This is a genomic window from Pseudomonas sp. NFX224 (assembly GCF_048565165.1).
Classification (GTDB): domain Bacteria; phylum Pseudomonadota; class Gammaproteobacteria; order Pseudomonadales; family Pseudomonadaceae; genus Aquipseudomonas.
On record NZ_CP183416.1, the window covers coordinates 803,612 to 860,423 of the forward strand.

55 protein-coding genes (1 of these 55 only partly in view) are annotated in these 56,812 nt (G+C 57.4%); 24 read left to right on the plus strand and 31 right to left on the minus strand.

Annotation, left to right across the window (positions count from 1 at the left end):
• The 8 genes from ACNYC6_RS03500 to ACNYC6_RS03535 form a co-directional block, all read left to right on the plus strand.
• On the plus strand, window positions 1–216 hold the 3' end of the coding sequence (locus ACNYC6_RS03500; protein ID WP_419711097.1) for an ABC transporter ATP-binding protein. The gene continues 471 nt to the left of window position 1, outside the view; only the last 216 of its 687 coding nucleotides appear in the window; its start codon lies off the left edge, out of view; the stop codon is at window positions 214–216.
• 6 nt (window positions 217–222) lie between these two features.
• Complete coding sequence (locus tag ACNYC6_RS03505; RefSeq protein WP_419711098.1) at window positions 223–1,047, plus strand: alpha/beta hydrolase; 825 nt, start codon at window positions 223–225, stop codon at window positions 1,045–1,047.
• A gap of 124 nt (window positions 1,048–1,171) precedes the next feature.
• Window positions 1,172–2,116, plus strand: a complete 945-nt coding sequence (locus ACNYC6_RS03510; RefSeq protein WP_419711099.1) for a PDR/VanB family oxidoreductase — start codon at window positions 1,172–1,174, stop codon at window positions 2,114–2,116.
• Between the two features lie 17 nt (window positions 2,117–2,133).
• On the plus strand, window positions 2,134–3,465 hold the full coding sequence (locus tag ACNYC6_RS03515; RefSeq protein ID WP_419711100.1) for an aromatic ring-hydroxylating dioxygenase subunit alpha: 1,332 nt from the start codon (window positions 2,134–2,136) through the stop codon (window positions 3,463–3,465).
• Window positions 3,455–3,988 carry an aromatic-ring-hydroxylating dioxygenase subunit beta gene (locus ACNYC6_RS03520; protein WP_419711101.1) on the plus strand — a complete coding sequence of 178 codons (534 nt, stop codon included), beginning with the start codon at window positions 3,455–3,457 and terminating at the stop codon, window positions 3,986–3,988. The genes ACNYC6_RS03515 and ACNYC6_RS03520 overlap by 11 nt, the downstream gene beginning before the upstream one ends.
• Window positions 3,988–4,581: a cysteine hydrolase family protein gene (locus tag ACNYC6_RS03525; protein WP_419711102.1), complete on the plus strand. Its 594-nt coding sequence runs from the start codon at window positions 3,988–3,990 to the stop codon at window positions 4,579–4,581. The genes ACNYC6_RS03520 and ACNYC6_RS03525 overlap by 1 nt, the downstream gene beginning before the upstream one ends.
• Complete coding sequence (locus ACNYC6_RS03530; RefSeq protein ID WP_419711103.1) at window positions 4,578–5,366, plus strand: SDR family oxidoreductase; 789 nt, start codon at window positions 4,578–4,580, stop codon at window positions 5,364–5,366. Before ACNYC6_RS03525 ends, ACNYC6_RS03530 begins: the two co-directional genes overlap by 4 nt.
• A gap of 27 nt (window positions 5,367–5,393) precedes the next feature.
• A complete protein-coding gene (locus tag ACNYC6_RS03535) occupies window positions 5,394–6,626 on the plus strand; it encodes a dienelactone hydrolase family protein (protein WP_419711104.1) in 1,233 nt (410 codons plus the stop codon).
• 67 nt (window positions 6,627–6,693) lie between these two features.
• On the opposite strand, the gene ACNYC6_RS03540 is transcribed toward ACNYC6_RS03535, so the two are convergent.
• The 7 genes from ACNYC6_RS03540 to ACNYC6_RS03570 form a co-directional block, all read right to left on the minus strand.
• Window positions 6,694–8,211: a nucleobase:cation symporter-2 family protein gene (locus tag ACNYC6_RS03540; RefSeq protein WP_419711105.1), complete on the minus strand. Its 1,518-nt coding sequence runs from the start codon at window positions 8,209–8,211 to the stop codon at window positions 6,694–6,696.
• A gap of 375 nt (window positions 8,212–8,586) precedes the next feature.
• The gene (locus tag ACNYC6_RS03545) at window positions 8,587–9,414 is read right to left on the minus strand and encodes an arylamine N-acetyltransferase family protein (RefSeq protein ID WP_419711106.1); all 828 of its coding nucleotides are present in this window, start codon (window positions 9,412–9,414) and stop codon (window positions 8,587–8,589) included.
• Between the two features lie 112 nt (window positions 9,415–9,526).
• The gene (locus ACNYC6_RS03550) at window positions 9,527–10,321 is read right to left on the minus strand and encodes an exodeoxyribonuclease III (RefSeq protein ID WP_419711107.1); all 795 of its coding nucleotides are present in this window, start codon (window positions 10,319–10,321) and stop codon (window positions 9,527–9,529) included.
• Between the two features lie 185 nt (window positions 10,322–10,506).
• The gene (locus ACNYC6_RS03555) at window positions 10,507–11,913 is read right to left on the minus strand and encodes a DUF1254 domain-containing protein (RefSeq protein ID WP_419711108.1); all 1,407 of its coding nucleotides are present in this window, start codon (window positions 11,911–11,913) and stop codon (window positions 10,507–10,509) included.
• A 143-nt stretch (window positions 11,914–12,056) separates the two neighbouring features.
• Window positions 12,057–13,637 carry a sensor domain-containing diguanylate cyclase gene (locus ACNYC6_RS03560; protein ID WP_419712906.1) on the minus strand — a complete coding sequence of 527 codons (1,581 nt, stop codon included), beginning with the start codon at window positions 13,635–13,637 and terminating at the stop codon, window positions 12,057–12,059.
• Between the two features lie 194 nt (window positions 13,638–13,831).
• A complete protein-coding gene (locus ACNYC6_RS03565) occupies window positions 13,832–14,620 on the minus strand; it encodes a lipopolysaccharide biosynthesis protein (RefSeq protein ID WP_419711109.1) in 789 nt (262 codons plus the stop codon).
• Between the two features lie 95 nt (window positions 14,621–14,715).
• Window positions 14,716–16,467, minus strand: coding sequence for a L,D-transpeptidase family protein (locus ACNYC6_RS03570; RefSeq protein WP_419711110.1), 1,752 nt, complete (start codon window positions 16,465–16,467; stop codon window positions 14,716–14,718).
• Between the two features lie 84 nt (window positions 16,468–16,551).
• On the opposite strand from ACNYC6_RS03570, the gene ACNYC6_RS03575 reads away from it, so the two are divergent.
• Window positions 16,552–17,256 (plus strand): murein L,D-transpeptidase catalytic domain family protein, encoded by a 705-nt coding sequence (locus ACNYC6_RS03575; protein ID WP_419711111.1) that lies wholly within the window; start codon window positions 16,552–16,554, stop codon window positions 17,254–17,256.
• Between the two features lie 72 nt (window positions 17,257–17,328).
• Window positions 17,329–18,120 carry a transporter substrate-binding domain-containing protein gene (locus ACNYC6_RS03580; RefSeq protein ID WP_419711112.1) on the plus strand — a complete coding sequence of 264 codons (792 nt, stop codon included), beginning with the start codon at window positions 17,329–17,331 and terminating at the stop codon, window positions 18,118–18,120.
• Between the two features lie 65 nt (window positions 18,121–18,185).
• Here the strand turns inward: ACNYC6_RS03580 and ACNYC6_RS03585 are convergent, their stop codons facing one another.
• Window positions 18,186–18,407 (minus strand): hypothetical protein, encoded by a 222-nt coding sequence (locus tag ACNYC6_RS03585; protein ID WP_419711113.1) that lies wholly within the window; start codon window positions 18,405–18,407, stop codon window positions 18,186–18,188.
• Window positions 18,408–18,632: 225 nt separating this feature from the next.
• Here ACNYC6_RS03585 and dusA point away from each other — a divergent pair, with 225 nt between their 5' ends.
• Window positions 18,633–19,628 (plus strand): tRNA dihydrouridine(20/20a) synthase DusA, encoded by a 996-nt coding sequence (gene dusA, locus ACNYC6_RS03590; RefSeq protein ID WP_419711114.1) that lies wholly within the window; start codon window positions 18,633–18,635, stop codon window positions 19,626–19,628.
• Between the two features lie 47 nt (window positions 19,629–19,675).
• Here dusA and ACNYC6_RS03595 read toward each other — a convergent pair whose 3' ends face one another.
• A complete protein-coding gene (locus ACNYC6_RS03595; RefSeq protein ID WP_419712907.1) occupies window positions 19,676–20,509 on the minus strand; it encodes an undecaprenyl-diphosphate phosphatase in 834 nt (277 codons plus the stop codon).
• 608 nt (window positions 20,510–21,117) lie between these two features.
• On the opposite strand from ACNYC6_RS03595, the gene ACNYC6_RS03600 reads away from it, so the two are divergent.
• The 4 genes from ACNYC6_RS03600 to ACNYC6_RS03615 all read left to right on the plus strand — a co-directional run bounded on the left by ACNYC6_RS03600 (window position 21,118) and on the right by ACNYC6_RS03615 (window position 25,098).
• Entirely contained in the window at window positions 21,118–21,858 is a 741-nt protein-coding gene (locus ACNYC6_RS03600) for a winged helix-turn-helix domain-containing protein (protein WP_419711115.1), read from the plus strand.
• Window positions 21,859–21,885: 27 nt separating this feature from the next.
• Entirely contained in the window at window positions 21,886–22,641 is a 756-nt protein-coding gene (locus tag ACNYC6_RS03605) for an EAL domain-containing protein (protein WP_419711116.1), read from the plus strand.
• 34 nt (window positions 22,642–22,675) lie between these two features.
• Window positions 22,676–23,362, plus strand: a complete 687-nt coding sequence (locus ACNYC6_RS03610) for a winged helix-turn-helix domain-containing protein (protein ID WP_419711117.1) — start codon at window positions 22,676–22,678, stop codon at window positions 23,360–23,362.
• A 341-nt stretch (window positions 23,363–23,703) separates the two neighbouring features.
• Window positions 23,704–25,098 (plus strand): undecaprenyl-phosphate glucose phosphotransferase, encoded by a 1,395-nt coding sequence (locus ACNYC6_RS03615; RefSeq protein WP_419711118.1) that lies wholly within the window; start codon window positions 23,704–23,706, stop codon window positions 25,096–25,098.
• 276 nt (window positions 25,099–25,374) lie between these two features.
• On the opposite strand, the gene ACNYC6_RS03620 is transcribed toward ACNYC6_RS03615, so the two are convergent.
• The 6 genes from ACNYC6_RS03620 to galE form a co-directional block, all read right to left on the minus strand.
• A complete protein-coding gene (locus ACNYC6_RS03620; protein ID WP_419711119.1) occupies window positions 25,375–27,453 on the minus strand; it encodes a YjbH domain-containing protein in 2,079 nt (692 codons plus the stop codon).
• Window positions 27,450–28,214: a capsule biosynthesis GfcC family protein gene (locus tag ACNYC6_RS03625; RefSeq protein WP_419711120.1), complete on the minus strand. Its 765-nt coding sequence runs from the start codon at window positions 28,212–28,214 to the stop codon at window positions 27,450–27,452. The genes ACNYC6_RS03620 and ACNYC6_RS03625 overlap by 4 nt, the downstream gene beginning before the upstream one ends.
• Window positions 28,211–28,876, minus strand: a complete 666-nt coding sequence (locus ACNYC6_RS03630; RefSeq protein ID WP_419711121.1) for a YjbF family lipoprotein — start codon at window positions 28,874–28,876, stop codon at window positions 28,211–28,213. Before ACNYC6_RS03630 ends, ACNYC6_RS03625 begins: the two co-directional genes overlap by 4 nt.
• Before the next feature lie 14 nt (window positions 28,877–28,890).
• Entirely contained in the window at window positions 28,891–29,946 is a 1,056-nt protein-coding gene (locus tag ACNYC6_RS03635) for a polysaccharide biosynthesis/export family protein (RefSeq protein WP_419711122.1), read from the minus strand.
• A gap of 139 nt (window positions 29,947–30,085) precedes the next feature.
• Window positions 30,086–30,328 carry a hypothetical protein gene (locus tag ACNYC6_RS03640; protein WP_419711123.1) on the minus strand — a complete coding sequence of 81 codons (243 nt, stop codon included), beginning with the start codon at window positions 30,326–30,328 and terminating at the stop codon, window positions 30,086–30,088.
• 262 nt (window positions 30,329–30,590) lie between these two features.
• Window positions 30,591–31,607: a UDP-glucose 4-epimerase GalE gene (gene galE / locus ACNYC6_RS03645; protein ID WP_419711124.1), complete on the minus strand. Its 1,017-nt coding sequence runs from the start codon at window positions 31,605–31,607 to the stop codon at window positions 30,591–30,593.
• 321 nt (window positions 31,608–31,928) lie between these two features.
• Between galE and galU the strand changes: the two genes are divergently transcribed.
• Complete coding sequence (gene galU, locus ACNYC6_RS03650) at window positions 31,929–32,762, plus strand: UTP--glucose-1-phosphate uridylyltransferase GalU (RefSeq protein WP_419711125.1); 834 nt, start codon at window positions 31,929–31,931, stop codon at window positions 32,760–32,762.
• Window positions 32,763–32,809: 47 nt separating this feature from the next.
• Window positions 32,810–33,226: a mannose-1-phosphate guanylyltransferase gene (locus ACNYC6_RS03655; protein WP_419711126.1), complete on the plus strand. Its 417-nt coding sequence runs from the start codon at window positions 32,810–32,812 to the stop codon at window positions 33,224–33,226.
• Here the strand turns inward: ACNYC6_RS03655 and ACNYC6_RS03660 are convergent.
• The 8 genes from ACNYC6_RS03660 to ACNYC6_RS03695 are packed head-to-tail and all read right to left on the minus strand — an operon-like array spanning window position 33,220 to window position 42,700.
• On the minus strand, window positions 33,220–34,344 hold the full coding sequence (locus ACNYC6_RS03660) for an SGNH/GDSL hydrolase family protein (protein WP_419711127.1): 1,125 nt from the start codon (window positions 34,342–34,344) through the stop codon (window positions 33,220–33,222). The two genes, ACNYC6_RS03655 and ACNYC6_RS03660, sit on opposite strands and share 7 nt — an antisense overlap.
• A 24-nt stretch (window positions 34,345–34,368) precedes the next feature.
• The gene (locus ACNYC6_RS03665; protein ID WP_419711128.1) at window positions 34,369–35,409 is read right to left on the minus strand and encodes an acyltransferase family protein; all 1,041 of its coding nucleotides are present in this window, start codon (window positions 35,407–35,409) and stop codon (window positions 34,369–34,371) included.
• Between the two features lie 12 nt (window positions 35,410–35,421).
• Window positions 35,422–36,525, minus strand: a complete 1,104-nt coding sequence (locus tag ACNYC6_RS03670; RefSeq protein WP_419711129.1) for a hypothetical protein — start codon at window positions 36,523–36,525, stop codon at window positions 35,422–35,424.
• Window positions 36,516–37,745: a polysaccharide biosynthesis C-terminal domain-containing protein gene (locus ACNYC6_RS03675; RefSeq protein WP_419711130.1), complete on the minus strand. Its 1,230-nt coding sequence runs from the start codon at window positions 37,743–37,745 to the stop codon at window positions 36,516–36,518. Before ACNYC6_RS03675 ends, ACNYC6_RS03670 begins: the two co-directional genes overlap by 10 nt.
• Window positions 37,742–38,854, minus strand: a complete 1,113-nt coding sequence (locus ACNYC6_RS03680; RefSeq protein ID WP_419711131.1) for a polysaccharide pyruvyl transferase family protein — start codon at window positions 38,852–38,854, stop codon at window positions 37,742–37,744. The genes ACNYC6_RS03675 and ACNYC6_RS03680 overlap by 4 nt, the downstream gene beginning before the upstream one ends.
• 14 nt (window positions 38,855–38,868) lie before the next feature.
• Entirely contained in the window at window positions 38,869–39,951 is a 1,083-nt protein-coding gene (locus ACNYC6_RS03685) for a glycosyltransferase family 4 protein (protein WP_419711132.1), read from the minus strand.
• Between the two features lie 40 nt (window positions 39,952–39,991).
• Window positions 39,992–42,220: a polysaccharide biosynthesis tyrosine autokinase gene (locus ACNYC6_RS03690; RefSeq protein ID WP_419711133.1), complete on the minus strand. Its 2,229-nt coding sequence runs from the start codon at window positions 42,218–42,220 to the stop codon at window positions 39,992–39,994.
• Between the two features lie 39 nt (window positions 42,221–42,259).
• A complete protein-coding gene (locus tag ACNYC6_RS03695) occupies window positions 42,260–42,700 on the minus strand; it encodes a low molecular weight protein-tyrosine-phosphatase (protein WP_419711134.1) in 441 nt (146 codons plus the stop codon).
• 294 nt (window positions 42,701–42,994) lie between these two features.
• Between ACNYC6_RS03695 and ACNYC6_RS03700 the strand changes: the two genes are divergently transcribed.
• Together ACNYC6_RS03700 and tal are read left to right on the plus strand one after the other, a co-directional pair.
• Complete coding sequence (locus ACNYC6_RS03700; RefSeq protein ID WP_419711135.1) at window positions 42,995–43,951, plus strand: glycosyl hydrolase family 5; 957 nt, start codon at window positions 42,995–42,997, stop codon at window positions 43,949–43,951.
• 202 nt (window positions 43,952–44,153) lie between these two features.
• Window positions 44,154–45,080: a transaldolase gene (gene tal, locus ACNYC6_RS03705; protein ID WP_419711136.1), complete on the plus strand. Its 927-nt coding sequence runs from the start codon at window positions 44,154–44,156 to the stop codon at window positions 45,078–45,080.
• Window positions 45,081–45,153: 73 nt separating this feature from the next.
• On the opposite strand, the gene rssC is transcribed toward tal, so the two are convergent.
• The 3 genes from rssC to ACNYC6_RS03720 all read right to left on the minus strand — a co-directional run bounded on the left by rssC (window position 45,154) and on the right by ACNYC6_RS03720 (window position 47,836).
• Window positions 45,154–45,636, minus strand: coding sequence for an anti-sigma factor antagonist RssC (gene rssC / locus ACNYC6_RS03710; RefSeq protein ID WP_095196979.1), 483 nt, complete (start codon window positions 45,634–45,636; stop codon window positions 45,154–45,156).
• Window positions 45,633–46,817 (minus strand): two-component system response regulator RssB, encoded by a 1,185-nt coding sequence (rssB, locus tag ACNYC6_RS03715; RefSeq protein WP_419711137.1) that lies wholly within the window; start codon window positions 46,815–46,817, stop codon window positions 45,633–45,635. The genes rssC and rssB overlap by 4 nt, the downstream gene beginning before the upstream one ends.
• Before the next feature lie 329 nt (window positions 46,818–47,146).
• Complete coding sequence (locus ACNYC6_RS03720) at window positions 47,147–47,836, minus strand: VacJ family lipoprotein (RefSeq protein WP_419711138.1); 690 nt, start codon at window positions 47,834–47,836, stop codon at window positions 47,147–47,149.
• A gap of 200 nt (window positions 47,837–48,036) precedes the next feature.
• Here ACNYC6_RS03720 and ACNYC6_RS03725 point away from each other — a divergent pair, with 200 nt between their 5' ends.
• Both ACNYC6_RS03725 and ACNYC6_RS03730 read left to right on the plus strand, forming a co-directional pair.
• Window positions 48,037–48,657, plus strand: coding sequence for an HAD family phosphatase (locus tag ACNYC6_RS03725; protein ID WP_419711139.1), 621 nt, complete (start codon window positions 48,037–48,039; stop codon window positions 48,655–48,657).
• A gap of 124 nt (window positions 48,658–48,781) precedes the next feature.
• Complete coding sequence (locus ACNYC6_RS03730; protein WP_419711140.1) at window positions 48,782–49,045, plus strand: DUF4404 family protein; 264 nt, start codon at window positions 48,782–48,784, stop codon at window positions 49,043–49,045.
• A gap of 169 nt (window positions 49,046–49,214) precedes the next feature.
• Here ACNYC6_RS03730 and queF read toward each other — a convergent pair whose 3' ends face one another.
• Both queF and ACNYC6_RS03740 read right to left on the minus strand, forming a co-directional pair.
• Complete coding sequence (gene queF, locus ACNYC6_RS03735) at window positions 49,215–50,045, minus strand: NADPH-dependent 7-cyano-7-deazaguanine reductase QueF (RefSeq protein WP_419711141.1); 831 nt, start codon at window positions 50,043–50,045, stop codon at window positions 49,215–49,217.
• A 61-nt stretch (window positions 50,046–50,106) separates the two neighbouring features.
• Window positions 50,107–50,655 (minus strand): cupredoxin domain-containing protein, encoded by a 549-nt coding sequence (locus ACNYC6_RS03740; RefSeq protein WP_419711142.1) that lies wholly within the window; start codon window positions 50,653–50,655, stop codon window positions 50,107–50,109.
• A 155-nt stretch (window positions 50,656–50,810) separates the two neighbouring features.
• On the opposite strand from ACNYC6_RS03740, the gene ACNYC6_RS03745 reads away from it, so the two are divergent.
• The 3 genes from ACNYC6_RS03745 to ACNYC6_RS03755 all read left to right on the plus strand — a co-directional run bounded on the left by ACNYC6_RS03745 (window position 50,811) and on the right by ACNYC6_RS03755 (window position 53,416).
• A complete protein-coding gene (locus ACNYC6_RS03745; RefSeq protein ID WP_419711143.1) occupies window positions 50,811–51,491 on the plus strand; it encodes a heavy metal response regulator transcription factor in 681 nt (226 codons plus the stop codon).
• The gene (locus tag ACNYC6_RS03750; RefSeq protein WP_419711144.1) at window positions 51,491–52,840 is read left to right on the plus strand and encodes a heavy metal sensor histidine kinase; all 1,350 of its coding nucleotides are present in this window, start codon (window positions 51,491–51,493) and stop codon (window positions 52,838–52,840) included. Before ACNYC6_RS03745 ends, ACNYC6_RS03750 begins: the two co-directional genes overlap by 1 nt.
• A 132-nt stretch (window positions 52,841–52,972) precedes the next feature.
• Window positions 52,973–53,416 carry a hypothetical protein gene (locus tag ACNYC6_RS03755; protein WP_419711145.1) on the plus strand — a complete coding sequence of 148 codons (444 nt, stop codon included), beginning with the start codon at window positions 52,973–52,975 and terminating at the stop codon, window positions 53,414–53,416.
• Window positions 53,417–53,496: 80 nt separating this feature from the next.
• Here the strand turns inward: ACNYC6_RS03755 and ACNYC6_RS03760 are convergent, their stop codons facing one another.
• The 3 genes from ACNYC6_RS03760 to ACNYC6_RS03770 form a co-directional block, all read right to left on the minus strand.
• The gene (locus ACNYC6_RS03760) at window positions 53,497–54,741 is read right to left on the minus strand and encodes a lipoprotein-releasing ABC transporter permease subunit (RefSeq protein ID WP_419711146.1); all 1,245 of its coding nucleotides are present in this window, start codon (window positions 54,739–54,741) and stop codon (window positions 53,497–53,499) included.
• Between the two features lie 66 nt (window positions 54,742–54,807).
• On the minus strand, window positions 54,808–55,491 hold the full coding sequence (lolD, locus tag ACNYC6_RS03765) for a lipoprotein-releasing ABC transporter ATP-binding protein LolD (RefSeq protein ID WP_419711147.1): 684 nt from the start codon (window positions 55,489–55,491) through the stop codon (window positions 54,808–54,810).
• Window positions 55,492–55,498: 7 nt separating this feature from the next.
• The gene (locus ACNYC6_RS03770; protein ID WP_419711148.1) at window positions 55,499–56,749 is read right to left on the minus strand and encodes a lipoprotein-releasing ABC transporter permease subunit; all 1,251 of its coding nucleotides are present in this window, start codon (window positions 56,747–56,749) and stop codon (window positions 55,499–55,501) included.
• Window positions 56,750–56,812: the final 63 nt, after the last annotated feature.

Here is a 56,812-nt window from a genome sequence, read left to right on the forward strand (position 1 = left end):
GGTCTGGCGCCGATCATTCGCGAACAAATCTGGAGTTGCCTGGCCACCCTCAAGGCCGAAGGTGAGACGATTCTGGTGATCGACAAGAACCTCAAGGAAATGGTGCGGGTGGTCGACCGCCATCACATCATCGAGAAGGGACGACAGGTCTGGGATGGCACCCCGCTGGAGCTGGCGGCTCAACCCGAACTGTCGCAACGCTATCTGGGAGTGTGAGCCGCCATGCACCTCGATCAGGCTTACAACAACGTCGCCGCCGTGGGTAATTTTCCACAGATCATGCAGCGTTTTCGCCAGCGCAGCGCCGAGACCTATGCGAGCCACGCCTGGCAGCGTGATGTGGCCTATGGCAATGCCATGCGCGAGCGATTCGACTGGTATGCCCAGGTGAATGCCGGGGCGCCGACGCTGCTGTTCATTCATGGCGGTTACTGGCAGGCCTCGGACAAGGACGACTACGCTTTTATTGCCGAGGGCCTGATCGAGGCCGGCTTCAATGTCGGTTTGCTGGAATACACCCTCGCGCCCGAGGCGAGCATGAGCACCATCGTCGGCCAGATTGGCAAGGCACTGGACTATCTTTTGGCGCATCGCGAAGCCTTGAACATCGGTCAGCAGGTGGTGCTGTGCGGGCACTCGGCGGGCGGCCATCTGACTGCGCTGTATCGCCGGCATCCTCTGGTGACCCTGGCCATGCCGATCAGCGGCCTGATGGAGCTTGAACCCATCAGACGCTGCTGGCTCAACGACAAGCTGCAACTGAGCGAAGAAGAGATCTGTCGGTATAGCCCACAACGGCTGATCGGCGATGGCGCACCGTTGCTGGTGACCGTGGGCGGTGATGAGTTGCCGGAGTTGATTCGCCACTCGCGCGAATACGCCAGTGCCTGTCGCGAAGCCGGGCAAGCAGTGACTCTTGTCGAGCTTGCCGACTGTCATCACTTTGCGGTGCTGGACGACCTGGCCAGGGCGGATGGCGAACAGTTGCGTGCACTGTTGAAACACCTGAACCCCCACCTCCTACAGGGTACGGGTGCAATACCCTGATTACGCGCGGTGTTTTCAGCAAGTGGATCACTCTCGCCAGAAGTGGATACCGGTTTGCCGTTTGCGGCTTTTTTGACCCCCTCAAGCTTCATACAGTGACTACGAATTCAGACAGGAATTGCGTATGTCCAGCCTCTCGCTCAGGGTCCAACAGATCGACCCCCTGACCCCCAGAATCCGCCGCGTGCTGCTGGTGTCCAACGACACCCAGCCGCTACCGGACTTCACTGCCGGAGCTCATCTGGAGCTGCATGTACCGGGCAGCCGCGCTCAACGCCGGGCCTATTCGCTGGTCAACCTGCCCGACAGTGAACACTACGAAATCGCCGTCCAGCTCGAAGAGGCGAGTACCGGCGGATCGCGCTGGGTGCATTCGCTCAAGGTCGGCGATGAACTGTTGGCCGATGCGCCACGCAACCACTTTCCACTGTGTGAAAACACCGAACACGCCCTGCTGATCGCCGGTGGTATCGGCATCACGCCGATGCTTGGGATGGCCCGGTCGCTGCAAGCGGCGGGCAAGCCGTTCACCCTGCATTACGCCGGTCGCGATGAAGCGCAAATGGCCTATCTACCAGAGGCCCGCGCCTGCCTGGACAACCATTGCTGGATCAGCGGCGGCGACCCGCAAAAACGCTTTCCTGCCGCTGCAATCCTGGCCGCGCCAAGACCGGGCCTGCACCTCTACATCTGCGGCCCGACCGCCATGCTCAACAGCGTGCTGGCCTGCGCTCGCGAACAGGGTTGGGCAGAAGATCACCTGCATTACGAACTGTTCAGCGGCGCCCTGGAAGTGGCCGGCGACAATGGCTTTGAGGTGCAACTGCGTGAAAGCGGCGTGAACCTGCAAGTGGCCGCCGGGCAAAGCGTACTGGACGCCATGCTCCAAGCCGGTCTGGACCCGATGTTCGACTGCCGACGGGGTGACTGCGGGGTGTGCGTCGCCCAAGTCATCGACGGCCAGCCCGATCACCGCGACATCTGCCTGTCGGAGCGCGACCGCGCCAGCGGCAGTTTTTGTACCTGTGTCTCCCGTGCCAGCAGCGCGCTGCTGGTGCTCGATCTGTGACAAGCCGAGGACATCCCGTGATACCGACCAACGAACAAATCGCTGCCTTGATCCGCGAGGACAGCGTACACAAGAGCGTCTACACCGACCCGACCCTGTTCAAGCTGGAGATGGAACGCATCTACGGCAACGCCTGGATCTACGTCGGCCATGAAAGCCAAGTCAAGAATCCCGGCGACTATCACACCACGCGCATTGGCGATCAGGACGTGATCATGGTGCGCGGCGCCAACCAGCAGGTCAGCGTACTGTACAACCGCTGCCCGCACAAAGGCGCCAAACTGGTGGCCGACGGTGACGGCAGTGTCGGCAAGTTTTTCCGCTGCCCGTATCACGCCTGGACCTTCAAACTCGACGGCCAGCATTTGTCGGCGCCGCTCAAGAGCGGTTTCGAAGGCACCTGCTACGACCCTAAACACCCGGACTTTTCCATGGTCAGCGTTGCCCGCGTCGAGACATATCGCGGCTTCGTGTTCGCCAGCCAGGCGGCGTTCGGGCCGGACCTCAAAACATTTCTGGGCGGCGTCATCACCTCCATCGACAACCTCTGTGATCGCTCGCCGGTCGGTGAAGTCGAGGTGGCCGGCGGCATCTTCCGTGTTCAGCAGCGCTCGAACTGGAAAGTGTTCTACGAGAACCTGCACGACACCATGCACGCCCGCGTGACCCACGAATCGTCGGTAGACGCGGCGCGTGGCGAAGCCGATGCCATCGGTGAAATGCCCTTCGAACTGTTGATCATGGACGGCAATGGCGAACCCTACGACTTCTGGGAAAAGCTCGAACTGCGCGCCTACCACAACGGCCACGGCTACATGGAAGCGATCTTCGACCCGGCCGCCGCCGAGCGCGACGAGGTCTCCCGCGCCCACTTCGAATGCCTGAGCCAGGCCTATGGCGAGCAGCGTGCCAAAGAGATCCTGGGCATGAATCGCCACAACACGGTGATTTACGGCAGCGGATCGCCGCACACGGTGTTCATGCAATTCCGGGTCATCCGTCCCATCGCCGTGGACCAGACCATGGTCGAGATCCAGACCTTCCGCTGCAAGGGTGCTCCAGATGCCGTGTTCGACCGTGCGCTGACCTACGCCAACGTCATCAACTCGCCCTCCTCCAACGTGATGCCCGACGACGTCGAAGTCTATGCTCGCTGTCAGGAAGGCAACATGACCCGCGGTGGCGAGTGGATCAGCATGCACCGCTACGTGGGCACCGATAAGCCACTGGAGGACGGCGCAGTCTCCACCAACGGCACCAGCGAACTGCCGATGCGCAACCAGTTCGCCGCCTGGAAACAGTTCATGACCGCCACCCCGATTGCCAAGGAGAGCACCCATGCTGCTTGATCGCCGAATCGACGTCGACACCCGCCAATTGACCCCGGCCCAGGTTCCCGCCGAAACCCTGCGCCAGATCGAACAGTTTCTTTTTCAGGAGGCGCGCCTGCTGGATGAGCGGCGCTTCTGGGAGTGGGACAAGCTGTTCACCGACACTGGCATGTATTGGGTGCCGCACAAGCACGAGCAAGCCAACCCGTTCGACCATATCTCGTTGTTCTGGGAAAACCGCATGCTGCGCGAAGTACGGATCCGGCGGGTGGAAAACGCCCGCAACTGGTCCCAGCAACCGCAGACCCAAACCGCGCACCTGGTCGGTAACGTCATGGTCGAAGGTCTCGATGCGCAGGGGTTGCTGGTGATCAGCGCGAGCTTCCAGTACAGCGAATGGCGCCTGGAACAACGCCAGCTCGCCGGTCGCTACACCTATAAGTTGGCCGCCCAGGACGGTGGTGGCTGGCGGATCCAGCTCAAGCGCGTGGACCTCATCAACTGCAACGATGTGTTCGCCAACCTGGAGGTATTCGTGTGATGAACGCGCCGCTGGTGATCGCCCTGCACTATCAGAACGACGTGCTGCACCCCGAAGGCAAGATACGGGTCGGGCTGGGGGCTGATGATAGCGTGCGTGGGGCGCTGCTCGATGCGGCCGGCCGATTGCTCGCCGGCGCACGCGCCAAAGGCTGGCCGATCGTCCACGTGCGTGTGGCGTTCCGACCGGACTACGCCGACCTGATCCAGAACGCGCCGATCCTGCGCACGGTCGCCACCCTTGGCGCTGTTCGGGAAGGCAGTTGGGGCGCGGAATTCCTCAGCGCTCTGGCCCCACTGAATAGTCGCCGCGAGTTCGTCGTCACCCATAACCGGATCAATGCGTTTTATGGCTCGCCGCTGGAAACCGTGGTGCGCCGGTTCAATCCCTCGCACTTGTTGATTTCTGGCGTGGCGACCCACTCTGTGGTGGAAAGCACCGTGCGCCATGCGGTGGATTGCGGTTTCGAGGTGACGGTTGCGGCGGATGCCTGCGCCAGTGCGGACAGCGGAGTGCACGCGGCCTCGCTGGCGAGCATGGCGCTGATTGCCCGTATCAGTCACGTCAACGAAGCGCTGGAGGACTTGGCATGATGCTCGAAGGTAAAGTGGCGATTGTGACGGGCAGCACGCAAGGGCTGGGTCTGGACATCGCTCGGCAGCTGTTGGCTGAGGGTGCCCGGGTGATGCTGGTGGGGCGCAACGCCGACGGTGGTCAGGCATTGGCGCAAACGCTGGATTGCGGGTTTTGCACCTGCGATGTGGAGCTCGACGAAGACATCGACGCGTGCATCGCTGCCACGCTGGCCCGCTTCGGCAGGCTCGACATTCTGGTCAACAACGCATGCCTGTACGCCGATCAGGGGTTGGCTTCGGATCGCGCGCAGTGGCTGAAAACCCTCAATGTCAATCTGGTATCGGCGGCGATTTTTACCCAAAAGGCCGCCGTGCATCTGCCCAGCGGTGGCGTGGTGATCAACATCGGCAGTAGCGGCGGCAAATTCGGTGCGGCCGGGCGCGCGCTCTACCCTGCTTCCAAGGCCGGCATCCTGCAGCTGACGAAAAACCTGGCCATGACCCTGGCCCCGGCGCAAGTCCGAGTGCTGAGCGTATCCCCGGCCTGGACCTGGTCACCCAGCGTCGCCGAATTCAGCGACAACGATCCGCAACTGGCCGACCGGGTCGGCGCCCCCTTTCATCCGCTCGGGCGCATCGGCCGGGGCCATGAGATCGGCAACGTCGTGGCCTTTCTGTGCAGTGCCGGCGCCAGCTGGATGACCGGTGTCGACGTGCCGGTGGACGGCGGCTTTTCGATTCTCGGGCCCGACCGCGGCGTGTCGCCGCGTGTGTGGTTCCAGCAACACCGTGACAACCAATAAATCTGATAACCGAATGAGGGAGATGACATGGGCAAGATGATTGAGATCCGGGCAACGGACAGCAGCGCCACGTTCAGCGGTTACCTGGCCCTGCCGGCCAGCGGCAAGGGCCCCGGAGTGGTGATCGGTCAGGAAATTTTCGGAATCAACGCCAACATCCGCGCCGTGGCCGATTTCTATGCCGAGGAAGGCTATGTGGCGTTGGTGCCAGATCTATTCTGGCGCCTGCAACCGGGCATTGACCTGGGCTACACCGAAGCGGACTTTGCCGTGGCCATCGACCTGTTCCAGCGTCTGGATGTGGACAAGGCTGTCACTGACATCGATGCCAGTTTCAACGCCCTGCGTGCACTGCCTGAAGTCGAAGGCGCGGGCCTGGGTTATGTCGGCCTCTGCATGGGCGGCAAGCTGGCCTGGCTGACTGCCACGCGCACTGATGTGGCTTGCGCCGTCGGCTATTACGGCATGGGCATCGAACTCCTGCTGCACGAATCGGAAAACCTCAAGGGTCGCCTGGTCCTGCATTTTGCCGAAAACGATGGCTACTGCGACGCCAGTGCCCGCGCCCAAATCAGCCAACACCTGGCCGGCAACGACAAGGCCGAAATCTACGTGTACCCAGGCGTCGACCACGCCTTCGCCCGGGCCGGGAGTTCACACTACGACAAACCGGCCTCGCTGATGGCCCATGAACGCAGCATCGCCGCCCTCAAACGCGAGATCGGCCCCCACTTCAACCTATCAGCCCTGTGGGAAGACCATATCCGCCACGAGTTCGAGACCCGTGACGTACCGGCCACCATGGCGACTATGGTCGCCGAACCCTACGTCAACCATATTCCCACCATGACCGGCGGCGTCGGCGCCAAGCAGCTCAGCCGCTTCTACCAACACCATTTTGTCCACGGCAACCCGCCGGACATGAAGCTCATCCCGATCTCGCGCACCATCGGCGCACTGCAGATCGTCGATGAATTCATCATGTGCTTCACCCACAGCACCGAAATCGACTGGATGTTGCCCAACGTGGCACCCACCGGAAAATACGTCGAGATTCCGATGCTGGGCGTGATCAAGTTCCGCGGGGACAAGCTGTACCACGAGCACATCTACTGGGACCAGGCCAGTGTGCTGGTGCAGATTGGCTTGTTGAACCCTGAAGGGCTACCGGTGGCCGGGGTGGAAACGGCGAGAAAGCTGCTGGATGAACAACTGCCGTCCAACACGTTGATGGGGCGCTGGACGCAAAGCGAACAATAGAGACTGCATGAATGCAAAAAGGCCGATCTGTCACTCAACAGATCGGCCTTTTTCATTCGATTAAACGTCAGACATGCTCACTGCTTTTCGCATGCACCGGGCGTGGCTCGCCATGCCCGTGGTCCACCTCAACCACCGGAACCTCCTTGCCATCACAGTCATGCAACTTGCCGTCGCTGAAGTAATCCCCTTCGCGCAGCGCTGCCAGATCCTGATAACGCAGAACCCGCTCGGTGCCTGCCGCAAACACCGACTGCTGGTCGGAGTTACCGGCCGTGAGGTGGTTGAAGGTCAGGTTGAGCACGATCGCCATGATCGCCGAGGAACTGATACCGGAATGGAAGATCGTGGCGAACCAGCTTGGGAAGTGATCGTAGAAGTTCGGTGCGGCGATCGGGATCATGCCGAAGCCGATCGAGGTCGCCACGATGATCAGGTTGACGTTGTTGCGGTAGTCGACCTTCGACAGCGTCCGGATACCACTGGCTGCGACGGTGCCGAACAACACGATACCGGCGCCACCGAGAACGGAGGTCGGCACGGCGGCGATGACCCGGCCCATGAACGGCAGCAGGCCGAGCAGCACCAGGAACAGACCACCGGTGGCAACCACGTAACGGCTCTTGATCCCCGTCACCGCCACCAGCCCGACGTTCTGGGCGAAGGCGCTCTGGGTAAAGGAGCCGAAGATCGGCGCGATCATGCTCGACAGCATGTCGGCGCGCAGACCATTGCCCAGACGCTTGGAGTCAACCTTGGTGTCGATGATTTCACCAACCGCCAGGATATCCGCCGAGGTTTCCACCAGCGTCACCATGACCACGATGCACATCGACAGGATCGCCGCGAAGTGGAACGTCGGCATGCCGAAATGGAACGGGGTCGGGAAGCCGAACATCGGACCTTCGCTGACGGATGAGAAGTCCGCCATGCCCAGGAACACCGCGACGACCGTACCGATGACCATTGCCAAAAGGATCGAGAGACGGGAGATGGTCGCGCTGCCGATTTTGCTCAGCAACAGCACCAACACCAGCGTCATTGCAGCCAGACCGATATTGGCCATACTGCCGAACTCTGGGGAATGGCTGTTACCGCCCATGGCCCAGCGTGCCGCCACCGGCATCAACGTCAGGCCGATGGTGGTGATCACGATGCCCGTGACCAACGGCGGGAAGAACTTGGTGATTCGAGAGAACACTGGCGTGATCAGCAACCCAATCAGGGACGCCGCTATCACCGCCCCCAGAATCGACTGAAACCCGCCCTCGCCGCCGCTGCTGACAATCGCCACCATGGTTGCGACACCCGAAAACGACACGCCCTGTACCAGCGGCAACTGACAACCGAAAAACGGTAGACCCAGGGTTTGCAGCAACGTGGCCAGCCCCCCCGCAAACAATGAAGCAGCAATCAACAATCCAATGTCCGCCGGCGAGAGGCCGGCCGCCTGACCAATGATCAAAGGCACCGCGACGATGCCACCGTACATGGTCAGAACATGTTGCAGGCCATAAGCCATATTCGCGCCGATACCAAGATTTTCATCTTCTGGCCGTTGGTGTGAAACATGGGGCGTTTTCATGTTAGGGGGTTCCCTGGTTTTTGTTATGCGCACACTGTATGCAAGACTCAGGACAAATGTCTATAGAGTTGTATACAACTTGCTCGTCAAATTATGAACGACTGGTCATGCAAGCCGTCTGCCATCCGAGCGCAATCTCACCTAAAACCTTGAAATATATCCTCACGAGCCATTCTCCCCTGCCCGCTGATATTTTTAATTCCTGGCGACCACCGGTCGTAATCACCGCTGAGACCCATTCCGCTGTGCACCTCAAAAAGGGATCACTCTCAGAGAAATTCATCGTGCGATGGAACCCGGTGCGCAACCCTGAATTGATGCAAAAAGGGGCAGATTGATTCAATCTGCCCCTTTTTTGTGTGCACGGGTATGCATCTATTGCAGCTTGATCACACGCTCAAGTGTGTGCATCAAGTTTTCATAGGGCGGCACCCGAATGCCGAACTCGCCTTCCAGCAAGGCGATCAATTGCGGCACATCGCCCACCTGCCGGCGTTCGCTCTCATGGCCTGTGCGATGGATCGCAAAACTGCCGTTATTGAGCGTACAACGCCACCCTTCCCCGGTTCGCGCCACCATCAATTGCTTGGCGAACGATGATTGCGGATGAGCCGAGACGTACCAGTTGCCGACGCTGTAATCGATGTCTTCCTGGCGTTGCAGGTCGAAGATGTACATCGCTCGCCACTCGTCGCCGACCTCGGCTCGAAGCGTGTAACCATCCGCGTGCTGTTCGATGCGATAGGGTTCGTGAGGCGTGACTTGCTCGGCAGGGCTGTCGAGCAACAGCGGCGCAGTGGGCACCATGCCGCCGAAGCCGACGTCGGTGATATAGCGCACGCCGTCCAGGGTTACCAGGCTCAAGCGATGGGTGCGAGCGGTCCATGCGCCTTCGGGCTGACCCATGACCACGCGACCGCTGATGCCACGCGCGTCGAATCCCAATTCCTGAAGCAAAATCAGGTACAGATAGTTGAGTTCGTAGCAGTACCCGCCTCGCCCGTTGTGCAGGACTTTCTGCTCGATCGACGGCAAGTCGATCAGCACCGGTTCGCCCGACAGTGTGGTGAGATTTTCAAACGGGAAAGCGCCGGTGTGGCGCAATTGAAGCTGCTGCAAGGTTTCCAGGGTCGGCGCCGGAGGCGCATCGAAGCCCAGGCGCCGCAGGTACAGCGCACGGTCGGTCAGGCGTGGCTCGCTCATCGTTCAGTCCTTTTGCACGGCGGCTGCGGATCGTTCCGCCAATGGCCACTATGTATAAGGGATGAACCGCAGCGCACGACAATTGATTTAGCCAATCGCCCAGTAAAAACAATCAACGGCGTTTGCGCGAGTCCAATTGAATCCAGGTGGGCGCATGGTCGCTGGCATGCGGTTCGTTGCGCACCCAGGCGTCGACGCCAGCGTCTCGCAAGTAAGGTCTCAGCGCCGGATTGAGTAACAGGTGATCGATGCGCAAGCCAGCGTTCTTCTGCCAATGCTGGCGAAAGTAATCCCAGAAGGTGTAGAGCCGATCCTCGGGATACACGTGGCGCAATGAGTCGGTCCAGCCCTGACCCAGCAAACGCTGATAACACGCGCGACTCTCGGGCTGCAGCAAGGCGTCCTTGAGCCAGGAGCGCGGGTTGTAGATGTCCAGGTCGGTAGGAACCACGTTGTAGTCACCCGCCAGCACCACCGGGTGATCACTGTCCTGCAACGTCTGCGCATGACGGATCAGCCGCTCGAACCAGGCCAGTTTGTAATCGAATTTCGGCCCCGGCTGCGGGTTGCCATTGGGCAAGTACAGGCAGCCCACCAGCACGCCGTGCACGGCGGCTTCCAAATAGCGACTCTGACTGTCGCCTTCATCACCCGGCAACCCTCGCCGACTCTCCAGCGGTTGCGCATCCCGCGCCAGAATCGCCACCCCGTTCCACGACGCCTGCCCCTGCCAGATCGCGCCGTAGCCAATGGCCTCAAGCTCGGCGGCGGGAAAGGCGCTGTCCACCGATTTGAGTTCCTGCAGACAGGCGATATCCGGTTTCTCGCGTTCAAGCCAGGCCAGCAGGTTCGGCAACCGGGCGCGCATGCCATTGACGTTGAAAGTCGCAATTCGCAGCTTTTTCATGGCCACCGTTCCGTTTGGCGGGGTGTAAAAACTGTGACCTCAGTGCCCGCCCGTGGTTGCGTTGGCCGCCGGGTGTACGGCGTCTTGAACTCAAGCTGGCCTGATATTGCTCGTCGCTCACACGCCAAACCAATGCGGGATTGTTGTCTGCGGCGTCCTGTCGGCTGCCTTCCACCGCCTGATTTTTACATCTGTTTGACCGCAGGCGGGTTCCACTTGCCGTTCATTGCGTCGGCCTTCGGCCCATACAGGCGCATGGTCAGGTTGAACGGGCCTTTGGGCGCCGGCAGCCAATTGGCCTCAAGCTCCTTGCCGGGGCTTTCGTTCTGGAAATAGAGATCCAGCGACCCATCGGCATTGGTCTTGAACGGCATCCAGCTGCTGACTGCGAAGCGGTCCAGTTTATTACCGACCTGAAAACCTTCAGGGTCGTACAGCGTGACTGACCAGAACGCATTCACCGGCGGCTCCTGCCCTTTGTCGAAATGCATCACGTATTTGTTCACGCCATCGAGTGCCTTGCCGTTTGAGTCGCCCACATTCAATGGATAAATCGCATCCTCGGGCAGGTTGGCGCCGAGCCCTACCTGGGCCACGATCGCACGCTTGAGGTAATAGTTGCCGTAGACCCCCATGGTGTCAGTGTTCATCGACCAGCCATTCTCCACCCGCGCCAGCGTCGGTATCTTCCACGCCATCAGCGCTTGCGCGTCCTTGGGCACCGTTGCAAGCGCCGCTTTTACATCAGGGTCCAGCGCATCCAGGCTGAATGACTTGCCGGGCTCAATACCGATGCGCTTGATCTGCGCCAGCATCGGCTGATCGGTGATGTGCGGTGGGTTCACTTTCAGCAGTTCGGCGGCGTAGGCGAAGTAGTCGCCGGCCGACATCGTGTCGACCTGGACTTTGGGCGGAGTTTTCATGTCCACGGCCGGGTCGATTTTCACACTGACCGCTTCAGCTTCTTTGCCCATGCGCGACAACGCCGTCACGGTGTAGCCCGCCTGAATCTTGTGTACCGCCGCGTAGTCCGCCGCGCCATCAGTCTTGGTGCGGCCGATGATCCAGACAAAAGGTGTAGGCGCCGGCAGCTGGCTCATTCCGGCCGGCACGGTGCCGGTCCAGCCCGGGGGCGTTACCAGGAATTGCGCAGCCTCGGTGCCCGTGGTGCGCCAGCCCGGCGAGGCGAACACGTCGCTCCACATGTCGAGCATCGGCAGCAAATAGAAGCGCCCGGCGGTGTCCGGCGCGGCGATCACCAGTGGCTCCTTGGTCAAGTCCAGCCATGCGATCGAATACAACGTGTCGAAGTTCGAGCGCACCACGCCTTTGAAATCCGCTGGAGGATACTGCGGCACGCTGACAAACATGTTCATCGGGCCTTTACCGAATTCCTTGCCCGGTTCGATGTTGGTGAATTGCTGGCGGGTGATGTCCATGGTCAGCAGCGGATAAAAATAAACGTAGGCATCAACGCCGATCGCATGGGCCTCTTCGGCAGTGATTTTCGATTGCGCGTGACTGGCCAGCGGAAAAATGGCGGAGGCTGCAACGGTTAGAGCAACGGCTGTCAATGCATGGGTTATCGGCATGTTGGCGATCATCCGTACGTAAAGGCGATCTGCCGGATTCGGCAGAGCTTACGGAACTCTAGACGATCAATCGGACAACTTTTGACAGGCGGACAGCCGGGCCGGTCGTGGTGTTTCGAGGGTGATACAACCCGGCGAAAGCTTCAACGATCCGAGCGCATCAGCGCCGGCACGCCGCCCTCCATCGACAGCACGGCGGAGCGATTGCGCCCCGAATGCTTGGCCTGGTACAGCGCCGCGTCCGCACGCTGGATAAACACTTCCATACTGTCGCGCCCCGTCGGTATAAACGAATAACAGCCGAGGCTGATCGTGACGTAACCGGTGGGCGAACCGCTGTGGCTGATGTTCTTGTCCATGACGCTGCGGCGGATATGTTCGGCTATCGTCATGGCGCCGTGAATGTCGGTATCGGGCAACAACACCGCAAACTCTTCGCCGCCGTAACGCACCGCCAGATCGGCCTTGCGATGGCAGCAAGCCTTTACCGCCCGCGCCACCTCCGCCAGGCAGTGATCCCCCACCACATGACCGTAGGTGTCGTTGTAGCACTTGAAATAATCGATATCGAGCATGATCAGGCTCAGCGCACTGTGCTGGCGTGCGCCGCGTCCGAACTCGATATCCAGCGCCCGCTCGAACAATCGCCGGTTGGCCAGACCGGTCAGGCTGTCGTGGGTAGCGATCAGCTCCAGCGCTTCCTGGGCCTTGCGCAAATCCGCCTCGACCCGTTCGCCGACGCGCAACTGACGGATGAATACCCAACCGAACAGGCCCACGCCGAGCATCACCAGCGCAACAACGGCACTGGAGCGATACGCCGTGTCGTACCATCCCGCCAGAATCGAATCCCGGGACGATGCCGCCGAGACCACCAGCGGGTAAGCCTCCAGCTGCCGGTAGCCATGCAAACGGACAACGCCATCCATCACCGAAGTGAACATCGCGTTGCCTGAAGGCGCTAGCGGCAGGAGGTTCTGAAAGATTTCGCCCTGGGCCAACGACGCGCCGATCTGCGACTCCATGAACGGCCGGCGCGCCAGGAGCGTTCCATCGGTCAAGCCGAGGAACATCGAGCCGTTGTCGTCGATGTCGAAACTTTTGAAGAACTGGTCGAAGTAGGACATTTTGATCCCGGCCAGTAGCACGCCCTGGAACTGGCCGTTCTTGTCGTTCACCCGTTTGGATACCGGAATGATCCACTCGCCATTTTCCCGGCTGCGAATCGCCGGGCTGATATGCGCCACGGACGACACGTTTTGCTGGTGAAACTTGAAGTACTCGCGGTCCGCCACGCCCGGCCCCCGAGGCAGACTCTCGAATGAGGTCACGACCCACTGGCCTTTCTGGTCGAACAACAGAATGCCGTGCAATTGATTCAGCGCCTGCACCCGTCGGGCGAAAGTACTCTGCAAGCGAGCTCTCAGGGAGGGAGTGAATCCATCGAACTGAATCCAGTCCACCAGACTGGTCAGCACCAGGTCGGCCTGCATGAAGGTGTCTTCGGCTTGCTGCGCCATGGCCCGCGTCAGGTTCGACGAGGCGACCTGGGCCTGGCTCAAGGCATGCCGCCGGGATTGCTCCAGTTGCAGATACAGCAACGCGCACAGGCACAAACACACCGTGACAATGAACAATACCGCTGCCTTGCGCAGCGGTATGCGTTTCAATGCGACGCCAGGGGCGTGGTGTGGGTCGTACTGGCGTGTAGGCAAAAAGCGCATCCTGAAAGGGCAAGGCATGGGCGACCGCCCAAATCCCCTGGTTTTGTGCGCCAAGTTTACGGGGTTACAACCCACAAATGGCAGCCATATGTCACGTGGTCGCCATCCGCCTCAACCGTCAGAACGCTGCAATCGCCGCATCGCATCGGGCGATGGTTGAGGTTCTGTGGGTGGAGTTGAGCCAGGCTTGATTGTCATATCAGCCGGTCGAGTTCATCCAGTGTCACGCGTGGGACAAGATCGGCAGGAATCTTCGAAGTGCTGGACAGGTTGTAAACCTGAAAATCCTTGTTCACGACGCTTTTCGCCAGGATCGCGAAAGACGGCAGGATTCTCGTATAAAAATGATTGTCGAGTACGCAGGGAGATATGAACGTCCCGGGTGCTTCGTAAAAGCGGCTCACCGATGGGTCCAGATCGACACCGACCAGGAACACCTTGGTAAACCCCAAATGATAGGCAAGTTGTACGGCCAGGTAGGCCACCGTACGCGCATCAAAAAAGCCGCGCTTGAGGTTCTTGCTGAAGCCCAGGGTTTTATTGCGGCCATTGCCGATCTTGCGATTTCTCACCAGTTCTTTATCCGTCCTGAACAAGTCACGCCAGGAAAGCCTCGGTGCCCGCCTCAAAAAATATAGATCCCCCTGGGGCTTGAACGAGGTATGCCAGATATGTTTTTCCCACAACGCTACCCGCGCACTGAGGCGCATGGCTTTTGTGAAGAGTTCGGGTTGCTGCTCGGAAAAACCCTGATCGGTGCACACATAAAAAAACGGACTGATGCCAGTCCCGATAAATTTCGAAATGGCGCCGTTCATGGTGATCATTGGAACGTCTGCGTACTTGTGCAGTGGAAAATGCTTTGCGGAAGCGCCCGAAGCAATGATCAACACTGAACCTTTTTCAGAGTTGCGGCATTCATCCAGGTCGCGCACATGAAGTGGCCCGGTGCTGAGTGACGGCTTTTTTTGCGCAACATCCATTAATGAATTCCCTATCCATGTCGGTCAATCAGTGATGTCTGACCCGCTTCCAGAACAATAGTTTTGATCTGAAAACGCATTCTGCCTCTCCTTTGCTACGGCTTGGCCTGCTCTGTTACGACCAGCGCACTTTCCGCTCCCGGCAACTCCAATGCGGGCAGTTTTGATGGCTGGTTCAATTGACGCAGTACCGGAGAATCGTAGCCGTAAACGTCAGGTTTGAACGTCACCCTTCCTTCTTTGCTCAAGTCGACCGTCCAGTACGCCAGCAGCACCGGCACCTTGACCGGGAGCTTGATGTTTTCAGTCTTGCCGTTTGCCAACTGCTTTTGAATGCCCTCGCTGTTCCAGCGCACCGGGTCGTTGAACAACAGTTCGACCAACTGCAGCGGATTTTCCACCCGGATGCACCCGGAGCTGGTGGCGCGCATGGACTTGGCAAACAACTCGCGGTGCGGCGTGTCATGCAGATAAATCGCATAGTCGTTGGGGAATCGAATGACCACCTGCCCTAACGAGTTCTCGGGGCCGGCATCCTGACGCAGCGTGATTCCGCGCGCGTTGTACCAGTCGATGCCCGACGGATCGAGCACATGCCCATCCCGGTCCAGGGCTCTGATCCGGTTGGCGGCCAGGTAGTCCGGGTTCTGTTGAATCTTGGGCAGCATGTCCTTGACCAGAATCGTCGGCGGCACCGTCCAGGTGGGGTTGAACGTGATGTAAGTGATTTCGGACTGAAATACCGGCGTACTGCGAAACGGCTTGCCGACCTGCACCCGGGAACGCCAGATCGGCTGGCCGTCGCGATACAGCGCGACCTTGTACCCGGCGATGTCGACCACGACAAAAGTGCCCTGGAGTTTGTACAGCAGCCAACGCGCCCGCTCCATATTCACACGAACCTGATCGATCCGCGCTTCAACGGGCACATTCAACGCCGCCAGGGTCGCCGCCCCCGCCACGCCATCCGCGCCAAGGTATTGCTCGGTCTGATACTTCTTCACTGCCGCGATGACACTGTCGTCGTAATCATTGCGCTTGCTGTGCGGGGTAGCCAGGTAACCACCGGCCGTCAAACGTGCACGCAACTGCGCGACTGCCGTCCCGCTCATCCCCGGCTTGAGTGACTGCCCTTCGGTGACTTTCGGCCAACCGCCGGCATCGCGCACCTGACGCAACTGCGCCAAGGCTTCTCGCATGCTGCGGTAAACCGCTTCCTGCGGCGGTGCCTGAGCGAACCCGCGTGCCACGTCGTGATCGTCGAGGGCGGCAAAGAAACTGTTCACATCCTCACGGGGGTCAACGCCGACCGGGTCGAAATTCCAATGAAAGTCCAGTCGCGACGGATCGACTTTACCGCGTCGCAATTGCAGCAACGCAGTGATGTAGGTGCGGGTCAGCGCGATATCGAAGGCTGCCGATTGCATCGGTGTTGGCGCTGTGGCCTGCATCGCCAGTTGCGCCTGTGCCAGCTCTTCAATCCGATAGTCCTCAGGGATCAGGCCATCGATTTGCGTGTCATTCAGGCTTTTGAGCAACTGGGTGACATCGCGTCCGTTGGTCCACGCAGCGCGATAATTACGGTGCGAGTAATAATCCATGACCACCCGGCTGATATCCACCCGCTGATGCTTACGCGCAGTAAGCAACGGCGGGAAGGCCGATTTCAACGGTTCCAGTACGGCCTGGATCGCTTGACCGACAACATCATCGGGCGCTGCGGACAAAACGGTCCTTTCCGGAGATACCGGCACGATCGGCGAACTTTCACCAAAAGCAGTGCCGCTGATCAGAAAGACCATAAAAAGTACACGGCTTATGACGAATAACCTTGTTAATTGCCCCATGGATAATCCTTAATCTCCCGCAAATCAAAAGGCTAGCGTTCCACTCGCTGCTAGACTCGATATATTCCTGATGAGACTTACCTTATGCCGTTACATCGCTTTGGCTTTCTACTCACAGCGCTGCTGTTGACGTCGGTCTGCCTACCCGCAGCCTACGCCGATTCGCTGGAAGTCGCGCTGGCCAAAGCCGCTCCAAAAGCCAATGCCAAAGTCATCGCCCTGGCTGTACGCGCCACCCAGTGCACTCGCGCCCAAGGCGCAGCCCCGGCACAGAGACTAGCAGTGATCGATTATTCCCTGCCCTCGACTGAACAACGACTGTGGGTTTTCGACCTGAAAAAGCGCAAATTGCTCTTTCACGAACTCGTCGCCCATGGCCGCAACAGCGGCGAAAACATGGCCACATGGTTCTCCAACCAGAACGAAAGTTTCGCCACCAGTATCGGTTTGTTCCGCACGCAAGAAAGTTACCGCGGCCAGAACGGCTATTCACTGCGCATGGAAGGCCTGGAGCCCGGCTTCAACGATAACGCTTTTGACCGGGCAATCGTCATTCACGGCGCACCGTACGTCAGTCCCGTCCTCGCACGCGCCAACGGCCGTATCGGCAGAAGCCTCGGCTGCCCAGCAGTCCGACCGGCGATTGCACATCGGCTGATCGACTCGATGAAAGACGGACAACTGCTGTTTTCCTATTATCCGGATCAGCGCTGGCTGAAATCGTCTTCGTACATTAATTGCGGTGGCGGCACCGTGGCGTCGTCCGATAAGGCGACAAAGCGGCAGTAATAGAGGTAATGACGGTTGAGAAGTGATTTCACTACACTCGCTCTCAACCTCCCTCACAAAAGTACAATACCAATGAAAAACACCAGAAGCACACTGATGCTCGGGGGCTTGTTCGCACTATCGTTTAGCGTCCAGGCACAGGAAGGCCCATCGCATCTGGACAGCGTCATCCAGCAAGGCCAATTGCGGGTATGCACCACCGGCGATTACAAGCCCTACACCTTCAAGGGCGAAGACGGCGAGTATTCAGGCATCGACATTGCCATGGCTCGCTCACTGGCCGACAGCCTCGGCGTCAAGGTGGAATGGGTGCCGACCACCTGGAAAACCCTGATGCCCGACATGCTCGCGGGTAAGTGTGACATCGGTATGGGCGGGATCTCGGTCACCCTCGAACGGCAGAAAAAAGCCTTCTTCAGCACCACTCTTGACGTCGATGGCAAGATCCCACTGGTGCGTTGCGAAAACCAGGCGCTGTACCAGACCATCGAACAGATCAACCAACCCTCGGTACGCCTGGTCGAACCGGCCGGCGGCACTAACGAAGCTTTCGTTCACGCCTACCTGCCCAAGGCACAATTGCAACTGCATGACAACGTGACCATCTTTCAGGAGCTGCTCGACAAGAAAGCAGACGTGATGATCACGGATGCGTCGGAAGCGCTGTACCAACAGAAGCAAAAACCAGGGCTGTGCGCGGTCAATCCGACGCAGTACATGCAATATGGCGAGAAGGCCTATCTGCTGCCCCGGGATGACATGACCTGGAAGTTGTATGTCGATCAGTGGCTGCATTTGGCCAAGGTGACGGGTAATTACCAGAAAGTGCTCGGGCAGTGGTTGGCGGTGCCTGAGGCTAAATAACGAGACATTGTTGCGAGCAGCAAAAAAGGCGCTCAACTTCAGGAGCGCCTTTTTTCCGCTCAGTGTCAGTCGTCGTGCAACAGGCCGGAACTGTACTCACCGAAACTACTGCCAAGCGCACTGCCATGGAAATTCAGTTTATTGGGGTTATTATGGGTGGGCCCCGGTCCGAATCCATTAGAGAACTGAGCATCATCTGCATAACGATGATCGGTACTTACACCCGAACAGGCGCTCAACAGAACAGCACCGGCGATCAATGCAACTTTGATGAGGTTTGAGATCATTTTTATTGTTCCTGTCGGTGGGGCGCGTTGGCTTGATCCTGTGCACTCATCCTAGGCCTCTGGCCAGCCGAGGATTATGAAACGTTGCCGGACGACAGCGTTGGTTCAGGTAAGAAGGCTACTGAAATCCATTACCTGATGATTGCCCCTGGCCCCGCCCAAGCCCCACAAGTGCAATCCTGTTAAACTCCCCCACCTCCCAGCCTCACCGATTCCAGATCCCCAATGTCCGTAGCTACCGCAACACCTGCCCCGCTGTCCCGCCGCTTTTCCGTCGCGCCGATGATGGATTGGACCGACCGCCATTGCCGCTTTTTCCTGCGCCTGCTATCGAAAAACGCCCTGCTCTACACCGAAATGGTCACCACCGGTGCCCTGCTCAATGGCGATCACGAGCGTTTCCTGCGCCATGACAAGGCCGAGCACCCGCTCGCCTTGCAGCTGGGTGGTAGCGTCCCTCTGGACTTGGCCGCGTGTGCACGCATGGCCCAGGAGCACGGCTACGACGAGGTGAACCTGAATGTCGGTTGCCCGAGCGATCGGGTGCAGAACAATATGATCGGCGCATGCCTGATGGCGCATCCGCAGTTGGTGGCCGACTGTGTGAAGGCAATGCGTGATGCGGTGTCGATTCCGGTGACGGTGAAGCACCGCATCGGCATCAATGGCCGTGACAGCTACGAGCAGTTGTGTGATTTCGTCGGCACGGTTCGCGAGGCCGGATGCACGAGTTTTACCGTGCATGCGCGGATCGCGATTCTGGAGGGGTTATCGCCGAAGGAGAACCGGGACATTCCACCGCTGCGTTATGACGTGGCGGCGCGGTTGAAGGCGGATTTTCCAGAACTGGAGATTATTCTCAACGGCGGGATCAAGACGCTGGAAGCCTGCCATGAGCATTTGCAGACGTTCGACGGCGTGATGCTCGGCCGCGAGGCTTATCACAATCCTTATGTGATGGCCGAAGTGGATCAGCAGTTGTTCGGCAGCACCGCGCCGGTGATCACTCGCGCCGAAGCACTGGCGCAATTGCGACCTTACATCGCCGCGCACATCGCTGCGGGCGGTTCGATGCACCACATCACGCGACACGTCTTGGGGCTGGGCACCGGTTTTCCGGGGGCGCGCAAGTTTCGGCAATTGTTGTCGGTGGATATCCACAAGGCCAAAGATCCGTTGGCCTTGCTGGATCAGGCCGCGCAGTTGCTTGAAGGGCGTTAAGCGCTGACTGAGCACCAGGTGCGGCTCACGCAACCTGGTGCCGTGGTTCAGAGTGCCGCCGCTTCAGTCCAGTTGACCCAACCGAATACCCACGTCGCCAGAATCAACAAACCGAATGCAATTCGATACCAGGCGAATGCCGCGTAGCTGTGGTTGGCGATGAACTTCAGCAAACCGCGTACCGCGAGCATGGCGAAGACGAACGCCGTCACGAAGCCCAAGGCAAAGACCGGCAAGTCGCCAGCCTGGAACAGGTCCCGGTATTTGTACCCTGAGTAAACGGCGGCGCCAACCATGGTTGGCATCGCCAGAAAGAACGAGAACTCGGTCGCTGCCTTGCGTGACAGACCAAACAGCAGCCCCCCGATAATGGTAGATCCCGAGCGCGAAGTGCCCGGGATCATCGCCAGGCATTGCGCGAAACCGACTTTGAGGGCGTCAGTCCAGCGCATATCGTCGACGTGGTCGACGTACACCACATGGTCGCGGCGCTCAGCCCACAACATGACGATGCCACCCAAGACCAGCGCCACCGCTACGGTTATTGGGTTGAACAGGTACTCGTGAATTTTATCGGCGAACAGTACCCCCAGGGCAACGGCGGGCATAAATGCGATCAATAGGTTCAAGGTAAAACGTTGCGCATTCCGCTGGGTCGGCAATCCGCTGACGATTTCGAGGATCTTGCGCCGGAACTCCCAGACGACCGCCAGGATCGCCCCTAGTTGGATAATGATGTTAAAGGCCATGGCTCGCTCACCACCGAAATCGAGCAAGTCCGCGACAATAATTTGGTGCCCGGTACTTGATATGGGCAAAAACTCCGTCAGTCCCTCGACCGCCCCCAAGATCAAAACCGTAACCGTAGTCCAGAAATCCATTAACCCCCCGATTAGACCCTCGCGACCCACGCGTGCAAGGTCTTTTGACCATTCGACCATTTGAATTTCATCAAATAAGGCGCCCGCAAAGAAAGGCAAGAACAGATCCTGACCTCAATGTCGTTGACAACCATCATCAGGCGAAAGAAATAGTAGAACGCATCAAGCCGGACATTAGAACCGCTTGTTATTAAATGTCCAGCCTCCACAGTCGCAATCGAGAAGTTATATAAAAGTTATTAAAGGATATATTCCTCTCCAAAATTGCGTGCCCCCCTCCACCGAGAAGAAATTTTCAGGGTTTGGTGAACTTCCGATACAAAACAAAAAACGATGCAAGCTTCAGTCACACATACAGCTTATGGGTTCGTAAACCCGGGATATCGAGAAAAAAGGTGGCACAATGCTATACACTGATATCCTCGAGCGCGCCTCAGATAATTGACCGTTCCGCTCCCCTGGAGCGCAAACGGTCACGTAAAACTCATCACCAATGTTAGAAAAACCGTGACGCCATTTAAAATTTCCCCGAAATGTTACCAATTGTCAGTCACAAACGAGAATCGGTGCTTTAACATCCAAACGTCAGCACACAGCCGAGTCAAAGCATGATGCTTACAGGTGACAAAACGACTTCAAGCCACGAGCACGCAAAGGAGCAGACAGGGATTCTCACCATTGGGCGGACCCATATGTTAGCTGAGGATTTCAGGGAATTAGTCGCCAGCCACGCAGGCAATGAAGTACCCGTCGATGCAACGTGCTACAGCAATCCATTCAACAGAAATATGCACCCGGAATTGTACCGAGCGGTCTTTATCGTCGTAGACAATCCTCAGGCGTATGTTGAAAGCATTGCATTGATCGAAAGTCTGCGCGCCAACAATATGGCGTCAATAATTTTTGCAGCGGTCACCGGATCAGGCACTTATAACAAGATGAAGTACTATCTTGCCGGTGCGGATTACTGCGGAAAATTCAGCAGTGCTCCTGACGAAAACGCCCAGGCATTTTCCGATTTTTTTGGTAGCCAGGAATGGCAGTCAAAAGATAACCTGCTTCTCGACCCCACGCGCATGTGCCTCATGGGAGATGATAAAAAACTTGATGTATCGTTTGCAGAAATGAAGATACTTGAAGCTTTTTCTGAAACGAAAAACCATATATTGAGCCATGACGAAATCGCCAGAGCCATGGGCCTCAATATTAATTTTTACGACCCGAGAGCCTTGGAAAAATCGATCAGCCGCCTTCGCGGCAAAATAAAAGGCATGTATGGCACCAACGCCATTCAAAGTATTCGCGGGCATGGATATCGCTTAATCAGGGGTTTGATTTCTACCACCTGATTATTTATGCAACGGAGTTATTGCATTATGAACGCAACCGAATGCGTGCCTCGCTTTGACCGTGCGAATCAGTACCTGTCTCGGCAACTTATTCTTGCACGCGATGACCGCCCATTTGGCAGCGAGATCAGAGTAAAAACCGACGCCAGCCAGTTCCTGTCCACTCTTGCATCTTACGCACCAGCAACGCATCAGATGAGCAGCATCTACAGTGAAGCATTGATGCATACTCGGCTGATTGCCTTCTCATTGAAAGATCGCAACGCCTCCAGCGAAAACAAATATTTGAGTCGCCGATTTGTTTGTATCGAACAGTCAGCGCTGATTAATGCTGCTCTCACCGAAGAGCTGATCCAGTGCAACGAGGCCCTGCGCGGCTTCGGTCAAACACTGGTGGTCGCACTCAATGAACTCCCTTTTCCGACGATCAGCTTTACTGATAAAAAGAAAATCATCCATAACGTGTATCAACTGAAAGATCACGGCGTCGAAATCGCATTCGATGGCTTCAACATTCAAGACGAAAGTATCGAGATTTTTACAACCCTGAATCTATTCGACTATATAAAGATCTCTGTTTCCACCTTAGACTTGAGCCTAAAGCTCACGAGCAACCCAGAACTATTCAATCGACTCTACGAGCGTATGACCCTGCAGGCTCACAATTCCAAAGTCAGCTTTATAGCGGACAGGGTAGAGCATGCTGCAAGCCATGTATTGGCGCGAGCCTTGCCCTTTGATTATTTCCAAGGGAGCCATTACTCCCCTGCCGACAACCTTTAAACCAATATCCAGGCGTGCAATTCAGGAGAGCGACATGGAAAGCAGTACAAACCTCCCGAGAAAATACTTTGTAGTAGTCACACATAGCCCCGCGCTACAGCTGGAACTGGAGACGCTACTCTCCAGCAAGCGATATAACTCGTTCGGTACGTCACAAACCAAGATGTTTGTATCAGGCGTAGTCCCACCCTCCTCCACTCCAAAACTTATGGAGTTTATTTCCCCGCACGTGGACAGAATGGTCTCGCCTGTTATCAAACATGATACACAGCGCATTCTTTCGACATTCAAGTCCGAGTGGCAAGCTGCTCAATCCATCCCTCGAACTCACAACATCACCTCTATCGCAATTGAACACAGAGAGGCCACCAGGGAATTTCCCTCCAGTCTGGTCGAGTCGCGCACAATACAGGCTGAAACCTGGCGATTCAGTAATGGCAGTGGCGCGTTGATCAAGGATGACATAGAGATTGTCTTGACTGGCCTGGAAGCCACATTACTCAAAAAGATGCTGCACCATGATGATCGCGTGGTCAGCAAAGACGATCTTATCCGCAGTATCGGCAGAGAGCCGGAACACTATCGCGGTCTCGAAATGTGTCTAAGCCGACTACAGGAAAAATTCAAAAGCGCCACTAATGGCGAACGTCTTTTTCGCGCAGTCAGAAATCGTGGATATTGCCTGATACAAAAGATCGTACGCGGAAAAAGTCTGGCCTAATTAAGTAAATTTGTGAAAGCGGTAGTGCACTACAAAAATAAAAACGTGCTTACCTAATCTCGCCACCTCCCCCCCCCTCTAAGCCCATCACAACCAAGTAACATTGCCGACTATTTCTAACACTCCTTACCTGCCCCATGCATCTCCCTTAATGCACCACCCTCCTTGTTAGAAGTCGTCAGACAGCCCTCACGCGAATCACTTAATCTATTTATTGACGACAGCGCCGCCCTGGCGTTTCAACGCGTCAGCGCATGGCCATCTTATAAAAACAATAACGCTTGCCAGATCAATTTTGACTCCTGCCTGTCGACACGTAAATGGACGTATGGGGATATCGCATGGTTAACAATCTTCGTATCAATCGAAATACCACTCTCAAAGGATTAACCTTTTGGGGACAGTGGGTAGTTGGCCAGGGCTTTGTTGTAGCTCTGTTACTTTCATTGGTTTATTACCAGACCGAAACGGTAGAGTTCTATTATCGAGTATGCGCAACACTAACCGTACTTGCATCGGTACCCGCTTACTCATGGTGTGGTGTCTATGCCAAGAAAGATAATTACCTGGAGGGGTTGATTAGACTACTGATGGGCTGGTCAATGACGTTGGCGGCACTGGCTATTGTCGCCTTCCTTTGCAAGGCCAATGAACTGTTTTCCCGGCAAATCATTCTGGTATGGGCGATCTGCAGTTACGTCGGGCAGGCGCTGTTGTACGTTCCCCTGCATGGCTTTTCGAAGTACTACCAAAGGTCACTTCAAAGAGAGCGTAGAACGCTGATCGTCGGTACTGGGGAACTGGCACTGGGGTTGGCTAACAAGCTTCATACCCTTGAGCATTTCCCACTGGTCGGCCTGGTAAGTTCCAACGCCACTCCCGTGCTGGAGGCAAGCGCGCCACCTGTCGTGGGTCCGCAAGAGGCGCTTTTGGAGCTGATCAAGATTCATGATGTTCGACGCCTGTACATCACACTCCCCCTGAGTGAGGCCGCACAAATCGAAGCCATGTATGGCGATTTGCTCGATGCCAACGTCGATGTGGTGTGGGTCCCTGACCTGAACAGCCTGACACTACTCAATCACTCGGTCAGTGATGTGGACGGCCTTCCCGCGATCCATTTGAATGAAAGCCCGCTGACCAGCCAACCCACCGCTGCCTTGAGTAAAAGCCTGCTCGATAAAAGCGTGGCACTGATGGCCATTGTCGTTCTAAGCCCGCTACTGCTAGTCATTGGTCTGGCCGTCAAGTTCACTTCCCATGGCCCGGTTTTCTTCAAACAAGACCGTCATGGCTGGAACGGGAAAGTCATCCAGGTCTGGAAGTTCCGCTCGATGCGCGTTCACGACGATGCTGAAGTCAAACAGGCCAGTCGTAATGACTCACGTATAACACCCGTCGGGCGCTTTATCCGTCGAACCTCTATCGATGAGTTGCCGCAGCTGTTCAATGTGCTGCAAGGCCATATGGCCCTTGTCGGGCCACGTCCGCACGCCATTGCGCACAACGACTACTACTCCGGAAAGATTCTCGCCTACATGGCTCGCCACCGAATCAAACCGGGGATCACCGGGCTGGCTCAAATCAACGGTTGCCGCGGCGAAACCGACACCATCGACAAGATGCAGAAACGCGTCGAGATCGACCTCAAGTACATCAATAACTGGTCGTTGTGGCTGGATCTGAAGATCCTGGTGAAGACGCCGTTCACCTTGCTGTCAAAGGACATCTATTGATGGCTGGATAGTCAGACGCAGGCAAACATCAAGGGGACGCAAGTCCCCTTTTTCATGGGCGGGATTCGGGTTCTGTCCCTCATCGACCTGACACGTCAAAACACCCCGGAGCTCATGTCAGCTCCGGGCGCAGTCGATCGAAGGGTGTTCCAAGGGGTGTGAATCGCAACAAACGCTGCGTTGTTGGCTGCTCACGGTACCACCACCTACACACGCACCCTTGCGGTAGAACGTGAAGCGATCTACAGCGCTTGTCGCCCTGTAGATCGCCTGTGGTCACTCAGTGATTTTCTCGAAGTTACGATAGAACAGGTCACTGTCACGGCTGTCGGTCATCGCCTTCAACGAGTAACTGCGATTGAGCCTCGCACCACCATCCCGGGTCAATGGCGACCAGACGATGTTGGCACGCCGCATGGTCGACATGTTCATCATCTCGTCGAACGGAATGGACATGTAAATACCCTTGTCGAAACTGCCCTCGCCGTACTCCGCGCTGGTCGCGGTGGTCAGTGTGACCCAGGCGCCAAATCGCACACCATTGGCGAACTCCCGTGAAAGGTCGACCGTGCCCCCCCAGTCCCGCGCCAGATAACGTCCGACGCTAACAGCCGCCTGGGTATCGAAAGGCAGGTCGGTATAGCCTGTGACGTGGCCAGTAACAGTCGAGTAGTCACGCAGGCCGAAACCCTGGTCAAAATTGCGTTGGCGAACAAAATTCAGGTCCGCACCGACAGACCAACGCTGCCCCGCCGGACGGAACAACACTTCTCCACCGACACCGGCAAACATCGACTCCAGATAACCGCCGTAAACCATCCCATACAAATCCTTATCCAGCTGTTTGGCATGGTTTAACTGGAAGGTCGGCATGGTCACGTCGGACGTCGTCAGGTACTCGCGCAGGTCAGTGCGCACTCGCGGCAAACCACTGGGTGCGTCGTAGGTAAAGTGGTCGTAGTTGTTCACCAGATTGACACTGAGCAGGCCGCTCCACCAGGTATTGCACGTGAAGCGATACTCGGCATCCGCATCCGCGGTCAATTGATAGAGCAACCCGTCAGGACCACCGATGTTCTGTTTGTAGCCCAACCCGATGCCATAGTTGAACGGATCGCGCGCCTGCGTGTATAGCGTCGTTTCCGTGTGCGGCATCGCGGCATTGACTTCCGTCGCGCGGTGCAGACTTTGCAGCGGTTCCTCATTGTTAATCACTTCGCGAAACGTCTGGCGCGGCACGCTGGTTTCTTCCAAAGGCATGTCGTAGCGCTTGTTCACCAAAGTGAACCAGTCGATGTCGTCGTTGACGCTGTTGTCCAGAATCCGGCTGGCGCGGCCGACGGCTTTTGCCGAGTGGAAATAATTCGTCTGCTCGCCGTATACAAACAACTCCGGGCCACGCTGGGTGATGCGCTCGACTTTGTAGCCAGCATTTTTCTGCAAGCGACGGGATACATCGGCCCAGTTGACCTGGTCCGGCGCGGTAGCGGGAGCCTGTGCGGGAAGGCGTTCTGCCGGTGGGTCGTAGGTCTTGGCCGGCGCCTTGCGGCTGACGAAGTTGGTGTGCAACGTGATGCCGAACATCGCGGTGTTGCCGCGCTCCCAACCTGCGCTGAGGTCCACTGAATCAGTCAGCTTGAAAACCGCACCGATGTTGATCGGCGAGTCCTGCTTGATCTGATTGTCCTTTGGCTCATTCTTGTAATCGTTGCCTTCATACTCGACTTTGAGGCTGAGCGGGTCCCACGGAGTCTGGTAGCTCACGCCACCAAACAGTGAGGGTCGTCCGCGAAAATAGGCATTGGTATTGACGTCACCGGTTCCGTCGCTGTCTGGCCGGGTCTTGAAACGATCGGCGACCCAACCGGCCGGATTATCGAAATCTCCCCGGTTGCCCAGGTAACCCCAGGCCACGCCGGCGCTGAAATCGAAGTCGTCGTAGCGTTTGTTGGCAACCAGGAATTCGCTGGAGAACAGACCGGTCCCCCCCACGTCACGGAAACCCAACGCCAGCTCTGGAGCCCAGTGGCTTTCTTGCCACAGACGTACCTTGACGTCCACGGCCTTGTCTTTATAGCTCTGGTCGCCGCTGAGCGACTCGGGGCCGTACTTGCGATTGGTGATCGCGGTGTAACGAAACGAGCCTTCGAGCCAATCGAATGGCTGCAGAGAAATGCTGTAGCGGCTGTACGGGTCTGTGCGACTGGCATTCACGCTCAACTCGCCCGCAGGGGCCATCCGCGCCGTCGGAGTCTGCAACAGGCCCACTCCGCCGAAATCATTTTGAGTAAAGCGTGGCTCGGCGTGCGCCAGACCACAGGGCAATAACAACACGGCTGCAAAACGTAAACTCAAGGAACCACCTCAGCCAGTTGTGTGGCAAGAAATTCAGCCAACTGCTGATTCAGTTCAGGTATGGGCGGATTTAGATCATCGGTTCTGACGGGAACCAGGATTTTGCTGCCAGCGGCAGGGACTTGGCCGCTCTCGCGATTCCAAGGCGCAATACCGACACGTCGGGTGACGCCATCGGGCTGAATGAGCCAGAGGTAATCGGTATCCGCGTCGGCCAGCGGTGCACACGACTGCAGGTATTCCCGCGCCTGTTGCATCGCGCGATGTTCGAGCCGGCACGGTCCTGCCACTGCGCCCAATACCTCGACCGCACTGAGTCGCGACGGATAGAGCAGGCTGTCGCCGTCATCGAGGCGAAAGTTGCGCGCGAACCCGACCTCGATCGCGACCGGGTCCAGAATGGCAACCTGGCGTCCCGTGACCGGCATGCGGCTGACTTGCTCGTACAACCGCAACGCCAATGCAGCCCGTTGGGTTTGCTCGAAGAGCAAAGCGGTTCGTTGCAGCACCTTCAAATCGAACAGGACACCTGCCTTGAGCCGAGTCTGCTCGTCGAGCAATGGCTGGCGTAGCCAGGCGGCGGCCAACCAGTAGCTTTCAGGATTGGGTTGCACGGAGCGGATCACGTCCAGTACGCGCGCCCCGGATGGCAGATCAACCGCCCCCGGGTTGCGCACATCACCACTGACGGAAACCGCTGCCACGCTCACACTGCTGCTAATCAACAGCAGGCTCGTCCATAACACGGCGGAAAACTTCAACGGACAACCTCACGCTCAGCGGTTAACCGAACGATCTTCACCCGCAGTTGTTTAGTCAGCTGCTGCTCACTCTGCAGGATGCAGCCGTTGTCCGGATTGACCCAGTAATGATTGGTCGCGTGCAGGCCAATAGCCGGTGCATCAATATGCTCATCGACACGCAGCAAAGCGTATTCCTTGTCCAGAATCCTGATGGTTTCCATGGGCTGGCGCGTAAAGCGGCTGTTCAACACCACACCCGTTTCATAGCCTTGATAAAGATCGATAAAGCGCTGGCTGCTGTAGCCATCTGGCAAACGGTGGAGCCCCTGTTTGAAGGGTGAAACGGCAGCAAAACGAGTGCCGTCCAGGTCGCCCCCCAAGCCAAGGCCGACGCTGCGCACCGCAAGCCCGTCGCGCAGTAACAGCACTTGCTTGCCGGAGGCGACCCAATACTGCAAATCGCCTCTCTGGCGCACCATTGCCAACACACCTTCGCCGGAAGGGGTGCTCAACTTGATCTGGGGATACCGGATCGCAGCCACCTGGTCCGGTGTCACGTCCAGTTCGTCGGGCCCGCTGACCGCCCCTTTCAGGTTGGTCATCGTGGCCGTCATCAGGGGATTGCATCCACACAACAGCAACGCCGCCATCAAGCAGACGCTAACATTCAACGTTCTCACAGTTAGACCAGACCTTATCGGTTGTTGGCTTCGCTCATGTTGTTTTGCGCGGCTGCGCCAATGCCGATAATCGAAGCCGATGGCACCAATTGACTGATGAAGCGATTCCAGCGAGTGACGTTGGCAGGCCCAACGTAAACAATGTCCTTGGGATGAACATCGAAATGCGTGGCGAGGGCCATGGCGGTAGGAGATTCAGCTTGTAGCTGAAAGATTTTCGCCGGTTCGACATCGAGGTTTTCGACACCCCTGATGACGTACACCGCGTTGCCGTTCGAAGTCGTCTGATTCAGTCCGCCCACCGAGCCGATGACGTCGGACAAATTCATGGTCCGGGTCTTGAACGTCAACGCACGCGGCTGGTTGACCTCCCCCATCACATAAATCTTTTTGTTGTCGTTGTACGGCAGGTACAACTGGTCACCGCCCCGGAGGTAGACCTTCTGCAACTCTGAGTCCGGTTGGTTGAGCGCGTCGAGATCGAGCGCATAGACCCGCCCGTTGCGCGTTAACAGCAACCCGGACAAATCCGCGTTGAGCGGGTCAATGCCGGCGGAACCCAAGGCTTCGACAACCGTGAGTGGATTGGTGGAAATGGGCTGCGGACCGGCCTTCAATACGGCACCCGACACCACGACTTTCTGGCTGGCGAAGCGCAACACGGCGACATCCACTTGCGGATCGGAAATGAACGTCGACAACCTTTCGGCAATATCGGATCGCAGTTGCTGGATGGTCTTGCCGGCGGCCTGGATTTCTTTGATGTAGGGGTAATACAACGTGCCATCGGAACGTACCAGACGGCCGTTCGCGTCGATCTGCTGCTGCGCTCCGGAAGGGGCCGTGAGCTCGGGGTGATCCCACACCGTGATGTACAACACATCGTTGTTACCGATGAGGTACTCGCCGGGAGCCTTCAACAGTTCCGGGGACAATGACTCACGCTTGGGGATGGCTCTTTCCATGGCGATGAGTTTGGGGGTAATCGGGATCAGTTCGACCCGGCTGCTTTCACTGGAGCCCTCGCGAGTAATATCACTGGTGCTCAGATGTTGACCTGGAGAAAACATGCAGCCTTGCAAAGCAATACTTGCCAGCATTAAAAAAGTAAAACTGCGATTCATAATGGCACTACGCTAGTCAAGGGCAAACCAAAAAAAGATCACCCGGCTTTGACCGGGCAACCTTGAATTAAACCTGCGGAATTTATCAGTTACTGGTACCGGTGGTCCCGGTAGTGCCAGTGGTTCCGGTAGTTCCGGTGCCACCATTGGAGCTTCCGCCACTGTTGGATGCTGCAACCGCAGCCGCAACCAAGGCTGTACCCGCTAGGACGACCTCCGTGGCCGTCACGCTACCCACAACAGCAGTGTCCGTCGTGAGCGGTTCTTCTGCGGCAAATGTCCAACTGCTCGTCAAGGACAATAAGGCTACTACCATCATTCTTTTCATATCAAATTCCTCCCTGGTGCTCGATTCTTTGGATTGATACCAGGTGCTCAGTTAATTTCAGAACATGATCAAGCCGCAGGGTGTCGAATCGAATCCGTTATTCGTCGCCAACACCGCATGACTGACACACGTCGAACGGCAGTGTTTATATCTACGGGCTTGTCCAACGCATGACCAGTCAATTTTTCCGACGATCTTTAACATCGGATTCGGATATAACAATTGAGGCGATAACTACGTGTGAATCGTTGCTGAAGAAGTCTTAGCCCTGATATCCCGCCGGATGACTCGATTGCCAACGCCAGGTATCGATCATCATCTGCTGCAGATCCCGCGTAGCCTTCCAGCCCAACTCCTGCGCAGCCTTGGATGAATCGGCCCAACACTCCGCAATATCGCCCGAACGTCGCGGCATCACGCGATAAGGCACCGGGCGACCCGACGCCTGTTCAAACGCCCGCAGCACCTGCAAAACGCTGTAACCGTCTCCCGTGCCCAGATTCCAGGTATTGATGCCGGTACGCCCAGAAATCGCCTGCAACGCTTTAAGATGACCGTCGGCCAAATCCACAACGTGGATGTAATCGCGCACGCCGGTGCCATCGACCGTTGGGTAATCGTCACCAAAAATCGACAGTTCTTGCAGGCTGCCGACGGCCACCTGGCTGATGTAAGGCACCAGGTTGTTCGGAATGCCGCGGGGATCCTCCCCCATCAGCCCGCTGGGATGAGCCCCGATCGGGTTGAAATAGCGCAGCAGCGCAATACTCCAACGCGGTTCTGCCGCACACAGGTCCTGCAAGACGTTTTCAATGATCAGCTTCGATTGCCCATAAGGATTGGTGGGCGTACCCGTAGGGAAGTCTTCACGGATCGGCATCTGCTCAGGCGCGCCGTAAACCGTCGCCGATGAACTGAACACCAGTCGAAAGACTCCAGCCGCGGCCATCGCCTGGCACAGCGTAATGCTACCGCTGACGTTGACCTGGTAATACTCGAGCGGCTTGCGCGTACTTTCTCCAACAGCCTTGAGTCCGGCGAAATGCAGGACAGCATCAATGGCATGCTCTTGAAAAATCCGGTCCAGCAATGCTCGGTCACAGACATCGCCATGAATCATCAGCGCGGTTTTTCCGCAGATGGCTTCCACCGCATGCAATGCGGCGTCCGAGCTGTTGCTGAAGTTGTCCAGCACAACCACTTCAAAACCCGCTTCAAGCAGTGCAAGCGTTGTGTGCGAACCGATATAACCGGTTCCACCCGTTACCAGAATTTTCATGGAGTGGCCCATACAAGGTATTTGGAGTATTAAATAACGTGTATCAGGCGCCTTAATAAGAACTCATACTCAAGCGCGCCGAAACCTTGCACTTATTAACACTTCACCAAACACCGAGCCACGAACAGATACCGACCAATATTAACCAATCAAAACAAACCCAGACAACCAATAACATTCACCCCATTTATAACAGCCAATAATTTCGACCGCACAAACATTTAATGTGTTAAAGCACAAGTACTGCAATACTTCGACACTCACGACCACTCTCCCTAGCGACTGTTCGTGACTGTGAATAATAACTTTCAGGATATATCCATGATTCGTAAATGTTTGTTCCCTGCCGCTGGCTACGGCACGCGTTTTCTGCCAGCGACAAAAGCCATGCCCAAGGAAATGCTCCCGATCGTCAACAAACCCTTGATCCAATACGGTGTTGAAGAGGCACGGGACGCCGGCCTTCAGCACATGGCAATTGTTACCGGTCGGGGCAAGCGTGCACTGGAAGACCATTTCGATATCAGTTATGAACTGGAGCACCAGATTCGCGGCACAGAGAAGGAAAAGTTTCTCGCAGGCACCCGGGAGCTGATCGAAACCTGCACGTTTGCCTACACCCGCCAGGTCGAAATGAAAGGCCTCGGGCACGCCATTCTCAGTGGCCGTCCCTTGATCGGTGACGAACCGTTTGCCGTGGTACTGGCCGACGACCTGTGCCTGAACCTCCAAGGCGACGGCGTGCTGGCGCAGATGATCCAGCTCTACAAAAAATTCCGCTGCTCGATCGTGGCTATCCAGGAAGTCCCTCGTGATCAGACTCACAAGTACGGCGTGATCGCCGGCGAACTGATCTCGGAAGGCATCTACCGCGTCAACAACATGGTGGAAAAACCCAACCCGCAAGATGCCCCGTCCAACCTCGCGATCATCGGCCGGTACATCTTGACGCCGGACATCTTTGACCTGATCGCCGACACCCAACCTGGCAAAGGTGGCGAGATCCAGATCACCGACGCCCTGATGAAACAAGCGCAGAACGGCTGCGTGCTGGCCTACAAATTCAAAGGCATGCGTTTCGATTGCGGCGGTGCAGAAGGTTATCTCGAAGCCACCAACTTTTGTTACGACAACGTGTACCTCAAGGGTCTCTGAGACGGCTCACACTCCCAACGCCCACTCTTCATTCAGGCAGGCCAACCATGAACATTGCAAAACTCTCGGCATACATTGAAATGGAGGTGGGCAACCTCGGGGTGATGTCCTCGCTATCGCGACATCAGCGGTTGCCGAGCGCCAACGAGTCCTGGCTCGGCCCCACTCTATTGGTGGAACGGATCGGTATGTTTCCCTCTTCGGGAGACATCCGCCGGCCGATGCTCGACCCCTATCCCCTCCTCGCTCACCTGAAACGGCTTTATCGCGGCCAGGCGCTGGAAATGGATGACCGCGACGGCCTGAAAGTGATTTTCAGCGACTGGCGATTCCGGGTGCGCATTTGCTGCAACGACCCGGCCATCATCATCAATGTAGAAACCCGTTGTGCAACGCAATTGATGCCGCTCAAAACGGCAGAATTGCTCGCTCATCTCGAGCACTTCGAGACAGCTGGTCAGTAGGCGCAGGCGGCCTGTTGCCCGCCCGCCATCCAGCGATAGAAGTAATCGGCAATCACCCGCCCACCCGTGGCCGGCACCGGATGAATCTTGTCCGGGCCGATCATCGTGGCGGCGTAGCGTTTGACGTCGCTACCGAACGCACACTGCAGATTGGCGTAACCGTGGTGTTCCTGGCGAGCCCACGGCTCCAGCACCTGCGCATAAGCCGACATCGGGTAAGCACTGGAACGCGTGGTGTCCTGACGCAGGATCAGGTTGATGCTCGCCGCCGGCTGAATCTCGTGCACCATCCGCACCAGCCCCTGGACATTCTTCAGGTACTGCTCGGGTTTCACGCCAAAGCCCTGATCGTTGCCACCCAGCATGATCAGGTAAATGTCGGCAGGAATCTTCGATACCACGGCCTTCCACTGCGCCTGCCAGCGATCATCGCTGTGATAGAAGTCTGCGGACGCGGCGCCGGATGCCGCCAGTTTGGACACCCGCACACCGCCCTGATCGTTGCTCATCCACAGGCCGAAGAGCGTGGGCGTACCCTTCACCACTTCCAGGCGCAACGCCCAGTCTTTGCTTGCCGATGCGCCAGGCAGCGACACTTCCTGAACCCCTGAGCCTGTCAGCGTCAATGACCGCCAAGCGTCTGAGAATGCCCAACGGTAGCGAACCTCATTGGTTTCGCCATTGCCGAGGTAGAGCAATTTCGCCTGGCTGACGGCGGTATCAATGGCTGCTGTCGGGCTGGCATCTATTTCCAGCCATGCGCCTGGTCGCCCCGTGACGGTACGGCTGTCGGGGCTGGCTTGGCCAAGGCCGGATAGCTGCCAGTCGCCGCCGAAGTACTTTTCACTGCTACGGGTGTATTTGAAATGCGTCCCGCCAAGCGCCGCGCCGTGGTTGAAACCAACGTAGCCCGGACCGGCAAAACCCGCCTCGGTGGCCACTCGCTGCACGAGTTTATTCAGATAGAAATCCTGGCCGGCGCTGTAGCTGTCGCCGATCACCGAGATGGCCAGGACCTTCCCTGCCTTACCTTCGCGCCATTGGCCAAACCGTTCGCGAGCGTCGCCGACTTCGATCACCGAAGCCGCCCCAGGCTGGACGTCATCAACTGCAAACATGCATCGCTTCCTTTATCCGGGACGTCATCGAGCTTGCGGCACCGTGGTCACGTTCGCCGAGGGCTTTTTGACTGCCGCACGCTCCCCCAGGAACAGCACGGAGGTGAAGTTGAATCGGCTGAAAATCATCGATAACACCACCGGTCCCAGCAAACCGCACAGCAAGCCACCCAGCACCAGAAGACTTTCGTCCTTCACACCCAAACGCCCCAGTACAAACCGCGACGTGGCGGCGAACAGCACATGGAATAGGAAGATCGCATAGGAGTAGCCACCGAGCCAGGTCAGGGCCTTCGAGCGCATGTCACTCGACAGTAGCGCAATGCAAGACACGCAGCCCACGGTCAAACCGATCAGGCTGCGACGGTCGACGATCAACTCACGATCCACCGCGGCCACATACAGCAGCGTCAGCGAGATCAGGACAAACACCAGCGGCCCGATCACCTTGAACCGTTGCTTCAATACATCGACATTTTCCTGGCCAATCATCCCAGCCACAAAAAACGGCAGCAGGTAGATCGCGCCGTTGATGCCAAACGCATCGACTTTAAACGGTGGCAGCACAAACACCACCGCCGCAAAGGCAAACAGCAGATACAGGCGCGACGCCGAGCGCAGCAAACCACGCCACTCCAGCAGGCCGACGAACATGAAGATGATGAACACCGCCTGCAAAAACCAGAAGTGGTTGACCGGCACCCAGAACGACAACAGTGCATCAAAGACACTGACATCCTTGTTGACCCCCGGGCCCACCGCCTGCAACACAGAGAACGGCACACCGACGCAAAACAGCGGCACGATCAGCCGCCGGACCTTGCCGCTGAAGAACGTCGAAAAGTCATTGCCACGGATTTTGTAGATGGAATAGATGTAGCCCGAAATGAAGGTGAACAGCGGCATGCGCACATACACCATCGAGTCGGCGATCACCCGGAACGGCGAGCCCAGGTCTATCTTCAAGCCGCCGCCCAGCGGGCCGATCACGTGATAGAGCACCAGCAGCAGGCACGCCAGGCCGCGCAGGGTTTCGATCTCCAGCGACTTTTTCTTGCTCGACATAAACCGCAAACCTCAATTCAGAATTCTTGATTCAACCTGCACCGGTTTGTTTGCCCGCAGCATCAATCCCAGGCCCACGAACAACACGGGCACCACCATCGAGAAGTGCCGGGCGAAGGAACCAAAGTCCGGCTCGAACAGGCCTTGAACCAGCAGAAACGCCAACGGAATCGCGATCAGTTCCTTGGGTTTGGTCTGGATCGGCGCACCTTTGTAATCGGTCGAGGTGATGACTTTGAACAGCAGCAACGCGGTCATGATCATCAACGCGACGAAGACCACCTGCCCCGGCCCCGACAGTAAAATCAGCTCCACCGGGAACGACAACCGGAAGAAGATGATCATCGAGTCCAGCGCTTGCGAGACGAAGTCGCTGCCGCTGAGCCACGAGACGATCAACGATTTGGACCCCTCCTCGCCTGCCGTGCGCAATTCGTTGTTGCTGGCGCGAATCGACGACACCGGAAACCCGAGCGCCACCTGGATCGCCATGGCGACCGCCAGGTAAAACAAAAACAGCATCAGGAAAAAGGTGAAGCGCGAGACATACTTTTTCATCACGCAGACGCCGACCCAGGACAGTGAAAACAGAATCCAGTAGGGTCGGATCAGCACGCCGTAGATCACCGCAGAGAGGAAAAAACCGCCGCGATATTTGCGCGTCAGCGAGCTGAGCAAAATGCTCAATACCGCCACCGACACAATGATTTCCTTGGTCAGGTTTTCCAGGAAAAACGAGCGCACGATGCCCCACAGACACAGCGTGCCGAAAATCGCCAGCGGCATGCGCCGAAAGACCACCACCGGAATCGCCGTGAGGAAAAAATTGCAGAACATGCCGTAGGCCCAGGCGTTGGTCAAGTTGATCCCGGTGGGCAGCAGCAGGAACGCCGAGCACTCATAGGAAGAGCGATCCGGCGAGAACGGGTTCCAGAAATTGCAGTTGTCGGCACGGGCGTAGGACGACCACAAGGTCATGGCGTCCGGACCAGGATCACGGGGAATCAACAGCGGCATGGCCACCGACAGAAACAACCCGGTGAACAGAATCAGGAACGAAATCGACGAGTCGAGTTTCTTGCCGCGAAACTCGATGCATGGCAGCTTCAACCCCATGCCAGCGCCCCTTTCGGCCGGGTCACACGGGTCAGCACGGCAATTACCCCAAGCTGCACAATGATTGCAAAAACGTTGCCCCAGGCTGCGCCGTAAATGGAGTAGTGCTTGATCAGGAGATAGCTGACCGGCACTGAAACCAGCAAGCAAATGAACGCGCTTGCCAAAGACACCCGACTGTTTTTCGAGGCAATCAAACCGCCCCAGACGATGTCGCCAATGGCGCGCAATGCAAAGGAGAAAATCAGCACACCGAGGATTGCATTGTCCGGTCGCGGGACCGCCGCACCGACGTAATCGAGCACCACGTTGAAGAACAGATAAATGAGCACCGCCACTGCGGCCGACACCACCAGCGAGCGCATGACCCATTTGTTGACGAACAACTGCCGGACCGTAAAAGGCTGTTGATCAGCCTGAAAACGCTTGGCGAGCACGGGGATACCGACCACCGCTACCACTGCGTAGGACAACGCTTGCAAGGTGTTGGCCGCCGACCACGCGTAGACGTATTTACCGAGGCTGGCGTAAGGTTCCAGATCAATGATCAGAAAGCGCTCGGCGTACTGACTCAAGGCGATCAGCCCGGTACCGAGATAGAACGGCAACCCGGCTTTCCACACGGTTGCCGTGGCCAGCGTCCCACTGACCCGGCCTTTGTGCACGCTCACCACTATCAAGTAACCGGCGACGATCACCAGCACGTTGGCCGCGACCCAAAGCCACAACACGCTGGCGATTCCCGACACCCAGCCGAGCATCATCCCGCCCACCGCCAACACCGCCCAGAGGCCGGTCTTGATGAAAAATAACAGCGCACCCGCCGTGGCTTTCTGCGCGGAAAACACGAATGAGTTGATTTCGAATGACAGGTGCTCAGTGAGCAAGACCAACGTCACGCAGAGGATCAGCGCAGTCGTCGCTTCGACAGCCTGGAAAAGCGAGTACACCAGTACCGTCACCACCGACAACAGCAGCCCCACGGCCAGATACAGCAGCAGGACTCTATCGACAACCCGGCGCGAACTGCCGCTAACGCTGATCAGCCGATTGATCTCGGAACTGAAACCGACGCTGTAGAACTTCGACGCAATCAACGAAGCCGCGACCACCACACCGTAAAAACCCAACGCCTCATAACCCAGGTAATGGGTGATGGCCAACACCAGCAAAAACTTCGCGCCCAATGCCCCGCCGCGAAGCAACAGCCGAAATATCATCGAACGATACCTTTGATGATGTCGTCCATGGCCACGGTTTTTGCCTCGATCTCGCGACAGGTGTCGGTCAGGCGTTTGCCGAAATTCGACAGCGCATCCGGTGCGTAAACCGTGTTGATGATGGTGTCGACATTGATGTCGCCGCCATTGATCACCCAGTCTTCCACGCCCATGTCCTGATAGGCGCCGAAGCCTTTGCGCTCGTAGCTGATGTGGTACGCCGGAACACCGGACAGCAGCGACTCGATGGCGCCGTGCAGGCGAACGGAAATCACCAGGTCGGGTTGATACTTGGCCAGTGTCGCTTTCAACGGCAGCAAGTCTTCGGTGATACCCAACTCGCGATAGAACGCGCCGTCATCGTTGCCGCGTACGGCACTCTGCACGGCACACACCACTTTGCTTTTGTTCTTCAGGCGTTGCAGGAGCAGCTTCAGGTTGGCGACGTAGGCGACCTTCTTTTCCTTGCTCCACTCCGGTGGCTTGCGCAGCACCACGCACACCGTGGCCGGCGACGAGGCGCAGCGGGTGAACTTGGGTTGCTGGAGGATTTTGCTGGCCAATGACTGCACTGCCAGATCCGGCGCGCGGAAGACATTTTCGCAGGCATCGAAAATCGCCGAGGAGCGATTGTCACGCACGAACACCGCGTCGGCACTGGCGTAATGCTCGACGATTTTACCGCTCTCACCGTGGAACGGTCCGATGCTTTGCGGCAGGTACACCGACGGCACTTTGCTGAGGATCGCCGTTTCCAGTTGCTTGGCGTGCCCCAGTTTCAGCTTGATGTGTTCAAAGGCACTTTTGGAGCGCATGTAGCCGCCACCGACGCCGACGATCAGATCGGTTTTCTTCAACAGGTCAGCCAGGCCCGCGTAAGACTGATTGAGAAACACCGCTTGCTTGACCCGGCCCAGCCCTTTGGCCGCCATCACCGGCGCGTCAAAACGCGGGTGTGGCAAGTAGCTGAAAGAGTCTGGATCGGATGCCACGACACTGATCGAAGTGTCGTCACCAAAATTGCGCTGTACCAGGGCAATGGCCAGATCGACGAGCAGACCGTCACCGGAGTTCGACGCACTGTAGCCATGCAAAATCGTTACGTTCATAAGCTGAGTTCTACTTAATAAGTGGGAGCGCGATACAGATCGTAGGTCTGGCGAATCATCAACGCGGCGCTGAAACGCTCGCGGACGATGCTGCGGCCTTCGTTGCCGAGGTCGAGCAGGCGCGATTTCTGGATTTTCTTCAGTACGTCAGTCAGTGCCTGGTGATCACCGGAGGGGAAGACATAACCGGACACCTCGTCGGTGACCAATTCAGGCAGCGACGTGCAATTGCTGGCGATCACCGGCAACCCCATGGCCATGCCTTCCAAGGGCACCATGGCGAAACCTTCCCAGCGACTCGGGACGATCAATGCATCCGCTTTTTGATACAGCGCCTGCACTTCAGTCGGCGTGACCCATGGCAAATACTCCACGGCGTCCATTGGCGGGCACTCGACCGAATCCTCATTGACCGCACTACCGACCACCGTGAGTTTCAGATCGCTGCGCTGCACATTGGCAAAAGCCTTGAGCAACACATCGAAGCCTTTCTGGTAGTCGAGACGGCCGACGAAGAGCAAATGAATCGGCTCCGCGCTGGGGGGCTTCGGCGCATCAGCCTTGTGATGAATACCGTTGTAGATGAGCTTCATGCGCTTGCGCTGAATACCAAACCGTGCGGCTTTGTCGAGCTCGTACTGGCTGACGCAAATGATCACATCGGTGACTTTCTGCAGCACCCGCTCGATCCATGCATAGACCTTCTGCTTGATCGGCGAGCTTTCCATCAGGAACGAAAACGCGTGCGGGCAATAGACGATTTTCGGCTTGCGCCAAGGTCGCAAAAGCACGCACACGCAACGGCCGATCACCCCGGAAAAGGTGCTGTGCAAATGCACGACATCGGGCTTTTCCTTGAGCATCACTTGGCTCAGGCGCCAGGCGAAACGCAACAGTGACGGTACATTGCGCCCGGTCCGGGCGAAGGTTCGGATTTGTTGCTCGCCGATGCCGTGTAGCTCTTTTGCCTGATCATCCGGAACCAGATACACCCACTCATAGTTCGCCGAGTCGCCTTCAGGAGAAGCCGAAATCGTACGGATAACAGTCGCGACGCCACCTTTGATCGTCTCTGCCACGTGCAGTATTTTTTTCACATCTCACCCACTTCACATATGAAAGGACAATCGCTGAAACTCAGGATCTATCGGACGCGTATTCGTAGTTGTAATAGCCATAGCCGCCGTTGCCGTAATAACTGGCCGCGCGCTTTTCGACGCAATTGAACACCGCGCCTTTCAACTCGATGCCGTTCTGGGTGAAACGGCGAATCGTCAGTTCGATCTCTTTGGCCGGGTTCACCCCGAAGCGCGTGACAATCAGGCTGATGCCCGCTTCACGACCAACAATCGCTGCGTCAGTCACGGCCAGCAGCGGTGGCGTATCGATGATCACCAGGTCGTACATCTCGCTGAGTTGTGCCAGCAGTTCGCGGAAGTTGGCGTGCATCAACAGCTCGGAAGGATTGGGCGGAACCTGGCCACGACTGATGAAATGCAAGTTGTCGACTTCGACTCTGTTGATGGCCTGCTCGATGCTGCAGCGCTTGACCAGTAGGTCCGACAAACCGTTGGTAATCGGCGTGTTCAGGGTTTTGTGCAGATGGCCTTTGCGCATGTCGGCATCGATCAGCACCACGCGCTGGCCGCTTTGCGCCATGACCGCTGCGAGGTTGGAAGAAACGAACGTCTTGCCGACTTGCGGGCTCGGGCCGGAAATCATGATGCGGTTGTTGGTCGAGTCGAGCCCGGCAAAGTGCAGACAGGTACGTAAGCTGCGGATCGACTCGATGGACAGATCCGTCGGGTTACGCAATGCCAGCAGGTAGGCGGGTTTGTCCACGCCGTCCCGGGCGCGACCTTTTTTGCTGTCCTCTTCCTGTTGCAAGGCGCTGTAGGGAATCGACGCGTACACCGGCAAACCGAGTTGCTCGATGGCTTCCGGTCCTTCCAGTCCGCGACTCAGGGATTTGCGCAGCAATACCAGCGCCACCCCGAAAAAGGCACCGAGGAACGTGGTAATCAGTACGATCAGGGCTTTTTTCGGTTTGACCGGGCTGGTCAGGTCGACATCCGCGGTGTCGATCAAGCGCACGTTACCCACGGCGCCAGCGCGGACGATGTCCAGCTCCTGAGATTTGTTCAGCAGTTGTGTGTAGATCTGCGACGCCACTTCCACATCGCGGGTCAGGTTGAGCAATTCCTGTTGCGTGGCAGGCAGGTCCTGCGCCTTGCTCTCAAGCGCTTTTTGTTGCTGGGTCAGCTCGCCGAGTTGCGTCATCAACGCGCGATACGCCGGGTGCTGCCTGGTGAACTTGCGGTCGAGCTCCGCCTGTTGCATTTTCAGCTCGGAGATTCGCGTGTCCAGGCTGACAACCTGTTCCAGCACCGACTGGGTTTCGAGGGAAATGTTGACCGTCTTGCCACGGGTTTGATAGCCGTTGAGCGCATCACTGGCCTTGGCCAGATCGCGTTTGACCTGTGGTAACTGGCCTTGCAGGAATTCCAGACTCTGCGCCGCTTCCGCCGAGGTGCGTTGCACGTTCTGCTGCACATACAACGCAGCGATTTTGTTGAGGATTCTCACCGCCTCGGCCGCATCGGAACTGGCCAGGGCCAAACGGATGATCCCCGATTCCTTGCCTTGCTCGGAAATATCCAGCGCATCCTGATAACTCTGGATAGTCACGATCCGTGGGTTGCGCACCACTTCGAAGCGGGTGCCCGGATTTGCCGACAACTGAGCAACCAACCCCTCTGCATCGCCCTGTTTGAACGCTTCGCCCGCGACGCCTTCAGCCAGCACGTTGTCGTTTTCATCGAACAACCGGAATCGATGCTGTTCGCCGGCAACCAGCGTGAGCTTCTTACCCAACAGCTCTTTTGGCACATTGAGCCGGCTGATCTCCAGCCGCTCACCGCCCCAGGCGTAGCTATTCAGGCCCAGGCGCGGTGGCGCAACACTGAACTCGGTCTCACCGCGATAACGCCGGGCGAGAAAACCGCCAATGACCGGGAAGGTGTTGGGGGTGACATCGATATCAAGGCGCAGGTCATCGACGGTTTTGCCGATCACCGCGCGCGACTTGATGATGCCGATTTCGGTCACCGAAGGTGATTGCCCACCGAGCATGCTGTTGAGGTCGGAAAACCCGAGCATGTCGTTCTTCTTCGGTTCGACCTGCACCAGCGCGTTCGCCAGGTACACCGGGGTCGCCAAAACCGCATAGGCAACGCCGGTGACCATGAAGGCACCGGTGAGCGCGCCGATCAACCATTTCTGGTCAATCAAACTGCCAAATATGCCGAGAAGATCAATACTGTCTTGATCGTTGTCACGGGTGCCGATTACTGACGGTAACTGCATAAGTCTGTTCTTACCATTCATTGATCTGAAGAATATTTATCAACGCGCGAGGCGTTGCGCCCATGAGCTAACAGCATCTTCAATCAATGCATGGGCATGAATAAAAGCGGCCTTGCCTTGACGATAAGGGTCTTGTATTTCTCGCTCGCTCTGCCACTTTCCGAGCAGAAACACTTTGCCCCGCGCGTGCGAGGCAATCTTCAGCACTTGTTTAACGTGCTCTTTTTCCATGACCAGAATCAGGTCCGATTTATTAACGATGTCCGGTGTCAACTGCCGCGCCTTGAAGGCTTCTGCGCTGTGCCCGCCGTCTTCGAGAATCTGCCGGGCCGACGCTTCCATGGACTCGCCAACCCTTGCGGACAGGCCTGCGGAGGCCACCGTGATCGCTGAAGTGGCCAGCGCGTTACGCAGCAAAAGCTCTGCTGTCGGACTTCGGCAGATATTGCCCACGCAGACGACAAGGATCTTTCTGAACAAGGTTTTACTTTCCCGTGTAATGTCAAACAGCCAACATGCCGAGAGGGTTTTAATGAACCCTCACAATCTTCCTGCACTCAGAAATAGATTCGCCCTGTTAGTACTTGGAGCATTAAGTACCACAGCGTTTAAAAGTCACCCAACCACAATTACCGGACTAAAAATAACTGTGATTTTCGGCTGAAGGTTTTCCGACAAAAAATAACATTTGTGCACTTCATGTCTTCGCCATCATCGAAATATGAGTAAAGAGATATCTATTCGCAGTTGTCACGCCTCATCAGGAGAGCAGGCATGAAGTCAGCACATCTCAAAAAACTTGGCGCCGTGGCATTGATGGCGCTCAGCACAATTCAGGTTCACGCCAGTGACCTGTTCCCTGAACTGCCTGCCAAAACTGTGGGTGTGCAGGTCAAGATCCAGAACTTTTCCGCTGCCGATGCCGCACAGATCAAAACGGCAGGCTTCAGTTTTGTCCGCTTCGGCGTATGGAGCGACAGCCTGAGCGCGGCGGCGTATCAGAAACAGGTCAGCAATGCCTTTGCGGCAGCCAAATCTGCGGGTTTGCCGGTCCTGCTGACCGTGCGGGCGATCAAGCCTTTGACATCCTCGCCTGGCGACACCCGTGAACTGACCACGGCGGGCGAATCATTTGCCAATGCCGTCACCGGGTTGGAAAAGTCATACAGCGCGCAGCTCGTTGCGATTGAAATCTGGAACGAACCCGATCTTGAAACCTATTGGCCGACGCGTAACTTCGACACGACCTTCGTGCCGTTCATGAGCGCCATGTGCAAGTCGCTGCAGGCACCGTCGTCGACGCCACGGGTTGGCTTTGGCTTCGCCAGGCCGCCGACCGCAGGCTCTGCATCAACCGTGGCGCTGAGCCGCATCGTCAGCGAATACCCCAAATGCCTGAATGCCATTTCCTATCACCCCTATGGCATGACGAGCACGCAGATCAGCAATGCCCAGGCCTTTATTCAGCAGAACTTCCATCTGCCGGGCGTTATCAGTGAATGGGGCATATCGGCACTCGGTTCCAACGGTGGCGTCGACGGGCAAGCGAGAAAAATCGCGGCCTTCATCGCCGAGATGAAAAAGCTCAACATTCCGCTGACCTCCATCTACGAATGGAAAAACAGTGATTCGGGCAGCAACGACCGAGAGAAGAATTTCGGCTTGCTGACTGCCGACGGCGAACCGAAACCGGCAAGAATGTCCGCCGAAACCCAATTGAATGCACAGTAGGTGCTGCACAACCGACCTGTTCGCAGGTCGGTTGCTTTGAACCTGTGAGCTGTTTTGGCATCGTATTCATCGGTAGTGCGCCCCATCATTCAAACAACCGTTTTCAGGTTGTTAACATCGGGGCCATCGATACAGGTACACGCCCTTGAGTGGCTGTCAGCGCTCGGGTAATGTCATCAGACCCATAGGACAGAGCACGCCCATGACTTCCAAGCTGGAACAACTCAAACAAATGACCACCGTGGTTGCCGACACCGGCGACTTCGAAGCGATCGCTCGCGTTAAACCGGTAGACGCAACCACCAACCCTTCCCTGCTGCTCAAAGCTGCGGCCATTCCCGCTTATGCCGAGTTGCTCAACGCTAGCGTCAGCGACTGCAAGGGCGATGTGGGCCTGGCCAGTGACCGTTTTGGCGTTGCTGTGGGTCAGGAGATTCTGAAAGTGATTCCGGGCCGTATCTCCACCGAAGTGGATGCGCGCCTGTCGTTTGACACCGATGCCATGCTCAAGCGTGCGCATCGTCTGATCGAGCTGTACGAAAAGGCCGGTATTGGCCGCGACCGCGTACTGATCAAGATCGCCTCCACCTGGGAAGGCATCCGCGCGGCCGAGATTCTGGAGAAGGAAGGCATCCAGACCAACCTGACCCTGCTGTTCTCCTTCGCTCAGGCTGCTGCTTGCGCTGACGCCGGAGTGTTCCTGATTTCGCCGTTCGTGGGCCGCATCTATGACTGGCACAAGAAAGCCACCGGCAACGAATACACCGGCGCGGACGATCCGGGTGTGCAATCGGTGACGCGCATCTACAACTACTACAAGGCCAACGACTACAAAACAGTGGTCATGGGCGCCAGCTTCCGCAACCTGAGCCAGATCGAACAACTGGCCGGTTGCGACCGCTTGACCATCAGCCCGGACCTGATCGACAAGCTGGCGGCGGATACCGGCAAACTGGAGCGCAAACTGGCGCCAGGTCATGCCGGTGAAGCACGTTTGAACCTCAATGAATCGCAGTTCCGCTGGTTGTCCAACGAGGACGCCATGGCGACCGAGAAACTGGCTGAAGGTATTCGCCAGTTCGCTCGCGACCAGGAGAAGCTGGAAGCGTTGTTGCAGGCCAAGCTGTAACGGCCGACAGGCAAACGCAAAAAGGGCGAACCCTCACAGGTTCGCCCTTTTTTATGCGCGCTTGCTTATGGTGTCAGTGCCGTTCCAGCGCATTCACCAGATCATGGAACGCTTCACGATTGGAGTCGTTCAGGCCCATGAGGATCTTGTGCGCTTCAAGCACCTTGATCCGCACCACTTCTTCGGACTGGTCCTGGTCTGGCAGGTCGTCCAGGCATTCCGGGCATGGCACAGGCTTGTCAACGATGTTGAAGACCTGTTCGAAGCCCATGGATTGCAACAGACGGGTAATGTCTTCGTGGGTGGTGACGACAGTCGGCAACAAGCCGACTTTCTGCCGCGACAGGATCGACAGTTTGGCCAGCAGACCAAGGGTGGTGCTGTCGATGCTGCGGGTTTCGGTCAAATCAATCACGATCGCGTTGAAATTCATCGCGGTGAAGATTTTCTCAATAGTCGCATCCAACGCCGAACACAGGGTCAGGCGTACTTCACCGACGAATTTCAGGACGAAGGTGCCATCCTGCTCGGCGAACTGGATTCTACCGGTACTCATTGAAGATTCCTGCTCAACACCAACAGGGCGATATCATCCGGCATCTCCCCTAGCGTGGCCAATCCAAAAACCTGCCGCAGACCATCCAGGCTGCCGCCCGCTGCCTTGACCCGTTGGGGCAATGCCGCTTCTTTTTCTTTGAGTGTGGGTTCTGGCAAAAGATCCAGAATGCCATCAGACATCAGCGTCAGGCTGAACGTCGGTGGCAGCTCCAGCACGTGGTCTTCGTAGGTGGCTTCATTGAAGAGGCCCACCGGCAAGCCACGCCCTTCCAGATATCGAACACTGTCGGGTGTGTACAACACAGGCAACGGCAAATGACCACCGATGCTATAGGTCAACAAACCTGTCTCCTCGTCGATGACTCCACCGACCATTGTGACGTGTTTACCCAGCTTACAACTGATCAGGCCCCGGTTGATATGACCAAGAACCTCTGAAGGCTTGAATTCCGGCAGAGTGCCACTGCGCTTGGACTCGAACAGCAAGCGCGTGGTCATGAACTTCAGCAGCACGGTGACGAAGGCTGAAGAGGCGCCATGCCCGGAAACGTCCGCCAGATAGAACGCAACACGACGTTCATCGACCCGGAAGTAGTCGACAAAATCACCCGAGAGGTACAGCGACGGGATGATTTGGTGAGCAAACTTGAACTCGTCGATGGCCCATGGGCTGACCGGCAGCATGTTCATCTGCACCTGGCGACCGGCGTTCTGGTCTTCCTGGAGCAGGTTCAGGCTGGCGGCGAGCTCGCGGTTGGCCTTTTCCAGCTTCTCGCGGTAACGCTGGTTTTCCAGCAGCAGGCGCGCGCGATCCAGGGCCCGACGCACAGAGTGCTCAAGCACAGCCAGATCTTCGAGAGGCTTGATCAGGTAATCCGCCGCGCCCAGGCGCAATGCCTCAACCGCGTCGTTCATCACGCCGGCACCCGACACCACGATCACAGGGGTTTGCGGTGACAGTTCGGTGACCTGGCGTATGAGTTCGAGTCCGCCCATCTGCGGCATGCGCAGATCGCAGATGACCAAGTCGGGCTTGTCTTGCTCGAATACCTGAAGACCCTGCTGACCATTGCTGGCCTGCAAGACGCTGAAACCACTGTCTTCCAAATAGGCGGCGAGGCTCGCGCGCACTACTTCGTCATCATCGATTATCAGCAGCGTGGCACTGGTTTTTGGCATGTGGGCAAACGGCGCCAGAATTAGGTTGGCGTAGCGGCTGGGGTTTTGGCCCGGCTCACACTACTGGATTCGCTTTCTAGCCTCTCTGTCGCACTGTCATCGGGCACTTGCCCTACACACAGGTTCACCAGAGGTGCCCTTCTAAGGCGCAGACGGTACTCCCATCCGCGAGGCGTTTCAAGCTCACGCCGATGGTCGCTTGACATCCATCTGTGTCAAATCACCGGGAGTTATAAGAACAGTCAAAACCGAAACTCAAAGTAAGGTCCTTCGCGGTCGAAAAATGCAGAAGGCGGCACAATGGCCGCCTTCTTTTTTACCGGTAGAAATCAGAAATCGTCTTCAACCTGGCCGTCTTTCACCTTGAATTCACGGTTCTGCAAGTACGCATTACGGATGAAGGTGTACTTGTCGCCAGTGATCAATTTCTCGGAGGACAGCAGGTTTGCCCGGGTATCGACAATGTTCAGGCCGAAAACCGAGTTACGCACTGGCACATCGTTGATATAGCGATACGGGCCGGTATAGCTGTCGACCAATTTCGAAGGCGCATCACGCACTGTGCTTGGCCCCAGCAGCGGCAGCATCACGTACGGACCACTGCCGACACCCCAGTAACCGAGCGTCTGGCCGAAGTCTTCGTCGTTGCGTTGCAAGCCCATCTTGGTGCCGACATCGAAGAAGCCCAGCAGACCGAAAGTGGTGTTGAAGATCAAGCGTGCCGTGTCGACACCCGCCGCTGCCGGTTTGGCCTGCAGGATATTGTTGGCGAGGTTGGTCACGTCGCCGACGTTACGGAACATGTTATGGATGCCGTCTTCAAGGAACTGCGGCGTCACGAATTGGTAGCCCTGGGCCAACGGCTTCAGTGCATAGGTGTCGATAACGTCGTTGAATTCATAGATCGGGCGGTTGATGCTTTCCCAAGGGTCATCTTCCGACGCTGCCTGGGCAACGAACGGAACCAGCATCGCACTGGCGCACACACAAAACTGAGCTAGATGATTGCTCCAGCGCATAGAAAAACTCCTTGGACTGTACCGTTGCCGGGCGCTGGGCTCGACGCAAAGACCGCTAGTATAAGACGGAAACGCCACTTTAGGCAGCATCGCAGCCGGGCGCCTGCAGATCATTGATGTCGATTGTGAGCGATTCACATCCATGTCACTAAACTGTCACCGACAGTCCTTAGCCTTGAGGCTATTTCAGGGACGTTGACATGCCGCACGCCGAAACCAAGCCTCAAACTGCGCCGAACCTGACCGCCGTACTGTTCGGCCTCAGTGGTTGCCTGGTGGATTTCGGCGCGCACACACGTCTGAACGACGGCCATTTGGCCGAGCACGCCGAGGCCACCCCCGGCGCGCTCGACAGCCTGCGTAGCTTGCAGCATCAGCAAATACCTTGCGCCTGGCTAGATGAACTGCCCCCTGCCCTCAGCCACTCCCTGGCTATTGCCCTGCCGGAATGGGTCAAACCGTCGCAACACCTTGCAACAATCAATCCTTGGCCGGCACCCAATGCGTGCTGGCAGGCACTGATGGAACTGAACGTCGAACGACTCGATGGTTGCGTGCTGGTCAGTGGCGAACCGCGCCTGCTGCAATCAGGGCTCAATGCCGGCCTGTGGACCATCGGACTGGCATCCTGCGGCTCGCTTTGCGGACTTTCGCCCACGCAATGGCAGGCATTGTCGCCGCAGGAACGGGACATCAAGCGCGGCAAGGCAACGATGCAATTGTTTGGCCTCGGCGTGCATTCGGTGATCGATCACCTTGGGGATCTCGACACCTGCCTGGCGGATATCAGCCTGCGTCGGCTCAAGGGCGAAAAGCCCTGAACGCAGCCTCACACCTATGAAGCATGCAGGTTACGCGGGAGTGGATTAATCTAAAGGTCAGCCATAGACCTTTGGCCTGACGCTGCGGTCTATGCCAGTGCCAATCGAGAGAAGGAAGAACGCCATGCCTGCCCGCGAACTGCAAGAACAGCTCAATGCCCTGCGCGAGCAATTGGAACAGAATCCTCCACTGTCCGAATCCGAGCGCGAAAACCTGCATGAACTGATGCAACAGATCGAACTCAAGCTTGAGCTCGAAACCAAGACCCAGGACGCCAGCCTCGCCGATGGCGTTAACCTGGCCGTTGAACGCTTCGAACTCGAACACCCCACACTGGCCGCAACCCTGCGCAACATCGGGCAAGCCTTGGGCAATATGGGGATCTAAACCCGCCAAACGCAAAAAGCCCCGCTAGCGATAGCGGGGCTTTTTAATGCCTGCGGCCTGAAATGCAATCTACTGTGAGCGAGCCTGCTCGCGATGACGGCGTGCCAGTCGACATCAATGGTGACTGACATACCGCTATCGCGAGCAGGCTCACTCCTACAGGATTTCGTTACTGGCGGACTAGACGATGGTTCGGCAGTTGCACTTCTTCCGTGCTGCGATACGGATTGATATCCAACCCGCCACGTCGCACATAGCGCGCATACACCGTCAGTTTCTCCGGTTTCAGCAACCGTTGCAGATCGAGGAAAATCCGCTCCACACACTGCTCATGGAAGTCCGAGTGCTGGCGGAAGCTGACGATGTACTCCAGCAGACTGGCGTGATCCAGCGCCGCGCCGCGGTACTCCACCACCACACTGCCCCAGTCCGGCTGACTGGTGACCGGGCAATTGGACTTGAGCAAGTGGCTGTGCACGCTCTCTTCGACAATGCGCGAATCATCGCGACGGAGCAATTCCGGACGCGGATGCTCGTAGTTGCTGACGCTGATATCCAGCTCATCGATGCACACACCCGGCAACGCAACGACGCCTTCGGCCTCGACCTCTTTCAGGCTGCGCACGCGCACGCCGACCGTTTTTCCGGCAGCGGCGGACAGGTCGTTGACCAGCGTCGCTTCCAGAGTGGCGGTATCGGCAAAGGACGTCTGGTTCAGGGAATTGAGGTACAACTTGAACGACTTCGACTCGATGATGTTCGGCGAATCCGCCGAAATGCTGAATTCGCCGATCGCCACCACCGGTTTGCCCGACGGCAACAGCCACGACAGTTCGAAGCAGTTCCAGTAATCCACACCCTTGTACGGCAGGGTTTGCGCCGTCAGGCCCAGCTCGGCCCACTTCGCGGTGCGCGGAATCGGGAACAGCAGGGACGGCGTGTAAGTGGCGATGTATTCGCTGGATTTGCCCAGCGGCGAGTGTTCGGCTGCGGGATGCATGGCGGAAACCTGACTGAAGAATCAGCGGATTCTATCAGCCTTTGTTCCCGCCTTTGAGTGCTTACTGACTGACAGTCAATTTGCCGACCATGCCGGCCTGATAATGGCCGGGAATGTTGCACGCAAATTCCAGGTTGGTGGCCTTGCTGAAGGTCCAGGTCAGTTCGGCGGTTTTGCCCGGTTCCACCAGCACGCTGTTGGGGTCGTCGTGCTTCATGCCATTCTTCATGTGGTGCCCCATGGCACCGTGATCCATACCGGCCATGCTGCCGTGGTCCATTTCCTTCACGCCTGTAGGCGTCAGCATGCCGCTTTGCTGCATCTGCAACATTTCCTGTTGATGTTTAGCGTGCATCGCCGCATCACCGAGGTTGAATTCGTGCAGCAACTGACCATTATTCACCAGCACGAAGCGCACGGTTTCCCCAGCCTTGATGTCGATGGCCTTGGGCGTGAAGGTCATGTCGCCCATCACCACTTCAATGCTACGGCTCGCCTTGGCCGCCGGGGCCGGCTGACCGAAATCATACGTATGCGCCGGTGACGCCCATACCGGCGAACTCAATGCCAGCACACAGGTGACCAGCAGCACAGATTTGCGCAGAAACATCGTCGTACTCCAACAAAATAAGGTTCAACCTGTGGAAAACTCTAAACTTCCACCGCTGCCCGTAACCTGACAGCCAGATTACAACTTTGTCAGGTTGACCTGCACCACCGTCGCCCGCGGTATAAAGCGTTCGTTCCATTTAGCCTGAGTTACCCATGAAACTGCTGATCGTCGAAGACCAACCGAAAACCGGTCACTACCTGCGCCAGGGCCTGGCCGAGGCCGGTTTCAACACCGAACTGGTGGCCGATGGCAGCACTGGCCAGCAAATGGCGTTGAGCGGTGAGTACGCGCTGCTGATTCTCGATGTGATGCTACCCGGTCGCGATGGCTGGCAGATTCTGCAAGCGGTGCGCAGCGCAGGTCTGGACACACCGGTACTATTTCTCACCGCACGCGACGCTGTGGCGGATCGGGTTCACGGCCTCGAACTCGGTGCCGACGACTATCTGGTCAAGCCTTTCGCATTCTCCGAATTGCTGGCCCGGGTGCGCAGCCTGTTGCGCCGTGGCAGCAGCGCAACCCAGGACACCAGCCTGCAACTCGCCGATCTGCGCCTGGACCTGATCCGTCGCCGGGTGGAACGCGGCGGCCAGCGCATCGACCTGACAGCCAAGGAGTTTGCCCTGCTGGAAATGCTTCTGCGCCGCCAGGGCGAGGTCCTGCCCAAATCGTTGATCGCCTCCCAGGTCTGGGACATGAACTTCGACAGTGACACCAATGTCATCGAAGTCGCGATTCGCCGATTGCGCCTGAAGATCGACGATGACTTCCCCAACAAGCTGATCCACACCGTGCGCGGCATGGGTTACGTGCTTGAAGAGCGCCCTGCCTGATGCGCCGATTGTCCTTGAGCAGTCGCCTGGCGCTACTGTTTGCGGCGTGCACTGCCGTGGTGTCATTGTTTGCCGGGGTGTTGTTCAGCCGCGCCAGCGAGACACACTTCATCGAGCTCGATCAGCAATTGCTGGATGGCAAGCTGATTGGCTTGCGCCGCGCACTGCACGACATTCAATCGAGTGACAGCGAAGTCAAACTGGCCGATGAGTTGAGCCGGCAGGCCGACCTGTCGCTGCGCATCACCGGAAGCGATGGCAAGCGCTGGTACGACAGTTCGGCGAGCCTGCCCGACAAACTTCCGCACCAACCGGGGCTGTCGACAATCAACAATAACGGCACCGATTACCGGGTCCTGAATGCGCCACTGTTCACCGACAAGCCCGACTCACCGCAATTGACTCTGTTGCTGGACATCACCCACCACCAGCATTTCCTGCAACGCATGCAGCACCTGATCTGGCTGACGGTGGGTTTATCGGCACTGGCCACTGCGCTACTCGGCGCCTGGGCCGCACGTAGCGCCTTGCGGCCGTTGCGGCGCATGAGTGCGGTCGCCAGGGGTGTTTCGGCACAATCGCTCAACGCACGCTTGCCCGAAGCCAACATGCCGCCGGAACTGGCGCAAATGGCCCATCACTTCAATGCCATGCTTGGCCGCCTCGACGACGCCTTTCAGCGGCTGTCGGCGTTCTCCGCCGACATTGCCCATGAACTGCGCACACCACTGTCGAACCTGTTGACTCACACCCAGGTCACCCTCACCCGCCCGCGCGCCCTCGAGGACTATCGCGAAGCGCTGCACAGTAATCTCGAAGAGCTGCAATGGATGGCACAACTGGTCAACGACATGTTGTATCTGGCCAAGGCAGATCATGGGCTGCTGATGCCCCAGTGCGAACCGTTGGAACTGGCCGACGAAGTCGATTCCCTGCTGGATTTTTTTACGCCGCTGGCCGAAGACGCTCAGATCGCTTTAAGTCGCGAAGGAAGCGCCCTCCTGAAGGGGGATCGCAATATGCTGCGCAGGGCATTCTCCAACCTGCTGGACAATGCGCTACGTTTTACACCCTCAGGCGGCCATATCCGAGTAGTTATCGTCGACTCGGCTGACCGTTCGATTCTACGTTTTGAAAACACCGGTGATCGTATTCCCGATACCCTGCTTCCACGCTTGTTCGATCGGTTCTATCGTGCGGATCCAGCGCGGCGAAAAGGCGACAGTGAGCACGCAGGATTGGGCTTGGCAATTACCCGGTCAATTGTCCAAGCGCACGGCGGTGAAATTTCCTGCACATCCGCCCAACAATCGACTTCATTCATAATTCAGTTCAACAAGCGTGCGTAGTTCCTTCGCACAACCACCCACATAGTTCATTACAAACTACTCAACAAGCAATCGCCTTATTAAATCATCCTCGCTATATAGTCATTTCACTCTTCACCAAGAGTTAACCAATACTATTGCGAGAACAAAATCATGGAAGAAAAAACAATCGCAACACCGGCAGCTTCGACAATGCTCGCCAGTAGCTTTAACGCAAAACTTGGCAACCGAGGAGCTTTCGCAGACGACAGCCCTCGTATCTCGATCATGGCTGGTGGCGAGTTGATACTGACCGCTTCGCAAAACAAGTTTTCGCCCCCGTATGCCCAGTTGTTTTATTTCGGCTTGAATCCAAACATTCGTAGTGGCACCCACAGGATTCCTGGCCCGATGATAAAAAGCCTGATCTATCAAGAAAGAAAGGAAGGTCAGTGGACCGCGTTCGGCACCATAAACGGTTCATTGACACTGGAACTGGATCAAACGCGTAAACGCTTTAAAGCGACATGTTCGTTCACGCTTAAAAACGACAACGAATCATTTGAGGGTGTTGCCAACATGGATGTTTATTTTAGCGAGTGGCCAACAGCAATCTGATCGAGTAACACTATTGCGGAAAACTCCGCTCCTGCCGGGTTTACGTTCCCCAGCCGGAGCGGAGCTCGCACTGGTAATCCTTACGAGTACCGCAACGCGTGAGCCGGTTCGATCTTCGCCGCACGCCAGGCCGGGTAAACAGTGGCCAAAAAGCTCAAGACAAACCCCGCCGTGCAGATCAACGCGACGTCCCCACCCTGCAATTCAGACGGCAGGTTGCTGACGAAATACACATCTGAACTGAAGATGTGCTGCCCGCTGACCCGCTCGATCCAGCCCACGATCTGACTGACGTTCAGCGCGGCAATAACGCCAAGCACGCCACCAATCAAGGTGCCGACGATGCCGATCACAGTGCCCTGAACCATGAAGATCGCCATGATCTGTCGCGGTGTGGCACCGATGGTGCGCAGGATCGCGATGTCCGCGCCCTTGTCGTTCACCACCATGATCAAGGTCGCGATGATGTTGAACGCCGCCACCGCGACGATCATCAGCAACAACAGGCCGATCATGGTTTTTTCCATTTTCATCGCACTGAACAGGCTGCCTTGGGTGTGGGTCCAGTCGTCAGCCTTGTAAGCGGCGCCCAGCCCGGTGGCGATGGTGCTCGACACTTGCGGCGCGGCGTACAGATCCTTCACCGCCAGGCGCACGCTCTGCACCTGATTCGGCTCCCAGTGCTGCATCTGCGCGGCGTCGGCAACGTGGATCAGCGCCATTGAACCGTCGAGTTCGGCGCCGACCTTGAACACGCCAACCACGTTCAAGCGCTGCATGCGCGGGGTAATGCCGCCCGGTGCATTGCTGACTTCCGGCACGATCAGGGTGATCTTGTCGCCGACGTTCAAGCGGAAACGGCGCGCCGTGATTTCGCCGATCACCACACCAAACTCGCCCGGTTTCAAGGCATCCAGACGCCCCTGGACGATATGTTTGGCCACGATCGATACCTGGCCTTCCAGCGCCGGATCGACGCCGCTGACCTGGATCGGTTGCATCGTGCCCTTGTAGGACAGCATGCCTTCCATCTCGGTGAACGGCACGGCGGCGGTGACCTCCGGGTTTTTCATGGCGGCGGCTGCAACGGGTTGCCAATCATCAATCGGGTTAACGCCGACGATGGTCGCGTGCGGCACCATGCCGAGGATGCGCGAGCTCATTTCACGCTGGAAGCCATTCATCACCGACAGCACCACGATCATCGCCAGCACGCCCAGGGCGAGGCCGATCATCGAGGTCATCGAGATGAAGGAAACAAAGCGATTGCGGCGCTTGGCGCGGGTATAGCGCGTGCCGATAAAGATCGATAACGGTCTGAACATTCGCTGGGGCACCGTATAAAAATAAAAGACCCGACGCGCCTTTCAGTCGCGTCGGGTTTCAATCCGTCAGATGGGAGTCAGGCAACCTTCCTGCAAGTGCAGGACGCGGTCCATCTGGCGGGCGAGGTTCATGTCGTGGGTCACCACCAGGAACGCCGTGCGCATCGAGGTGCTGAGCTCCAGCATCAAGTCCTGAATGCCTTCGGCGGTGTGAGAATCGAGGTTGCCGGTCGGCTCGTCGAGCATCACCAGGCCTGGATTGTTCACCAGGGCACGGGCGATGGCCACGCGCTGGCGTTCGCCACCGGACAGCTCCGCCGGCTTGTGCTCAAGGCGATGGCCCAGCCCTACCCGCTCCAGCAACGCCGTGGCACGCTTGCGCGCTTCCGGGATCGCGGTCTTGCCGATCAACAGCGGCATGCAGACGTTTTCCAGGGCAGTGAACTCGGGCAGCAAGTGGTGGAACTGGTACACGAAGCCGAGGGCGCGGTTACGCAGCAAACCACGCTTCTTCTCGCTCAGCGCCGAGAGCTCTTCGCCGTCGAGCCAGACACTGCCCTGGGTCGGCGTATCGAGACCGCCGAGCAAATTGAGCAAGGTACTTTTGCCCGAACCCGATTTACCGATGATCGCCACGCGCTCACCCGGGCGCAGTTCCAGTTGCAGACCGGCCAGAACTTCTACCGACTCAGGACCTTCCTCGTAGGATTTGCCCAGGTTGCGGCAGCTCAAGATTGCTTTATCAGTCATGCCCGACTCACTCATAACGTAGCGCCTCCGCAGGCTGGGTGCGCGCAGCACGCCAGGCTGGATACAGGGTGGCGAGGAAACTCAGGACCAACGCCGCAGAGCAGACCATCACGACGTCCTGGCTCTGCACTTGCGACGGCAGGTAATCGATGAAGTACACGTCGGCGTTGAGGAATTTGTGCCCGATCAGGCCTTCGAGTGCCGAGATCGCAGCGCTGACGTTCAATGCGGCGAAGATCCCGACTACTGCGCCGATCGCTGTTCCGACCACGCCAATGACCGTGCCTTGCACCATGAACGTGCGCATGATCGTGCCCGGCGTGGCGCCGAGGGTGCGCAGGATCGCGATATCGCTCTTCTTGTCATTCACCACCATCACCAGCGTGGAAATGATGTTGAAGGCGGCGACGGCGACGATCAGCAGCAACAGCAGGCCGATCATGGCTTTTTCCATGCGGATCGCCTGATACAGGTTGCCGTGGGTGCGGGTCCAGTCGCGGGCGTAGTAATGATCTTCGCCGAGTTCACGAGCAATGCTCCACGCGGTGCGTGGAGCCTGGAACAGATCGTCGAACTTCAGGCGGATACCCTGGACCTGATCCGGTTTCCAGCGATGCAACCGCGCCAGGTCCTGAAGATTGGTGATACCCAGATAGCCGTCGATCTCGCCGGCCCCGACATGGAAGATGCCGACCACGGTGAAGCGTTTCATGCGCGGGAACATCCCGGCCGGGGTTACGGTGACTTCCGGCGCCACGAAGGTCAGCTTGTCGCCGACCGCCGCACCGAGCTTGGTCGCCGCCTTGTCGCCGATGACGATGCCGAACTCACCCGGAGCCAGATCGTCAAGTTTGCCCTGCTGCATGAAGTGATCAATGATCGACACCTGGCGTTCCAGCGCCGGGTCGATGGCATTGAGCAGGACTTTCGAGACTTTGCCGTTATTGGTCAACAACCCCTGCATTTGCGTGAACGGCGCCACGGCCGTCACCTGCGGGTTCTGCTTGACCTTGGTGGCCAGGCTTTGCCAATCGCTGATCGGCTCGCCGGATTCGATGGTCGCGTGGGGCACCATGCCCAGCACGCGGGTACGCATCTCATGATCGAAGCCGTTCATGACCGACAGCACGACAATCATCACGACCACGCCAAGGGCGAGCCCGATCATCGAAGTCAGGGAAATGAATGACACAAAATGATTGCGACGCTTTGCACGGGTATAACGCGTGCCGATAAAAACGAAGAGAGGTCTGAACATGTCGGGGCTTGTTCGGAGGGAAAAGGAACGTCCTTGTGGCGGGGGTCGATAACCAGCTTTACA

Bases quoted from the DNA above. Each gene is read 5' to 3' on its own strand.
- rssC (WP_095196979.1), bottom strand. From the start codon at position 45,636: ATGAGTACCGGTAGAATCCAGTTCGCCGAGCAGGATGGCACCTTCGTC.
- ACNYC6_RS03560 (WP_419712906.1), bottom strand. From the start codon at position 13,637: ATGCGCTTTTTGCCTACACGCCAGTACGACCCACACCACGCCCCTGGC.
- ACNYC6_RS03740 (WP_419711142.1), bottom strand. From the start codon at position 50,655: ATGTTTCTGCGCAAATCTGTGCTGCTGGTCACCTGTGTGCTGGCATTG.
- ACNYC6_RS03725 (WP_419711139.1), top strand. From the start codon at position 48,037: ATGCCGCACGCCGAAACCAAGCCTCAAACTGCGCCGAACCTGACCGCC.
- galE (WP_419711124.1), bottom strand. From the start codon at position 31,607: ATGAAAATTCTGGTAACGGGTGGAACCGGTTATATCGGTTCGCACACA.
- ACNYC6_RS03535 (WP_419711104.1), top strand. From the start codon at position 5,394: ATGGGCAAGATGATTGAGATCCGGGCAACGGACAGCAGCGCCACGTTC.
- ACNYC6_RS03530 (WP_419711103.1), top strand. From the start codon at position 4,578: ATGATGCTCGAAGGTAAAGTGGCGATTGTGACGGGCAGCACGCAAGGG.
- ACNYC6_RS03550 (WP_419711107.1), bottom strand. From the start codon at position 10,321: ATGAAAAAGCTGCGAATTGCGACTTTCAACGTCAATGGCATGCGCGCC.
- ACNYC6_RS03510 (WP_419711099.1), top strand. From the start codon at position 1,172: ATGTCCAGCCTCTCGCTCAGGGTCCAACAGATCGACCCCCTGACCCCC.
- ACNYC6_RS03670 (WP_419711129.1), bottom strand. From the start codon at position 36,525: ATGGGGTTGAAGCTGCCATGCATCGAGTTTCGCGGCAAGAAACTCGAC.
- ACNYC6_RS03540 (WP_419711105.1), bottom strand. From the start codon at position 8,211: ATGAAAACGCCCCATGTTTCACACCAACGGCCAGAAGATGAAAATCTT.
- ACNYC6_RS03755 (WP_419711145.1), top strand. From the start codon at position 52,973: ATGGAAGAAAAAACAATCGCAACACCGGCAGCTTCGACAATGCTCGCC.
- ACNYC6_RS03555 (WP_419711108.1), bottom strand. From the start codon at position 11,913: ATGCCGATAACCCATGCATTGACAGCCGTTGCTCTAACCGTTGCAGCC.
- ACNYC6_RS03580 (WP_419711112.1), top strand. From the start codon at position 17,329: ATGAAAAACACCAGAAGCACACTGATGCTCGGGGGCTTGTTCGCACTA.
- ACNYC6_RS03660 (WP_419711127.1), bottom strand. From the start codon at position 34,344: ATGTTTGCAGTTGATGACGTCCAGCCTGGGGCGGCTTCGGTGATCGAA.
- ACNYC6_RS03745 (WP_419711143.1), top strand. From the start codon at position 50,811: ATGAAACTGCTGATCGTCGAAGACCAACCGAAAACCGGTCACTACCTG.
- ACNYC6_RS03700 (WP_419711135.1), top strand. From the start codon at position 42,995: ATGAAGTCAGCACATCTCAAAAAACTTGGCGCCGTGGCATTGATGGCG.
- ACNYC6_RS03505 (WP_419711098.1), top strand. From the start codon at position 223: ATGCACCTCGATCAGGCTTACAACAACGTCGCCGCCGTGGGTAATTTT.
- ACNYC6_RS03675 (WP_419711130.1), bottom strand. From the start codon at position 37,745: ATGATATTTCGGCTGTTGCTTCGCGGCGGGGCATTGGGCGCGAAGTTT.
- ACNYC6_RS03665 (WP_419711128.1), bottom strand. From the start codon at position 35,409: ATGTCGAGCAAGAAAAAGTCGCTGGAGATCGAAACCCTGCGCGGCCTG.
- ACNYC6_RS03595 (WP_419712907.1), bottom strand. From the start codon at position 20,509: ATGGATTTCTGGACTACGGTTACGGTTTTGATCTTGGGGGCGGTCGAG.
- dusA (WP_419711114.1), top strand. From the start codon at position 18,633: ATGTCCGTAGCTACCGCAACACCTGCCCCGCTGTCCCGCCGCTTTTCC.
- ACNYC6_RS03600 (WP_419711115.1), top strand. From the start codon at position 21,118: ATGATGCTTACAGGTGACAAAACGACTTCAAGCCACGAGCACGCAAAG.
- ACNYC6_RS03545 (WP_419711106.1), bottom strand. From the start codon at position 9,414: ATGAGCGAGCCACGCCTGACCGACCGTGCGCTGTACCTGCGGCGCCTG.
- ACNYC6_RS03570 (WP_419711110.1), bottom strand. From the start codon at position 16,467: ATGGGGCAATTAACAAGGTTATTCGTCATAAGCCGTGTACTTTTTATG.
- ACNYC6_RS03655 (WP_419711126.1), top strand. From the start codon at position 32,810: ATGAACATTGCAAAACTCTCGGCATACATTGAAATGGAGGTGGGCAAC.
- ACNYC6_RS03575 (WP_419711111.1), top strand. From the start codon at position 16,552: ATGCCGTTACATCGCTTTGGCTTTCTACTCACAGCGCTGCTGTTGACG.
- ACNYC6_RS03750 (WP_419711144.1), top strand. From the start codon at position 51,491: ATGCGCCGATTGTCCTTGAGCAGTCGCCTGGCGCTACTGTTTGCGGCG.
- queF (WP_419711141.1), bottom strand. From the start codon at position 50,045: ATGCATCCCGCAGCCGAACACTCGCCGCTGGGCAAATCCAGCGAATAC.
- galU (WP_419711125.1), top strand. From the start codon at position 31,929: ATGATTCGTAAATGTTTGTTCCCTGCCGCTGGCTACGGCACGCGTTTT.
- ACNYC6_RS03640 (WP_419711123.1), bottom strand. From the start codon at position 30,328: ATGAAAAGAATGATGGTAGTAGCCTTATTGTCCTTGACGAGCAGTTGG.
- ACNYC6_RS03680 (WP_419711131.1), bottom strand. From the start codon at position 38,854: ATGAACGTAACGATTTTGCATGGCTACAGTGCGTCGAACTCCGGTGAC.
- ACNYC6_RS03615 (WP_419711118.1), top strand. From the start codon at position 23,704: ATGGTTAACAATCTTCGTATCAATCGAAATACCACTCTCAAAGGATTA.
- ACNYC6_RS03730 (WP_419711140.1), top strand. From the start codon at position 48,782: ATGCCTGCCCGCGAACTGCAAGAACAGCTCAATGCCCTGCGCGAGCAA.
- ACNYC6_RS03525 (WP_419711102.1), top strand. From the start codon at position 3,988: ATGAACGCGCCGCTGGTGATCGCCCTGCACTATCAGAACGACGTGCTG.
- ACNYC6_RS03635 (WP_419711122.1), bottom strand. From the start codon at position 29,946: ATGTTTTCTCCAGGTCAACATCTGAGCACCAGTGATATTACTCGCGAG.
- ACNYC6_RS03760 (WP_419711146.1), bottom strand. From the start codon at position 54,741: ATGTTCAGACCGTTATCGATCTTTATCGGCACGCGCTATACCCGCGCC.
- tal (WP_419711136.1), top strand. From the start codon at position 44,154: ATGACTTCCAAGCTGGAACAACTCAAACAAATGACCACCGTGGTTGCC.
- ACNYC6_RS03605 (WP_419711116.1), top strand. From the start codon at position 21,886: ATGAACGCAACCGAATGCGTGCCTCGCTTTGACCGTGCGAATCAGTAC.
- ACNYC6_RS03585 (WP_419711113.1), bottom strand. From the start codon at position 18,407: ATGATCTCAAACCTCATCAAAGTTGCATTGATCGCCGGTGCTGTTCTG.
- ACNYC6_RS03520 (WP_419711101.1), top strand. From the start codon at position 3,455: ATGCTGCTTGATCGCCGAATCGACGTCGACACCCGCCAATTGACCCCG.
- ACNYC6_RS03565 (WP_419711109.1), bottom strand. From the start codon at position 14,620: ATGGATGTTGCGCAAAAAAAGCCGTCACTCAGCACCGGGCCACTTCAT.
- lolD (WP_419711147.1), bottom strand. From the start codon at position 55,491: ATGACTGATAAAGCAATCTTGAGCTGCCGCAACCTGGGCAAATCCTAC.
- ACNYC6_RS03720 (WP_419711138.1), bottom strand. From the start codon at position 47,836: ATGCGCTGGAGCAATCATCTAGCTCAGTTTTGTGTGTGCGCCAGTGCG.
- rssB (WP_419711137.1), bottom strand. From the start codon at position 46,817: ATGCCAAAAACCAGTGCCACGCTGCTGATAATCGATGATGACGAAGTA.
- ACNYC6_RS03770 (WP_419711148.1), bottom strand. From the start codon at position 56,749: ATGTTCAGACCTCTCTTCGTTTTTATCGGCACGCGTTATACCCGTGCA.
- ACNYC6_RS03690 (WP_419711133.1), bottom strand. From the start codon at position 42,220: ATGCAGTTACCGTCAGTAATCGGCACCCGTGACAACGATCAAGACAGT.
- ACNYC6_RS03610 (WP_419711117.1), top strand. From the start codon at position 22,676: ATGGAAAGCAGTACAAACCTCCCGAGAAAATACTTTGTAGTAGTCACA.